At 42.0% G+C, this 57,671-nt stretch carries 51 protein-coding genes, 1 tRNA gene and 1 pseudogene (1 of these 53 running past the window's edge); 25 read left to right on the top strand and 28 right to left on the bottom strand.

The genetic code is table 11. From position 1 onward, the window contains the following. Window positions 1-1,698, bottom strand: the 5' portion of a protein-coding gene (locus tag JMW39_RS08550; RefSeq protein ID WP_194621239.1) for a type I restriction-modification system subunit M. Its footprint begins 1,053 nt before the window's first position; only the first 1,698 of its 2,751 coding nucleotides appear in the window; it begins with the start codon at window positions 1,696-1,698; its stop codon lies off the left edge, out of view. 492 nt (window positions 1,699-2,190) lie between these two features. On the opposite strand from JMW39_RS08550, the pseudogene thyA reads away from it, so the two are divergent. Both thyA and JMW39_RS08540 read left to right on the top strand, forming a co-directional pair. After that, window positions 2,191-2,475, top strand: a pseudogene (gene thyA / locus JMW39_RS08545) (thymidylate synthase); the annotation flags it as partial. A 44-nt stretch (window positions 2,476-2,519) separates the two neighbouring features. After that, window positions 2,520-3,095: a dihydrofolate reductase gene (locus JMW39_RS08540; RefSeq protein WP_201545964.1), complete on the top strand. Its 576-nt coding sequence runs from the start codon at window positions 2,520-2,522 to the stop codon at window positions 3,093-3,095. A 122-nt stretch (window positions 3,096-3,217) separates the two neighbouring features. Here JMW39_RS08540 and uvrC read toward each other — a convergent pair whose 3' ends face one another. Together uvrC and JMW39_RS08530 are read right to left on the bottom strand one after the other, a co-directional pair. Beyond that, window positions 3,218-5,062: an excinuclease ABC subunit UvrC gene (uvrC, locus tag JMW39_RS08535; protein WP_201545962.1), complete on the bottom strand. Its 1,845-nt coding sequence runs from the start codon at window positions 5,060-5,062 to the stop codon at window positions 3,218-3,220. Window positions 5,063-5,232: 170 nt separating this feature from the next. Next, entirely contained in the window at window positions 5,233-6,753 is a 1,521-nt protein-coding gene (locus JMW39_RS08530) for a DUF3360 family protein (protein ID WP_201545960.1), read from the bottom strand. A 457-nt stretch (window positions 6,754-7,210) separates the two neighbouring features. On the opposite strand from JMW39_RS08530, the gene JMW39_RS08525 reads away from it, so the two are divergent. After that, window positions 7,211-7,768 carry a DUF4442 domain-containing protein gene (locus JMW39_RS08525; RefSeq protein WP_201545958.1) on the top strand — a complete coding sequence of 186 codons (558 nt, stop codon included), beginning with the start codon at window positions 7,211-7,213 and terminating at the stop codon, window positions 7,766-7,768. A 230-nt stretch (window positions 7,769-7,998) separates the two neighbouring features. Here the strand turns inward: JMW39_RS08525 and rplS are convergent, their stop codons facing one another. The 4 genes from rplS to rpsP form a co-directional block, all read right to left on the bottom strand. Then, window positions 7,999-8,391 carry a 50S ribosomal protein L19 gene (rplS, locus tag JMW39_RS08520; protein WP_011281271.1) on the bottom strand — a complete coding sequence of 131 codons (393 nt, stop codon included), beginning with the start codon at window positions 8,389-8,391 and terminating at the stop codon, window positions 7,999-8,001. A 199-nt stretch (window positions 8,392-8,590) separates the two neighbouring features. Further along, on the bottom strand, window positions 8,591-9,361 hold the full coding sequence (gene trmD / locus JMW39_RS08515; RefSeq protein ID WP_201545956.1) for a tRNA (guanosine(37)-N1)-methyltransferase TrmD: 771 nt from the start codon (window positions 9,359-9,361) through the stop codon (window positions 8,591-8,593). Window positions 9,362-9,505: 144 nt separating this feature from the next. After that, complete coding sequence (gene rimM, locus JMW39_RS08510; RefSeq protein ID WP_201545954.1) at window positions 9,506-10,039, bottom strand: ribosome maturation factor RimM; 534 nt, start codon at window positions 10,037-10,039, stop codon at window positions 9,506-9,508. 195 nt (window positions 10,040-10,234) lie between these two features. Next, window positions 10,235-10,504, bottom strand: coding sequence for a 30S ribosomal protein S16 (gene rpsP / locus JMW39_RS08505; protein ID WP_201545952.1), 270 nt, complete (start codon window positions 10,502-10,504; stop codon window positions 10,235-10,237). 432 nt (window positions 10,505-10,936) lie between these two features. On the opposite strand from rpsP, the gene JMW39_RS08500 reads away from it, so the two are divergent. Then, complete coding sequence (locus JMW39_RS08500; protein WP_201545948.1) at window positions 10,937-12,409, top strand: ATP-binding protein; 1,473 nt, start codon at window positions 10,937-10,939, stop codon at window positions 12,407-12,409. A gap of 90 nt (window positions 12,410-12,499) precedes the next feature. Here the strand turns inward: JMW39_RS08500 and JMW39_RS08495 are convergent, their stop codons facing one another. The 13 genes from JMW39_RS08495 to JMW39_RS08435 all read right to left on the bottom strand — a co-directional run bounded on the left by JMW39_RS08495 (window position 12,500) and on the right by JMW39_RS08435 (window position 25,638). Continuing rightward, complete coding sequence (locus JMW39_RS08495; RefSeq protein WP_201545937.1) at window positions 12,500-12,679, bottom strand: hypothetical protein; 180 nt, start codon at window positions 12,677-12,679, stop codon at window positions 12,500-12,502. An 84-nt stretch (window positions 12,680-12,763) separates the two neighbouring features. After that, window positions 12,764-14,449, bottom strand: a complete 1,686-nt coding sequence (locus tag JMW39_RS08490) for an ATP-binding protein (RefSeq protein WP_201545935.1) — start codon at window positions 14,447-14,449, stop codon at window positions 12,764-12,766. Between the two features lie 228 nt (window positions 14,450-14,677). Beyond that, window positions 14,678-15,394 carry a response regulator gene (locus tag JMW39_RS08485; protein ID WP_201545925.1) on the bottom strand — a complete coding sequence of 239 codons (717 nt, stop codon included), beginning with the start codon at window positions 15,392-15,394 and terminating at the stop codon, window positions 14,678-14,680. Between the two features lie 807 nt (window positions 15,395-16,201). Further along, on the bottom strand, window positions 16,202-16,618 hold the full coding sequence (locus tag JMW39_RS08480; protein ID WP_149493092.1) for a F0F1 ATP synthase subunit epsilon: 417 nt from the start codon (window positions 16,616-16,618) through the stop codon (window positions 16,202-16,204). A 104-nt stretch (window positions 16,619-16,722) separates the two neighbouring features. Next, a complete protein-coding gene (gene atpD / locus JMW39_RS08475; RefSeq protein ID WP_201545923.1) occupies window positions 16,723-18,156 on the bottom strand; it encodes a F0F1 ATP synthase subunit beta in 1,434 nt (477 codons plus the stop codon). A gap of 50 nt (window positions 18,157-18,206) precedes the next feature. Then, window positions 18,207-19,088 carry a F0F1 ATP synthase subunit gamma gene (atpG, locus tag JMW39_RS08470; protein ID WP_201545921.1) on the bottom strand — a complete coding sequence of 294 codons (882 nt, stop codon included), beginning with the start codon at window positions 19,086-19,088 and terminating at the stop codon, window positions 18,207-18,209. A 236-nt stretch (window positions 19,089-19,324) separates the two neighbouring features. Beyond that, window positions 19,325-20,869 carry a F0F1 ATP synthase subunit alpha gene (gene atpA, locus JMW39_RS08465; protein WP_079692819.1) on the bottom strand — a complete coding sequence of 515 codons (1,545 nt, stop codon included), beginning with the start codon at window positions 20,867-20,869 and terminating at the stop codon, window positions 19,325-19,327. A gap of 90 nt (window positions 20,870-20,959) precedes the next feature. Continuing rightward, a complete protein-coding gene (locus JMW39_RS08460) occupies window positions 20,960-21,583 on the bottom strand; it encodes a F0F1 ATP synthase subunit delta (RefSeq protein WP_201545919.1) in 624 nt (207 codons plus the stop codon). A gap of 13 nt (window positions 21,584-21,596) precedes the next feature. Then, window positions 21,597-22,067 carry a F0F1 ATP synthase subunit B gene (locus tag JMW39_RS08455; protein WP_079692821.1) on the bottom strand — a complete coding sequence of 157 codons (471 nt, stop codon included), beginning with the start codon at window positions 22,065-22,067 and terminating at the stop codon, window positions 21,597-21,599. 117 nt (window positions 22,068-22,184) lie between these two features. Then, the gene (gene atpE, locus JMW39_RS08450; protein WP_010197960.1) at window positions 22,185-22,433 is read right to left on the bottom strand and encodes a F0F1 ATP synthase subunit C; all 249 of its coding nucleotides are present in this window, start codon (window positions 22,431-22,433) and stop codon (window positions 22,185-22,187) included. A gap of 33 nt (window positions 22,434-22,466) precedes the next feature. After that, window positions 22,467-23,333 carry a F0F1 ATP synthase subunit A gene (gene atpB, locus JMW39_RS08445; protein WP_183621017.1) on the bottom strand — a complete coding sequence of 289 codons (867 nt, stop codon included), beginning with the start codon at window positions 23,331-23,333 and terminating at the stop codon, window positions 22,467-22,469. A 737-nt stretch (window positions 23,334-24,070) separates the two neighbouring features. Continuing rightward, window positions 24,071-24,469 carry an ATP synthase subunit I gene (locus JMW39_RS08440; RefSeq protein ID WP_201545917.1) on the bottom strand — a complete coding sequence of 133 codons (399 nt, stop codon included), beginning with the start codon at window positions 24,467-24,469 and terminating at the stop codon, window positions 24,071-24,073. Between the two features lie 359 nt (window positions 24,470-24,828). Continuing rightward, entirely contained in the window at window positions 24,829-25,638 is an 810-nt protein-coding gene (locus JMW39_RS08435; protein WP_227679470.1) for a metal ABC transporter solute-binding protein, Zn/Mn family, read from the bottom strand. Between the two features lie 353 nt (window positions 25,639-25,991). On the opposite strand from JMW39_RS08435, the gene JMW39_RS08430 reads away from it, so the two are divergent. The 6 genes from JMW39_RS08430 (at window position 25,992) to gluQRS (ending at window position 31,493) form a co-directional block, all read left to right on the top strand. Beyond that, on the top strand, window positions 25,992-26,552 hold the full coding sequence (locus tag JMW39_RS08430) for a Fur family transcriptional regulator (protein WP_201545906.1): 561 nt from the start codon (window positions 25,992-25,994) through the stop codon (window positions 26,550-26,552). 153 nt (window positions 26,553-26,705) lie between these two features. Then, window positions 26,706-27,443 carry a metal ABC transporter ATP-binding protein gene (locus JMW39_RS08425; protein WP_201546151.1) on the top strand — a complete coding sequence of 246 codons (738 nt, stop codon included), beginning with the start codon at window positions 26,706-26,708 and terminating at the stop codon, window positions 27,441-27,443. 68 nt (window positions 27,444-27,511) lie between these two features. Beyond that, on the top strand, window positions 27,512-28,357 hold the full coding sequence (locus tag JMW39_RS08420) for a metal ABC transporter permease (protein ID WP_201545904.1): 846 nt from the start codon (window positions 27,512-27,514) through the stop codon (window positions 28,355-28,357). A 268-nt stretch (window positions 28,358-28,625) separates the two neighbouring features. Next, complete coding sequence (locus tag JMW39_RS08415; protein ID WP_201545902.1) at window positions 28,626-29,465, top strand: metallophosphoesterase; 840 nt, start codon at window positions 28,626-28,628, stop codon at window positions 29,463-29,465. A 417-nt stretch (window positions 29,466-29,882) separates the two neighbouring features. After that, window positions 29,883-30,320: an RNA polymerase-binding protein DksA gene (gene dksA / locus JMW39_RS08410; RefSeq protein WP_201545900.1), complete on the top strand. Its 438-nt coding sequence runs from the start codon at window positions 29,883-29,885 to the stop codon at window positions 30,318-30,320. A 213-nt stretch (window positions 30,321-30,533) separates the two neighbouring features. After that, entirely contained in the window at window positions 30,534-31,493 is a 960-nt protein-coding gene (gene gluQRS / locus JMW39_RS08405; RefSeq protein ID WP_201546149.1) for a tRNA glutamyl-Q(34) synthetase GluQRS, read from the top strand. A gap of 100 nt (window positions 31,494-31,593) precedes the next feature. On the opposite strand, the gene ftsW is transcribed toward gluQRS, so the two are convergent. Then, complete coding sequence (gene ftsW / locus JMW39_RS08400) at window positions 31,594-32,718, bottom strand: putative lipid II flippase FtsW (protein ID WP_201545892.1); 1,125 nt, start codon at window positions 32,716-32,718, stop codon at window positions 31,594-31,596. A gap of 562 nt (window positions 32,719-33,280) precedes the next feature. Beyond that, window positions 33,281-34,699, bottom strand: coding sequence for a UDP-N-acetylmuramoyl-L-alanine--D-glutamate ligase (gene murD, locus JMW39_RS08395; RefSeq protein WP_201545890.1), 1,419 nt, complete (start codon window positions 34,697-34,699; stop codon window positions 33,281-33,283). A 645-nt stretch (window positions 34,700-35,344) separates the two neighbouring features. Here murD and JMW39_RS08390 point away from each other — a divergent pair. The 4 genes from JMW39_RS08390 to JMW39_RS08375 all read left to right on the top strand — a co-directional run bounded on the left by JMW39_RS08390 (window position 35,345) and on the right by JMW39_RS08375 (window position 39,976). Continuing rightward, window positions 35,345-36,844: a SulP family inorganic anion transporter gene (locus JMW39_RS08390; protein WP_201545888.1), complete on the top strand. Its 1,500-nt coding sequence runs from the start codon at window positions 35,345-35,347 to the stop codon at window positions 36,842-36,844. Between the two features lie 149 nt (window positions 36,845-36,993). Then, window positions 36,994-37,848: a universal stress protein gene (locus JMW39_RS08385; protein WP_201545886.1), complete on the top strand. Its 855-nt coding sequence runs from the start codon at window positions 36,994-36,996 to the stop codon at window positions 37,846-37,848. Between the two features lie 443 nt (window positions 37,849-38,291). After that, entirely contained in the window at window positions 38,292-38,630 is a 339-nt protein-coding gene (locus tag JMW39_RS08380) for a P-II family nitrogen regulator (RefSeq protein WP_011514651.1), read from the top strand. A gap of 83 nt (window positions 38,631-38,713) precedes the next feature. Next, a complete protein-coding gene (locus tag JMW39_RS08375) occupies window positions 38,714-39,976 on the top strand; it encodes an ammonium transporter (RefSeq protein WP_201545884.1) in 1,263 nt (420 codons plus the stop codon). 257 nt (window positions 39,977-40,233) lie between these two features. On the opposite strand, the gene JMW39_RS08370 is transcribed toward JMW39_RS08375, so the two are convergent. From JMW39_RS08370 to JMW39_RS08360, 3 genes are all read right to left on the bottom strand, one after another. Next, window positions 40,234-40,617 carry a DUF2147 domain-containing protein gene (locus JMW39_RS08370; protein WP_201545882.1) on the bottom strand — a complete coding sequence of 128 codons (384 nt, stop codon included), beginning with the start codon at window positions 40,615-40,617 and terminating at the stop codon, window positions 40,234-40,236. 274 nt (window positions 40,618-40,891) lie between these two features. Then, window positions 40,892-41,155, bottom strand: coding sequence for a hypothetical protein (locus JMW39_RS08365; protein WP_201545880.1), 264 nt, complete (start codon window positions 41,153-41,155; stop codon window positions 40,892-40,894). A gap of 65 nt (window positions 41,156-41,220) precedes the next feature. Next, complete coding sequence (locus JMW39_RS08360; RefSeq protein ID WP_227679469.1) at window positions 41,221-42,114, bottom strand: DNA/RNA non-specific endonuclease; 894 nt, start codon at window positions 42,112-42,114, stop codon at window positions 41,221-41,223. A 146-nt stretch (window positions 42,115-42,260) separates the two neighbouring features. Here JMW39_RS08360 and JMW39_RS08355 point away from each other — a divergent pair. Next, window positions 42,261-42,351: transfer RNA gene (locus JMW39_RS08355), tRNA-Ser, on the top strand. 293 nt (window positions 42,352-42,644) lie between these two features. Further along, on the top strand, window positions 42,645-44,024 hold the full coding sequence (locus tag JMW39_RS08350) for a tyrosine-type recombinase/integrase (RefSeq protein ID WP_201545861.1): 1,380 nt from the start codon (window positions 42,645-42,647) through the stop codon (window positions 44,022-44,024). 86 nt (window positions 44,025-44,110) lie between these two features. On the opposite strand, the gene JMW39_RS08345 is transcribed toward JMW39_RS08350, so the two are convergent. Continuing rightward, window positions 44,111-45,097 carry a hypothetical protein gene (locus tag JMW39_RS08345; protein WP_201545842.1) on the bottom strand — a complete coding sequence of 329 codons (987 nt, stop codon included), beginning with the start codon at window positions 45,095-45,097 and terminating at the stop codon, window positions 44,111-44,113. Window positions 45,098-45,552: 455 nt separating this feature from the next. Here JMW39_RS08345 and JMW39_RS08340 point away from each other — a divergent pair, with 455 nt between their 5' ends. The 6 genes from JMW39_RS08340 to JMW39_RS08315 all read left to right on the top strand — a co-directional run bounded on the left by JMW39_RS08340 (window position 45,553) and on the right by JMW39_RS08315 (window position 50,673). Further along, entirely contained in the window at window positions 45,553-46,521 is a 969-nt protein-coding gene (locus tag JMW39_RS08340) for an inovirus-type Gp2 protein (RefSeq protein WP_227679468.1), read from the top strand. Window positions 46,522-46,639: 118 nt separating this feature from the next. After that, window positions 46,640-46,921: a hypothetical protein gene (locus tag JMW39_RS08335; RefSeq protein ID WP_201545839.1), complete on the top strand. Its 282-nt coding sequence runs from the start codon at window positions 46,640-46,642 to the stop codon at window positions 46,919-46,921. A gap of 56 nt (window positions 46,922-46,977) precedes the next feature. Further along, entirely contained in the window at window positions 46,978-47,970 is a 993-nt protein-coding gene (locus tag JMW39_RS08330; protein ID WP_201545836.1) for a DUF932 domain-containing protein, read from the top strand. A gap of 113 nt (window positions 47,971-48,083) precedes the next feature. Further along, window positions 48,084-49,199, top strand: coding sequence for a YqaJ viral recombinase family protein (locus JMW39_RS08325; RefSeq protein WP_201545833.1), 1,116 nt, complete (start codon window positions 48,084-48,086; stop codon window positions 49,197-49,199). Between the two features lie 125 nt (window positions 49,200-49,324). Then, the gene (locus JMW39_RS08320; protein ID WP_201545819.1) at window positions 49,325-50,242 is read left to right on the top strand and encodes a hydrolase or metal-binding protein; all 918 of its coding nucleotides are present in this window, start codon (window positions 49,325-49,327) and stop codon (window positions 50,240-50,242) included. A gap of 170 nt (window positions 50,243-50,412) precedes the next feature. Continuing rightward, window positions 50,413-50,673, top strand: coding sequence for a helix-turn-helix transcriptional regulator (locus JMW39_RS08315; RefSeq protein ID WP_227679467.1), 261 nt, complete (start codon window positions 50,413-50,415; stop codon window positions 50,671-50,673). 377 nt (window positions 50,674-51,050) lie between these two features. Here the strand turns inward: JMW39_RS08315 and JMW39_RS08310 are convergent, their stop codons facing one another. Beyond that, window positions 51,051-51,629, bottom strand: coding sequence for a hypothetical protein (locus tag JMW39_RS08310; RefSeq protein WP_201545816.1), 579 nt, complete (start codon window positions 51,627-51,629; stop codon window positions 51,051-51,053). A gap of 79 nt (window positions 51,630-51,708) precedes the next feature. Beyond that, window positions 51,709-51,891, bottom strand: a complete 183-nt coding sequence (locus JMW39_RS08305) for a hypothetical protein (protein WP_201545813.1) — start codon at window positions 51,889-51,891, stop codon at window positions 51,709-51,711. A gap of 196 nt (window positions 51,892-52,087) precedes the next feature. Between JMW39_RS08305 and JMW39_RS08300 the strand changes: the two genes are divergently transcribed. Genes JMW39_RS08300 through JMW39_RS08290 form a run of 3 tightly spaced genes read left to right on the top strand, consistent with a single transcriptional unit; the run spans window position 52,088 to window position 57,526 of the window. Continuing rightward, window positions 52,088-54,553, top strand: a complete 2,466-nt coding sequence (locus JMW39_RS08300) for a type I restriction-modification system subunit M (protein ID WP_201545810.1) — start codon at window positions 52,088-52,090, stop codon at window positions 54,551-54,553. A 2-nt stretch (window positions 54,554-54,555) separates the two neighbouring features. Continuing rightward, a complete protein-coding gene (locus JMW39_RS08295) occupies window positions 54,556-55,848 on the top strand; it encodes a restriction endonuclease subunit S (protein ID WP_201545807.1) in 1,293 nt (430 codons plus the stop codon). 37 nt (window positions 55,849-55,885) lie between these two features. Next, window positions 55,886-57,526 carry an RNA-binding domain-containing protein gene (locus JMW39_RS08290; RefSeq protein WP_201545805.1) on the top strand — a complete coding sequence of 547 codons (1,641 nt, stop codon included), beginning with the start codon at window positions 55,886-55,888 and terminating at the stop codon, window positions 57,524-57,526. Window positions 57,527-57,671: the final 145 nt, after the last annotated feature.

The following is a 57,671-nucleotide window of genomic DNA, read 5'->3' as shown; positions in this document are numbered from 1 at the left end:
ATCCAAGTTAGTAATCAGCTGTTGATCAAGGTAGTCGGCAAAATCGGCAAAACCACTACGGTAACGCTCAAAAAATGCTTTTACGTCATTGTTCTGGTAGATATGTGGCTCAATATCGGTTGTCGCAAGCTCGTAATAAGGCTTATCTTCTTCCTGATTAAACAAGCTGCTTTTGAGACTTGGGAACGCTGCCCAATAACGATCAAGCGCATCAATCTCATTTCGCGGAATACCGCCAAACATAGTGGCATAAATATCCCAAGCAGTAGCTGCTTCAGCAGAGTCTACATATCGTGGAATGTTTAGATTGTAGCCTTGATCACGTATATCTTGTTGGCTGACCACACGGGCGTATTTGTCGATATTTTGACGGTCAATAACCGCATCCGTGATTTTTTTGATATGCGACGCTTGCAGTTGATTGTCTTTGCCAACTTTTATAAAATCTTTTGAAGCATCTATGATCAGCACATCTGTGTTGACACGTTTTTGTTTGAGAATGATGATAACCGTAGGAATACCTGTGCCAAAGAAGATGTTAGCAGGTAACCCAATAATGGTATCGATATGATTGTAGTCGATAAGATTTGTGCGAATTTTTTCTTCTTCACCGCCACGAAATAATACGCCGTGAGGCAGCACAATCGCCATGATACCGTCTGGTTTGAGATGATATAGGTCGTGAAGTAAAAAGGCATAGTCTGCCTTAGTTTTTGGTGCAAGGCCAAAACGAGCATAGCGCGGATCAGACTCTTTGTTGGCAGAGTCCCATTCTTGTGAATAAGGAGGATTAGATACCACAGCATCTACGTGCAAGATGTTATAGCTATTGACTGGGTCAGCTTCATCAAAGTATGGCCAATCATCCTCTAACGTATCCGCATTACGAGTAAAGATATTAGAAGGCAAAACCCCGCGCATGATTAAGTTCATACGAGTCAAGTTATAGGTATTTTGTTTGAGCTCTTGAGCGTAGTATTTAACGTTGTTTTTACTATCAATATGTCTGGCAATAGATTGACCGATATTAATAAGTAGCGAACCCGAACCACTGGTTGGGTCATAGATAGCAATGTTGTCACGATCTTTTAGATGGTCTGCGATAATCTCAGACATCAACAAAGATACCTCGTGTGGGGTGTAAAACTCACCAGCTTTTTTACCTGCATTGGCTGCAAACATACCCAAAAGGTACTCATAGATGAAGCCAAGAACATCATAATCTTGCTTACCATCCATAGGAATGCTTTTAATCAAATGAATCAAACTGCTGGCTGCCTTGGTTTGAGATGCGGCATCTTTACCAAGATTGCTTAAGCCATTGTGTAAGGTTGAAAAGATACCTTCAAACACCTTCTTGTTTTCTATATTCCGTGAAAATGAGTTTAGTGCATCGCGTATATTAGCAATCTCAAAATCGCTACCTTTACTTATCCACGTCGAAAACAAATGCGGATAAGGAATAAAGTAGCCAAGGTTTTCTTTAATAAACTCGACAGCTTCAACGTCTTCTTCCGTCAAGCTGCTAATATTCTCATCAGTAAAATCGTTGGCTTTTAAGAACTGCAATTCTTTATCTGATAAGAATTTGTAGAACATAAACCCGATAATATAGTCTTTATATTCATTCGCTTCGATCTTAGAGCGCATTTGATTGGCGGATTGCCAGATTTTGTTAGCTAGTTGTTGTTTATTCATAAGGCAGTTTGGTCTTTATAAGTGATCAAGGAGATGGCGGCATGGTGTCAGATTGTAGCGGTTAACAGGTCTGAAGGCAAAACGCTATTTCATCAACTAACAACATTTTAGTAAACTCATCATTACGTCATTAGTTTGCAAATTTTGGTTACATAATTTTTTAATCGTATATCAATTCAAATTCTGCTTACTAATTCATTAAATAATGATCCTTTAGCTCAACTGGCAGTTTTAGACTGAAGGTCTTTCATGGGTGTTATTTCAATTGACATAAACTAGAACGTGTTATCAGTTAGCAGAGCTATTTTAAAATAAGGTATAATAAGAATCAAAAGTACTCTTCTACGTAGACTGAGTGACTTTAGTATTATTACTAAGTATAACGGCTCGGGCGAAGTTTTCGTATTGTGCAATAATAAAAATGCACAGTCATAATATAACGTTATAAGTTACGTAATTAAACATATTATGCAGAAATTAGGGGTTGTAAATTTCATAGGTGTGCCATTTAATATCGCTAGCTACGCCTTACTTACCCATATGGTGGCGCAAGTTTGTGGATTAGAGGTTGGTGAATTTGTTTGGACGGGCGGCGATTGTCATATTTACCAAAACCATCGTGAGCAAGTTGAATTACAGCTGACACGCGAGCTTTATACCTTGCCAACATTGACGCTTAACCCTGAGGTCGATGATATTTTTGCTTTCAAATACGAAGATATTAGCGTCAATGGTTATGAGTCACATCCTGCTATTAAAGCAAAAGTTGCAGTCTAATTTTTTATCGCTTTAATATTAAAAGACAATGAAAAGGATATGTTATGAGTTATGCCAATACCGAAGTTGCCCAAATCGCGGCTATTAGTAGCAATCGCTGTATCGGCAGAGGAAACGAGCTACCGTGGCATATCTCAGCAGATTTGCAGCATTTTAAAAGTATGACGACCAAACAAAGTGACGGTGCGATACAAGGTATCGTCATCATGGGTCGTAAGACTTTTGAGTCAATGGGCAGCAGACCACTGCCGAAACGTATCAGCTTTATCATCACCAGCCAATTAGACTATGCTCAGCAAAGTGGCTTAGTTGATAGTGAAAAAGCTTATGTGATGCATAATTTAGACGATGCGCTGACGCAAGCGGCTAGCCTTGCCCATGGTGCTCATCTTGACACCATTTGGGTCATTGGTGGCGAGCGCGTGTTTAAAGAAGCGATGATGTATACCGACCGTGTCGAGCTAACGCATGTCGATACTAACATTACGGATGGCGATGCCTTTTATCCAGAGCTGCCAAATGAGTTTGTAGTCGCAGCAGAATCTGAGCAAGTTCACGATGAGAAAAGTGGGCTAGATTTTAAGTTTGTGACTTATAAAAGAGAAGCTCCTGAAGGTTAGCAGAGGATCATTCAGATAAAACATAAAAAGAGGCTGTCCTAGATAATTCTAAGACAGCCTCTTTTTATTGTTGGATTTTATTAGCAGAAATTTAAACTTAGACTATATTGCCTAAACTATAACTATTCATGCAGCACTTTATAAACGGTTTTCGCTAATATAGGACCTATACCTTGCACTCCAGCCAGCTCTTGCTGGGACGCTCCAAGCAATTGCTGCATGCCACCAAAGTGATTCAATAAATCACGACGGCGCTTTTCACCCAATCCTGGAATTACCTCTAATACTGACGATGAACGGCGCTTATCACGCTTTTTACGATGCGCAGTGATAGCAAAACGATGCGCTTCATCACGAATATGCATTAATAAATGCAGCGCTTTACTGTCCATCGGCAAATCAAGTGGCTCATGATCGATAAAATGCAACACTTCCAAGCCAGCCTTACGTCCTTCTCCTTTTGCCACGCTAATCAGCAAAGTGTCGCCAAGAATACCTAACTCGGTCAGCACTTCTTTAGCGATGCCAAGTTGACCTTTACCACCATCAATCAGCAATAAATCAGGCAATGGCTGCTTCTGATAACGGCGTGTCAGCACTTGTTTCATCGCTGCATAGTCATCACCACCGACAATATCATGAATCGCATACTGACGGTAATCACGGCGACGCGAGCCACCTTGGTCAAATACCACGCAGCTGCCAATGGTCGCCTCGCCCATGGTATGCGAGATATCAAAACACTCGATGCGATCAATGGTTCGATCAGTAACGTCCGCTAAGACGTCTTTCAGCGCACCAAAGCGCGCATGCAATTCTAAATAATCGCCAAGTTTGGTTTTTAGCGCATTATTGGTATTTAATTTAGCCAAGTCTAACCATTCAGCGCGGTGCTCACGAACGTTGGTTTTAATAACAACCTTACTACCAAAATGGCTCGCCAGTGCTTCACTAACCGCAACCTGATCTGGTAATTCATGACTCAACATGATTTCGGGTGGCAAGTCATCGGTTACCTGAAAATAGAAGGAAGTAATAAAAGCTGATAAATTATCAGCGAGTGGTTCACTGCTATCGACATCAGGAAAATAGTTCTTGCCACCTAGTACGCGCCCGCCACGGACGGTCAAGACGTTGACACAGGTCATACCTGCTTGACTGGCAATGGCAATCACATCGGCCTCGCCTTGCACGGTATAAACGGCTTGCTTCGCTTGCACTTCGCGTAGCATGGAGAGCTGATCACGATAAAATACTGCCTTTTCAAAATCTAGTTCCTCAGCAGAAGCTTCCATTTTCTCAATCAAAGCGCTATGGATATCGCTAGAATCGCCTTTTAGGAAACGAATGGTATTATTGACGTCCTCGCTATACTCTTCTGGCGATACAAAGCCCACACAGGGCGCACGGCAACGCTTAATCTGATATTCAAGGCATGGACGCTTACGTTGCTTAAAAAAGGTATTAGTACATTGGCGCATCTGAAACATTTTTTGCATGAGCACCAGCGTTTCTTTTGCCGCATGCGCAGAAGGAAAAGGACCGAAAAAGCGACCTTTTTGATGGTTACCCTTACCGCGCCCATAAGCCAATCTTGGATAAGGTTTATCGGCTGAAATAAACACATAAAGGTAGGATTTATCATCACGCAGTAGCACGTTATAAGGCGGGCGATATTCTTTAATCAGATTTTGCTCAAGCAGCAGCGCTTCGGTCTCACTACGGGTAATAATGGTTTCGATATTATGAATCCGTGCCACCAGTGCCCGCGTCTTTGGATGGTCAATGGTCTTAGCAAAGTAACTGTTGACGCGACTCTTTAGCGACTTGGCTTTACCAACATACAGAATATCGCCATTTTTACCCAGCATTTTATAGACCCCTGGTAGATTCGGCAGGCGCTGGATTAAATGCTTAAGGCGGGCTTTTTTATCGTCGACGGGACTCGATGCGGAGACATTGACCATAGAATTTCTGACTCTTAAATTAGGGCTTTAAAATTATCTCACATTAAAAATGTGAGTAATATCATCATGTATGGGGCAACAACCAGCATTTTGCAAGCTAATAATTAGCTTAGCAATGGACATAAAAAAGGCCAGCATCGAGGCTGGCTTTTTTAGCAAACTTTATAAATCTAGTGACGGAAATTTGGCAATAACGCTGGAATACCTGGCAACATACCGACGATTGCCATAACCCCCGTTAATATCACAAAAGTGACCACAGGAATAATCCAGCGGCTCATTTTGGTCAGATTAGCACTGCGCTCTTTAGAACCAATCAAACCTAAGTTATCCAGTACTAAGGTAATCGACCAACCAAAGGCTGGATTGACCAAGGCTGATGCAAAAACGACAATGGCCGCAGACTGGGTCGTTTTACCTTCGCGTGTCATCTCCATTCCTGCTTCAAGCAAGGGGATAAACACACCAACAATCAGCGCCACACACATTACTGGTTCCCAAATGGCCAAATCCATGGGGTAACCCCAAATACCTGCAATAATACAAAACAGCGCCGTTAAAATTGCACCGGCTGGAATAGGGCGTTTGGCAATCGCTGCCGGCACAATATACGTGCCCCATGACGATGCAAAGTTCGCGCCGCCCAATAAAGAGCCTGCTACCTGACGAATAGATGCACTGGTCATGGTATCATCGATATCCATCAGCACGCGCTCAGTACGTTTCGGATAGCTAATTTTTTGAAAGACCTGATGACCTAAAAAGTCTGGTGACCACATGGCAACTGCCAATACCGCAAATGGCAGCACTACAATAAAGCTTTCAATCGTTGGCAAGCCTAACATCCAACCCGTATTTTCGCCCCACCAATACATCGGGTTCATATGCGGTAGACCGGGTGCTGTTTTAAAGGCAAAAGGCGCGCCCATCGCAAAGGCAACCCCGCCGCCTAACAGACAGCTCAGTGGCACAGCCAGCCAACGCTTTTGGTAATTCTCTAAGACCGCATATAAGATAATCGTCAGTAGAATCACCACAAAAGCAATATGCGACATGCCAATGCCTTCTGCCCACGTAAATAAATTTTTAACTTGCGAGATGGTGCCGATAAAGCCTAAATACAGCAGTAAGCCGCCGCACACGCCTTTACTGGTCAAGTTTGCTAGCAAACTACCTCCTTTACTGATGGCAAGTAATAAGCCAAAAGCACCGATTAGCAGACCAAACGCCATCGGGTGACCGCCAGCGGCAACCACGATAGGAATGAGCGGAATCAGTGGACCGTGCGTACCCGCAAGGTTAGCAGTTGGTAGCAGGAAACCCGAGAATAAGATAATAAAAAATGAAACGATTAGCAGCTCATAGCGGACGTTTTCTAAGACAAAGGCATCGCCTAAACCAAGCGGGCCGGCGAAGGTTGCCGCAATAGCGCCTACCATCACCACCTTACCAATGGTCGCCGCCATCGCTGGAATCGTATCTTCATACTCAAAACGATAATCACGGAACGGCAGGTTTGGACGCCAGCGTTTCGGCTGCATGATTTGCAGTTCATGATTGAGATAGGCGTTACGATTTTTAAAACTAGAATTGGGCTTATGTAAATCTACATAGCTGCCTTGCAAATCTTTATCAGAAGGGATTAGTTGCTGCGGGTTGGACCCTGAGGCGGGAAGCTGTGTACCACTCATCACATTTCCTTATGTCGACTGAGATTTGAGCAGTTTTATTTACCCTAATACGGCGTAAAATAATACAGTGTAAATAAAGTCACTCAAAACAAAATGCCGCTATTGTAAGGTATCAGTAGGGATAATGCGAGGCTTTAACGATTAAAAGATACTATTCGTATCGTTATTAAAAGTATTTTTTATGACTTAGTGGTCGATAGTTAGAAAATAGTAATGAATACCCTTAAGAGATAAGCGTTATGATACTAATGCCTCTATCGTTACGCTTTAAAGCTGGTGAGCTTAGGTGTTTTTCACTATGATAAATGTCTTTTTATGGCTTATTGCTTGATAGTCATACCTTACAAACAACCATGCTTGCTGTTATATTCAACTGAATACAATAAAAACACGTTATACGATAAAAATAATCCATACGATAAGATGAGCAAAACCGAAAAATCAATAGGAAACATCAATGAGTTTACTGCCAAAAAAACTTGAAACACTAAGACGTAATGTCAAAAAGAACATCATGCCATTACTTACCCCTTATTTGCTTAAAATGCGTATTAATACTTATGCGCCCTACATCGGTGCCGGTATCAAGATTGAGCATATCAATCTCGATCAAGGCTTGTGCGTCGTCAGCATGGGGCTAAATAGCTTAAATAAGAATATCGTCGGTACTCAGTTTGGTGGCAGTCTATATTCGATGGTTGATCCGTTTTATATGCTGATGCTCATGCACCAATTGGGTAGCAGCTATGTGGTTTGGGATAAAAGCTCACACATTGAGTTTGTGGCACCGGGCAACAGCAAAGTCACCGCCCGTATGAAAATCCCTAGTAATGAAATCAAAACCATTCAGGATTTAGCGAAAGACGGTGAGCCAGTATTTCGTGAATATATGGTTGATATCGTCGACGAGCAACAAAAAATCATCGCTACCGTGACCAAAACTATTTACATTCGCCTGCGTAAATACAGTAAATCTAAAGACCAAATCAACCGTATAGACAATTTAGAAAGCTAACGTTAAGCTTAAAGCGTTCAATTAAAATAAAGCCCCACATACAAAAACCCCAATCTGGCAGTCGCACAGATTGGGGTTTTGTCTTTTTTGGTACTACCCGCTTATTTATATGATAAACCTATGAATAAGGGCTTGTATCTGATTGCTCTTTATTGCCAAATCGCATAATAGACGGTTCAGCAATAAAGTAAGTTTAAGCACAATGCTTAAAACCAGATACTGGATATAATCTAAGCGTCAGCTTTTGGCTTAACAACTTTAGGTGCACGCGGAGCAAGCTTCTCGCGGATACGTGCTGATTTACCAGAGCGCTCACGTAAGTAGTATAGTTTCGCACGGCGAACTGCGCCACGGCGTTTCACTTCAATGCTATCAATGATTGGTGAATGCAATTGGAATGCACGCTCAACACCAACACCACTTGAGATTTTACGTACGGTAAACGCTGAGTTTAAACCGCGGTTACGCTTAGCAATTACAACGCCTTCAAAAGCCTGTAAACGCTCACGCTCACCTTCACGTACTTTTACTTGAACCACAACGGTATCGCCGGGTGCAAAGCTTGGGCGCTCAATCAATTGAGCATTTTCGATGACCTGAACCAATGGATGCTTGTTGCTCATGAGAGTTATCTCCTCACATTAGATAATAGAGGCTTGACGCATATCACCTGTTTGTAATAATTAATCATAGCTATTATTAATATCTTTGATTAATAATAACTACAACGTAAATGGGTTATGACAAACGGCCATTATGCTATGACTCGTTTTATTACTGCTCAAAATTTTATTTCTTAACTGTTTATTTTTTCAACCGTTATTAACGCTGCTTTTTATCTGCTTTAGCCAATGCTCTGAGCCACTTTGCTTGCTCTACCGTTGGCGTAAACGCTTGCCATAAATCTGGACGCCGCGTTTGCGTACGTTCAACTTGTTGGCTAAAGCGCCACTTAGCGATATTGGCATGATGACCTGAAAGTAATACTTCAGGAACCGCCATACCCGCAAACTCATGCGGCTTAGTATAATGTGGACAATCAAGCAAGCCATCGACGAACGAGTCTTGTTCAGCTGACTTATCATCACCCATAATATCAGGCAAACGACGTATCACACTATCCATCAGCACCATGGCAGGTAGCTCACCACCCGTTAACACATAATCACCGAGTGATATCTCCATGTCGACATACTGCGACAGTAAGCGCTCATCAATACCTTCGTAACGACCACATAATAAAATCATGCCGTCATACTCAGTCATACTGACCACACTACTCTCGCTGAGCGTTTTGCCTTGTGGTGACATATATATCACCGGACAATGCTCACTATCGACACGGCAACCGTGCTGACTGGCTCGCAGGCGGGCATCCTCAATCGCTTGGGATAATGGCTCAGCCATCATCACCATGCCAGGACCGCCACCATACGGGCGCTCATCAATACGGCGATAATTATCAGTGGTATAATCGCGCGGATTAATGCATTCGATCGTGACTTGCTCCTGAGTGACTGCCCGTCCCGTGATTCCAAACTCACGAATCGTGGCAAACATTTCAGGGAAAATACTAATCACGGCAAAATACATCGGATTTCTACTTGCACAATGGATAACAGTGGCTAAATAAATCGGTGTGACTATCAACAACCTTTAACGATAAAGCCGAAGCTTATCTCACCAAAACTTGTCTTAATAATTAATTATTAACCATTACTGATTAATAATCGCTTATTAATAATCACTTGGCCATGCCACAAGCACGGTTTTCTCAGCCATATTGACTTTAATCACTGTCTGCTTATGCCAAGGTATCAGGCGCTCTTCTTTATCCAAACTGTCTGAATTTGCCGTTACACGCATGATGTCATGGGCACCGGTTTCAAACATTTCAGTGATAGTGCCTAAATACTCACCTTGCTCGTTCATCACGCGCAAGCTGACCAAATCCGACCAATAATATTCGTCTTCCGCTGTTTCTGGCAAAACGTTTTGTTCGACCCAAAGGGTTACCCCATTCATGGTCTCAGCAAGGTTACGGTCAGGAATTTGCTCAAATTGAGCGACAATACCTGTCCCTTGCTCACGCCAAGCCTTTACGGTCAAAGGCTTCATGCCAGTAGCAGTTTTCATCCACCAAGGCTGCATGTCAAATATTGCCGTACGATCGTCCGTATCACTAAATACCCACAGCCAGCCTTTAATGCCATAAGGCTTTTTTAGCTGACCGATTTTCATAAGTGCACTAGCGTTTGGAACGGATGACATAACGGCTAACCTAACAATGACTAAAACAGCAATGATTAAAAACGCGGCACTGAATACAGTTCAATCAAAAGCGATAAATGCAATCAAAAGTAATAAACAGTTAATGGCGCACCCTGGTCAGACCAGTTACGCTATGTTTTCTAAAGTCGACTAATAAACGCAAACATCACGCTATTAGTACTTAGTAGCCAAAACTTAAGCAGTTGCTTCAATTTGAGCTACAGACTTGTTATAAGCTTTTGCTAATGAAGCAACGCGATCTGAAGGTTGTGCACCTTTAGCGATCCACGCATTGTACGCTTCCATGTTCAGGCGTACTGCTTCTTCAGACTCTTTAGCGAGTGGGTTAAAAAAGCCGATGTTTTCAATGTAGCGACCGTCACGCGCGCGGCGTTGATCAGCAACAACTACTTGATAAAATGGGCGTTTCTTGGCACCGCCCCGTGCTAAACGAATAACAACCATGTGAATTCTCTCTTTCGCAGGTATACCAAAAAGGGCATAATTATATCACAGTCTTGTTTTATTGAAAACATAAACTGTGCTTATTTAATTATTTATTAACAATAGCTTAAATAGCAACGCATGTAAAACATAATTCATAATTCTTGGTTAATTTGTCGAGCTTCACCCTATTAAATCGGCTACCAATTCTATCGGTAAAGCCAACAACCACACTATTTGATTATGCTATCCTACAAGCAAACGCTAAGACCAAACCCTATTATCGAACCGCACAGCCAAAAAAGCTGCGTTATAAGGCTTTAAATTGTAGGCTTGTCATAATGAATAACGTTATACTTTTTATATGTCAAACTCAATAAAAAACGCTATGTTTATAGGTGGCTTTTATAAAAATTTGCCTTATAAATATCTTGCTCAACCTTTTGGACTCCTATGACCACACCAAAATCGCAACCACGACGCAAAGGTCGCCTTGCCCGTTCCTACTCCAACACTTGGCTGACCACTTTAATGGTGGCGTTTATTGTCATTATCAGTGTCGGGGTATCGATTTTGTTTTTTTGGCGTAGCCTGTATTTACCCGAGCTTAAAAATCATGCGCGCTATCTGACCAGCGAATTACGTTTGATGCACAGCGTCAATCAAGACTGGAAACATGACCCTGCCGTGCGGCAATGGATTTATCAGCACTCACATGTGGTGGTAGTCAATAATCCCAGCGATTTTCCAACCATAGAAGATAAAGCCTTTGTTGGCGTGTTCACTGATGTATTGCAACGTGAAATTGGCGCGCAGTTGGGTCGTCCGGTTGAGGTGTATTTTAAGTTTAAACCGACCCCGCAGCTGTGGGTGCAAGACAGCCGTGACACCAGCTTTTGGGTTCGCGAACCGGTGGTGTACTACTCACAGTATAGCCCAGCGCTATTATGGTTATTTTTAGTAGGTCTACCTATTTTGACCTTGCTAACCATCATTTTGTTAGCACGCCAATTAAATCGTCCTTTAAGGTATTTGCAGCGGGCGGCGACCAACTATATCCGCTTGGGTAATGCCACTACGCTACCCACCCATAATGGACCGACTGAAATACGCCAAGTTAATATGGCATTTAACCGCTTATTTACCACCCTCAATCAAGCACAAAAAGAGCGGACGATTATGCTAGCAGGTATCTCGCATGATTTACGCACGCCGTTAACCCGTATGCGTTTGACCGCTGAGATGCTGCCTGATGATTTTTTTCGTGAAGGTTTGATTTATGATATCGAAGATATGGATGCCATTTTAGAGCAGTTTATCTCATTTATGAAAGACGGCTCCGATGAGCCGGTACGCCTGACCAATTTAGATACCATCTTTAATGAAATAATGGTGCAATTTGCGCCGCTGGAATTTATTTACCAGTCCGAATGTCACAAGATGGTTCCTATCCGGCCGATGTCTATTAAGCGTCTGGTTATCAATTTGGTTAATAATGCCAAGCGTTATGGCAAAGCACCGATTTATTTATCAGCGACCGTCATACCGACATTTATAGAAAAAACAGTAGTAGAAGACAACGATGTGGTGAGTGAAAACGAGGTCAATAAAGAAGCAAAAGAGCAATTGGTGATATGTGTAAGAGACTGTGGTGATGGGGTAGCAGAAGACCAGTTAGAGCGTGTTATGCAACCGTTTGAGCGTGGCGAATCAGCCCGTACCACGCAAGGTAGTGGTTTAGGTCTGGCGATTGTCGACCGTATCGCGCGCTTGCATCATGGAACAGTTGAAGCGATTAATCATCCAGATGGCGGGCTACAAGTTTGTGTCCGTATCCCACTCATCTCTAAAGTTGCAGGTGAGCCGTCATTGGATATCAGCAGCGATAACTCATCTATCGCTGCTGATAGTATTAATAATCCGTAAATAATAACGAATAGCAGACAAGACCAGATTCGGACAATTAGCACTTAGCACTTAGCACTTAGCACTTAGCACTTATAAAGCTTAAAAAACCTACTTTCTAGTACCAATGACAGGCGGAATATACTCAGCACTATTGGTAAAGCTTAAAGGTTGAGTTATTTCATCCTGCGCGGCCTTTAGCGTCTCAGTGCTGGTCGGCTGTTGTAAAAATAAATAATAACCGAGCGCTGCTGCGTTCAATACTACCAAACCACCAAATAAATACGGCATCCTTTGCTATCCTCTATTATTAAGCTGATTTCAATAAATTCAACAAACCATCAATACTCATTTAACCATCATTATAAAAAAAGATTAAACATCAAAATCGCGGGCGCTTTTCTCTTGGGTGATCTCATCGGCGGCAAGGACTTGGGTCAAAGGTTTAATAGGCCAAGTCATGACAAATCTTGCGCCGCCAAGCTCACGGCTCTCATCCACTTTCATATTACCATTAAACCAAAAGGCAATACGCGACACAATAGACAAGCCTAAACCATAGCCACCTGAGGCTCGGGTGCGACTATCGTCTAAGCGTGAAAATGGAATAAAGACTTTTTCACGATCGGCTTCAGGTATACCATGACCGTCATCTTCAACACTGACAAAGGCATTGCCTTTTTTAATCCCAGCACTAATAATAATGGTACTCTCAGCATAGCGTAAGGCATTACCGGCTAAATTCTGAATCACCCGATGCAGATAACGTCTATCGGCAACCGCTGTTACTTTAGCGTTGGGCAAGTTGGTCACTATCTTGATAGGTTTGCCTAAGGCATTGGTCTCACGCTCGATTTGCTCAAGCAATTCACGCAGATTTACTGGCTCCAAATCTAGCTTTGGCGAGCCCTCTTCTAGCTTGGCGTAAGTTAACATCTCATCAATCAAACCATTCAGCGCTTCGATATCTTCATCAATATAATCGCGCTGCATAAAGCGTGAGTCTTCATCATCAGTATCGGCGAGCATGTCGACCGCAAAACGAATACGTGCCACTGGCGTACGCAGTTCGTGCGATACCGCCCGTGTCAGTTCACGCTGCGACTCAATCAAACGCTTAATATGCGCCGTCATCGCATTAAAGGTCGCGGATAAACGCGCAATTTCATCTTGTCCGATAACTTGCACTTTAATATCAAGATTGCCTTTACTAACCTCGTTAACACCGACTTGAATCAGTTGCAATTTGCGTTCGAGCGGGAAAATAAGCGCATAAACACCCAAGCTGATTAAAAACATACTGATCAAAATCATACTAATAATCAGATTCAGCGGGAACCAATTAAACAGCGGCACCGGACCAATTAAAATCGCCATATCATTGATTTCAGAGGGCACAACGACCGTAATCGACGAGTTGCTCTTACTGGTATTGGTATCTTGTAATAAGATGACCACCTCATCGCGGCGCAAACGTGCCATCTGATCAGGATCTAAATTGAGCGTATTGACTGCTCTAAACTCTAAAGGAAAAGCAAATTTCTCTTCTAACTGCGCCAAACGCGACCGTTTATCGGATAAGGTTGCATGATAAGATAAATCATCGAGTAAAAATACAGCTATCGCCCGTACTTGCTGCTCAGTCACTTGGGTGATACGCGCTGTTAAAACATTTTGATTGTCTGGTAAGCGATAATAGACATCGGCATAAACCGGTTGGTCAATATAGCGAACGACGGTATTACCTTTCTCAAAACGACGCAGCTCACTGGCATTAAAATCTATTTTATCAATCGGTAAAATGCTAAATTCTGCACCAAACAAACTACTAGCGTCAGACAACCAATACTCACGCTGCGATTCACTCTCTTGGTGAGCAATGCCTTCACTGACGATATGAAATGCACCCGTTGCCATGTTTTCACGGTAAGACTGGACGCGTTCTTTATTAATGGTATCCATCAATAGCTGGGCAAATAATGCCACGCACAAACATACGATTAAGAGTCCGGCATAAATACGAACAAATATACTGTGTTTAAGAGAAGAAACTAATGACATACGTGCCGTGACCAACCTAATAAAGAAAAAAGATTAATAAATGCTAAATATTTGCTGCACTATTTATATGAGACTCATTTAATTTACAGCGATAATTATCGCTCAATTAAACCACATAACGCAGCATTTAAGTTCAAAAATTAAAATTTAAACCATAAAAAACCAGCATTCAGCTGGTTTTTTATAAGAAACTTATGCAGACTAAATATTTGCATCTACTAAGAAATATTAATTACCTTCTTTAACGAACAAATAACCTTTACTACGGACCGTTTTGATACGTTTAGGGTTCTCTGGATCATCACCAATTTTTGGACGAATACGTGAGATACGTACGTCAATCGAGCGATCTTGACCATCATATTCGATACCGCGTAGACGCTCAAAGATATCTTCACGTGACAAGATACGACCAGCGTTAGAGGCTAGTAACCATAACAAATCGTATTCCGCACTGGTAAAATCAACCAGCTCATCGCCAAGGTTGACTGAACGCCCACCGTTATCGATAACCAACTCACCGAACTCTAAACGCTGTGGCACGTCTTCAGATGGCGCGTTTTCTGAGCGACGTAATAACGCACGAATACGCGCGAGCAATACGCGTGGCTGCGCAGGTTTGGCAACATAATCATCAGCGCCCATCTCAAGACCCAATACTTGATCCATATCTTCTGTGCGCGCAGTCAACATCAAAATCGGGTTATGGAAATGTGGACGAACTTCACGGCAAACCGTCAGCCCATCACTACCAGGAAGCATGACATCAAGTACGACCAAATCTGGTTGTTCGCTGACAATACGGCGAATGGCACGATTACCATCCGTTTCAATAGCTACCTCTAAACCATTCTTGACCAAATAATCTTGGGTCAACATAGCCAGACGCTCATCATCCTCAACAATCAAGATTCGGGGGGTGTTGTCTTCGTCATTCGTTGTCATTGTTATATCCTCTAATACATCTAATTTAAAAACAGTAAAAGTAAGAGCGGTAAATTAATAGCACCGTAACTTAATCGATCCGTAAGCTAATGCAATCGATGTTTGTATAGCTGTTACAAACTTGGTAGCACAGTATACTATTAAACACACAGCTTCCTATACTATAGCTTATAGTTGGTAACAAAACCTATAAACTACCTCCATTAAAACGTTAGTTTGCGTCCAAAAATTATACCCTTTATCATCATAAAAGGGCATAAGATAAATTTTATATAATAATAGTGGTTCTCTTATAGCCTAACAATGAGGTCAAAAATCAGCAAAGTAAAAATACAAGAAAATCTGATTTGGTTTGACCCCTAAAAATGTACTTTCTAATCCCTAATATAACCATATATCACGGTTGTCGCTAGTGACTTTTCTAGCATTTAATAAAAATTGGTTTAGTTATGGATAAATGCTTAATGACCTAATAGCTTTTCAGATAGTTAATGTTTGGTTTGTAATAAATATAAAGCGTTAATTGCTAAAACGCTAGCTATAGTCAGTGAAAAGTAATATCGATACATCACGCACTACTGATATCAATTTTTCTTGCTTGCTGTGCCTGCGCAGACAGAGGCTACAAAAAATTGATATCAGCAATACCGTAGCGTTTTTAGGATGTTTTGACTATATTAAAAAACTAGCTATTGGAAGAACAGGCATAAAAGAACAGGCATAAAAAAACAGCCCATGATGGACTGTTTTTTTATTATTGTCGCAAGAATTAAAGAAAGACATTAACCTTTGCTACAAAGCATAAGACTAAGCACGGTTTTTGTACTTACGGATAGTCTGGAGCTGGGCGACTGATTCCGCCAATGATGCCAAGGCAGCATTGGTTTGTACAGTATCAGATTGGTTGACCAGCATCTGCTCAGCCTTTTTACGTGCTTCAACGATTTTACTTTCGTCAAGATTGTGCGCACGCATGGCGGTATCAGCAAGTACGGTGACCATTTTTGGCTGTACTTCTAACACGCCACCTGAAACGTAAATCACTTCTTCTTCACCGTTAGGCGTTTGTACGCGCATTGCACCAGGCTTTAGCAAAGTAATAAGCGGGGTGTGACCTGGCAATATACCAATCTCGCCTTCGGTACCACTAGCTATTAACATGCTAATTTCGCCTGAATACAACTCTTCACGAGCACTTACGACGCGACATTGTAATGTTGCCATACTTAATTCCTTACTATCAAAGCGCGATCAAAACTGCGATGCATTACTGAGGAGTAGATATAAGGTTTATATTATACCTACTCTTTAGTTAATACGAATACAACTTACGCTGCAGAAGACTTCATTTTTTCAGCTTTAGCGACTACTTCGTCAATGCCACCAGCCATGTAGAATGCTTGCTCTGGTAAGCTGTCATATTCACCAGCGATGATTGCTTTAAAGCTAGCAATAGTATCGCGTAGTGGTACATATTTACCAGGTGCACCAGTAAAGACTTCGGCAACGTGGAATGGCTGAGACAAGAAGCGCTGGATTTTACGAGCGCGATAAACGACTAGTTTATCTTCTTCTGATAACTCATCCATACCCAAAATCGCGATGATGTCTTTTAGCTCTTTATAACGCTGTAGAACTTCCTGAACACCACGAGCAACGTTGTAATGCTCTTCACCGATAACCAATGGATCTAACTGACGTGAGGTAGAATCTAGTGGATCAACCGCAGGATAAATACCCTGTGAAGCGATATCACGGCTTAGTACAACTGTTGCATCTAAGTGAGCAAAAGTAGTAGCAGGTGATGGATCCGTTAAGTCATCCGCAGGTACATATACTGCTTGTACAGAAGTAATAGAACCTGATTGCGTAGACGTAATACGCTCTTGCAACATACCCATTTCTTCAGCAAGTGTTGGCTGATAACCAACCGCTGATGGCATACGACCTAGTAGTGCTGATACTTCAGTACCGGCTAGTGTATAACGGTAGATGTTATCAACGAACAACAATACGTCACGACCTTTGCCAGTGGCAGGATCTTTGGTATCACGGAAGTACTCAGCCATGGTCAAACCAGACAGTGCAACACGTAGACGGTTACCCGGTGGCTCATTCATCTGACCGTATACCATCGCAACTTTAGATTTGCTAAAGTCTTCAGTGTTTACAACGCCAGCTTCTTGCATTTCGTGATAGAAGTCATTCCCTTCACGCGTACGCTCACCAACACCAGCAAATACTGATAGACCTTCGTGCTTAAGCGCGATGTTGTTGATCAATTCCATCATGTTAACGGTTTTACCAACACCAGCACCACCAAACAAACCAACTTTACCACCTTTAGCAAACGGGCAAAGTAAATCGATTACTTTAATACCAGTCTCTAAAAGCTCGGTACTGTTTGATTGTTCTGCGTAGCTTGGCGCTTCGCGGTGAATTGACCAGCGCTCAGAGGCTTCTACTGGACCTTCTTCATCGATAGGACGACCAAGAACATCCATGATACGACCTAGCGTACCGATACCGACTGGCACAGAAATTGGGCCACCAGTATTAGTAACCGGTAGGTTACGCTTGAGTCCTTCAGTAGAACCCATAGCAATCGTACGTACGATGCCATCACCCAGCTGTTGCTGTACTTCTAAAGTAGTTTCGGTGCCATCAACTAGCAAAGCATCAAAAATCTTAGGTACTTCGTTACGGTTAAACTCAACGTCAAGAACCGCGCCAATAATCTGTACAATACGACCGCTACTCATTGCGTTCTCCTGGAAATTCTGTATATAGTGGGTTTTATAAAGGGTTTCAATTATGAAACAGCAGCAGCACCGCCAACGATTTCCGAGATTTCTCGGGTAATCGCCGCTTGACGCAGCTTGTTATAAACCAACTGTAAATCGTTAATTAGGTCGCCAGCATTATCTGTCGCCGCTTTCATCGCAACCATACGTGAGGACTGCTCAGAGGCAATGTTTTCCATTACCGCTTGATAGACGATAGACTCAATATAACGCCCTAGCAACTCATCAATCAATGTTTTGATATCAGGCTCGTAGATATAATCCCAGCTCAGTTCTGTTTGAATGCCGCTTTCTTCTTCACCAAACGCACTTTCTGGTAAAGGTACCAACTGATTGACCGTTGGCTGTTGCGTCATTGCATTGACGAACTTATTATAAACCACATAGATACGGTCTATTTTACCGTTCGTATAATCATCAAGCATCGCTTGAACCGGTGAGTTTATCTGCTCAAAAGTAGGTTTATCACCATAATCAGTAACCGCTGCAGTGACCTTGCCACCAAAGTTTTTAAAGAAACTGACACCTTTAGAACCAATCACGGCAAATTCAGCTTGTACAGACTGGTTTTGGTATTGCTGGATATTCTTTGTTAATGCTTTAAATAAATTAATATTTAAACCACCCGCTAGACCACGGTCAGATGTGATGACAATATAGCCAACTCTATTGACTGGACGGCTTACCATATACGGATGTTTATAATCGGATGAGGCATGCACCAAATGCGAAATAACCCGGCGCATACTATCAGCATACGGGCGACCCACTTCCATGCGCTCTTGGGCACGGCGCATTTTACTTGCCGCTACCATTTGCATAGCGCGAGTAATTTTCTGGGTGCTTTGAATACTGGTGACTTTGGCACGTATTTCTTTTAAGTTTGCCATAATGATTCCAATATAAGAGGGTTAAAAAGCATTGGCGCATGCAACAATATTTTAATATCAAAAAGTGTTTTTATTAACAATATTTCGATATATCAATATCTTATGGCATAACGCAACCATAGACCATGAGTTGTGACTAAAGTGGCGCTGCTGTCTTAATAAAAGCTTATCAGACAACGCGCCACTCCATAAGCTCTAACACTAAAGCCACAACAAAACTGGCTTAACCCGTTAAATTAATAACTGTGATTTTGTTTAAAGGTCTCTAAAGAGGACTTTAAACGACCTGCGATATCATCGTTATAATTCGCAGTGTCATCAATCTCTTTCATTAAGTCAGCTTGCTCATCATGCATATAACGTAAGTAAGCTTCTTCAAAAGAACCAATTTTTTCAACAGGAACGTCTGCTAAGAAGCCTTCGTTTGACGCATAAATAACTGCGGCTTGCTCAGAGATAGACATTGGCTGATATTGTTTCTGTTTCATCAGTTCAGTCACACGCTCACCATGATCAAGCTGTTCGCGAGTTGCATCATCAAGGTCTGATGCAAACTGAGCAAATGCAGCAAGTTCACGATACTGAGCTAGAGCGGTACGGATACCGCCAGAGAGCTTTTTGATAATCTTAGTCTGAGCAGCACCACCGACACGCGATACCGAAATACCAGCGTTCACAGCCGGACGGATACCTGAGTTAAATAGGCTTGATTCTAAGAAAATCTGACCATCAGTAATTGAAATCACGTTGGTTGGTACGAATGCAGACACGTCACCGGCTTGGGTTTCAATGATAGGTAACGCGGTTAAAGAACCCGTTTTACCAACCACTTCACCATTGGTGAATTTTTCTACGTACGCTGCGTTTACGCGTGATGCACGCTCAAGTAAACGTGAGTGTAAATAGAATACATCACCAGGATAGGCTTCACGACCTGGCGGACGACGTAGCAATAGTGAAATCTGACGATAAGCAACCGCTTGTTTTGATAAATCATCAAAAACAATCAGTGCATCTTCGCCGCGGTCACGGAAGTATTCGCCCATCGTACAACCTGAGTACGGTGCGATATACTGTAGTGCTGCTGGCTCTGACGCTGAAGCTACGACTACAGTCGTATATTCTAATGCACCAGTTTGCTCAAGCTTACGTACCACGTTAGCAATGGTAGAACGTTTCTGACCGATAGCCACGTAAACACACTTAATACCAGAAGCTTTCTGTGCAATGATCGCATCGATAGCCATCGCGGTTTTACCCGTCTGACGGTCACCAATGATAAGCTCACGCTGACCACGACCGATTGGAATCATGGTATCAACAGATTTATAACCAGTCATGACTGGCTGATCAACTGACTGACGGTCGATAACGCCTGGGGCGATTTTCTCGACTTTGTCAGTCATTTTTGCATTAATAGGACCTTTGCCATCAATAGGGTTACCTAAAGCATCAACAACGCGACCTAGCAACTCAGGACCTACCGGAACTTCAAGGATACGACCAGTACAATAGGCTTTTTGACCTTCTTGTAGTTTTAGGAAGTCACCCAGTACTACTGCGCCAACCGAATCACGCTCTAAGTTAAGCGCCATTCCGTAGACTTCACCTTCAAACTCAATCATTTCGCCGTACATGGCATCTTCAAGACCATGAATCTGCACGATACCGTCAGATACTTTGACAATCGTGCCTTCATTCTTTGCAGTTGCACCCGCATCAAGGTCTTGAATGCGCTGCTTAATCAGGTTACTGATTTCCGCTGGATTCAATTGTTGCATTGCCTTGTTTCCTTTAATTTATGATAACCCGCCACTGACGTAAATGCTCTTATATCACGCAAGCTTGATAAGCTACGTTGACGATTGGCATTAGGCCGTTAGCTGTGTTTTTAACTGTTGTAACTTGCCGCGCATCGAATCATCAATGACTTTGTCACCGACTTTGATCGTAACGCCTGCCAAGAGACTTGGATCCACCGATTCATGAATCACTACGCTCGCATTGAGCGAAGCAGCAAGACGTGCTTGCAGCGTATCACGCTGGGCATCGGTTAATGGATAAGCAGAGGTCACATAAGCGTCAAGCTGCTTTAAGCTTACTGCCTTATGACGGCGATAATGCTCATAAACTTCAGGAAGCAGCGCCAGACGCTCTTGCTCTGATAACTGTTTAACGAAGTTACTAAATGCTACTGATACTTTTGGATAGCTGGCGTTGCTGTCTTGACGAGCCCCTTGGGTCTCACCTAATAACTGCTTAAAAGCAGAATCATTCGCGCTAGCTACTTGTGTATCATAAAGATCGACCAAAGCAGCTGACTTATGCTCAGCAGAAACAGCTGGATTGTCTAGCCAAGTACTGAACGACTTGTCATTGACAACGGTAGCGGCAATGAATAGGAAGTTTTCCCAGTCATTTACTACCCCGTTTTCATTGGCATAGTCAAACGCGGCTTTAGCGTATGGTCGTGCTAAGGTTGATAAGTCAGCCATGTTATCCTCACAATTACAGCTTCGCCGCCAGCTGATTTAACATACTGGCATGTTTTTGCACATCGACTGTGTCTTGCAAAATCTTTTCAGCACCAAGGACAGCCAGTTCGGCGACTTGGGCACGCAATGACTCGCGCGCTTGATTGATTTCTTGGTCGATTGCCGCTTGTGCTTGTTGACGAATGCGCTCGCCTTCCGCTTGGGCTTGCGTTTTAGCATCTTCAACAAGTTGATTGGCGCTTTTGTTCGCTTGCTCAATTAGAGCAGCAGCTTTGGTCTTAGCCAGATTAAGCTCCTGCTGTACATCTTGCTCCGCGGTGGCCAAATCTGCTTTTGCTTTTTCAGCAGCGTTTAAGCCTTCAGCAATTTTACGCTGACGGTCATTAATTGCGCCGATAAGTGGTGGCCACACGAATTTCATGCAGAACATCACAAAGATTGCAAAAGCAATGGCTTGACCGATGAGGGTAGAATTGATATTCACGTGATCACCTCTTTGTTAATGAAAAATCAGTTTCATTGATCATATTTGATAGCCAAACTTTGGCTATGGTTAACATACAAACTTTGACTACCAAACATTTACAACTGAGCTTTCTGATTAACCTGCTAGAGGGTTAGCGAACAACAATAGCATAGCAATACCAACACCGATCATCGGAATAGCATCAAGAAGACCTGCTACGATGAACATACGAGTTTGCAACTGTGAACCAAGTTCTGGCTGACGTGCAACACCTTCTAGGAATTTACCACCTAGAATAGCAAAACCAATACCTGTACCTAGTGCACCTAAACCGATAAGTAGTGCTACTGCGATAACTGTGTAACCACCTAATACTGGATCCATGGATGTATCCTCATTTACCTATTGAATGTCTAATTAATGTTCAGTTGATGATGCAAGTGACATATAAACTATAGTCAGCATCATAAATACGAACGCTTGAAGTGTAATAATTAAGATGTGGAAAATAGCCCACGGTACTGATAACGCCCATTGAATCCAAAACGGCATTAGGGCAATCAGTATGAAAATCAACTCACCAGCATACATGTTACCGAATAGTCGTAAACCTAAAGAGATTGGCTTGGCTATCAAAGTAACAAACTCTAAGATAAAGTTGATGGGTATTAAAATAATTTGTACGATAGGATTTTTGGCACTAAACGGATGCAGTGTCAGCTCGCCAACAAAGCCGCCTAGACCTTTTTCTTTGATACTATAAAACAGAATCAATATAAAGACAGAAAAAGACATGCCAAGCGTGATATTAGGATCCGTGGTTGGAACGATCTTAAAGAACACATGATGTGGATCATGTCCCATCATTGCGCCGATTTGGCCAGCAAGCATAGGAATAAAGTCGACGGGTAGTAAATCCATCAAGTTCATTAAGAATATCCAAACAAAGATAGTCAACGCCAAAGGCGCAATCAGCTTTGAGGTACCACTATACGAATCACGAACGTTGTTATCCACGAACTCAACGATCATCTCAACCGCGGCTTGGAGTTTACCCGGCACGCCTGAAGTGACTTTTCTAGCGACCATCCAAAAGATGGCGCAGAAAACAATGCCTAGACCAATTGACCAAAGCATAGAATCAAGGTGGATTGCTTTAAAGCCCATTGCACTAGCTTCTTCAGCAGTATAGGCAACTTTCCAACCTTCGCCCGGCAGATAGCCGTACGTCCAGTTCGTTAAGTGGTGAGAGATATAGTCTGTTGTTGTTTGCTCGCCTGCCATAATGTCAGCTTCTTATTAATCAACGATTTAATCAACTACCAAAAATATGGTTGTCATCTGATGAGGTTTTAGTATGTCTATCTGCCTTGTAACAAAGCAGGCAAATGAATCACGCTAACACGCTCATGTAACCAATAACATCCAACCCATAACTATCTAATTAAGCTGTTATTACTCATTAACCAAACTGAATAACCAAAATGTGTTACCAATGCTTTATCACTGCTACTCAATACGATAGCGTGGATAAATTTTAGCTATCAAAAAAGGGCTTATGATGATTCAGTAATAGCCCTTGCATGTGTACGCAAAAATGTCATATAGGTGTTTGCTTATATCGTTTTATCACGATAAACGCTTAATACAGCGCTTGTCAGCAAGATATTTAGCTGCCTATATTAATGCAGCGTGGTATTCGTGTAAAGTCAATTATGACTTTTTTATTTAGTGTATAAATACGTTAAACGCTGTTAACGTGAGCTTACATAGCTTTGCGTCTATAATACTATCTAGATAATCTGCTTATATTTAATAACCCTGTTTAGATAAGGGGTTAGTAATCACAATTATTTGACGCTTTACGCTGATATAAACGCTGTATTCATAGTTTTTATTATAAAAACGATTTTTAGTCGTTTTATGATGTATAACAATAATCGTAGAGAAGCTGGACCGCAGGATGACAAACTAACGTTATTTATAATACTGATGATTAAAATGATAATCGTCTATAAATACTAGCGTATATGCCACAACATCCAACTATGACTAATCTGCATTACTATAAAACCGATGAATAGCGCGGGCGCTGATAGAGGTTGTATGGTAATAAAAATTAGGGCAAAACCAAATACAGTCAATAGCCATTTGGCCATCTGACCACGATATAGCTGGCTAACAACATGTAAGCGCGCGCGATATCCGCTGTACCAAAAGATAAAAAATGCAAATACAGCTTGAGTAGCAAAACTTAGTAGCGCGCCGATAGCAGTGCTTTTAGCTACAGTAAGCTCATTATGCAGCCAGATAGCATCTATAACCCAAGCAATAATAATAAGGATAAACAATATCCATGCTTGGCGTTTTATATAGATGCCAATTTTATCTTTTTGCGTGCGTTTGGCAGGCTTGGTCATTGATATTCCTATAGCCCTATAACGTGGGGATAATGTAGCATACTTGCGACACTGTTATCCGCGAGCGGCTCACCATATAGGCATTATCTTTTAACCAAAATAAAACGCCCTTATTATAAGGAGCTAGCCGCTTTTAAGCAAGTAGAATATGCCTTTTATCAAGCATTTACTTGTTTTGCGGCGAAAACTCTTCTACAGAGTGAATAAAGTGTTGCTAATACCTGATAAAATCGTATTTTACCTACCAGTTTACCGATAATTCTTAAGCAATTTCGCTGCATGCTTTGTTTAATAGCGTTTTTTTAACAACTTTTTCAAACTTCATTATGTAAGTAACTACAAGTTATTCGTTGAAAAGTTTATGCGATACATTGGCGAATTTGCTGTGCCATTGACTGCCAACCGCTGACAAAGTCTTTACTGTTGCTCATATCTTCCGCTTGCACCGTACTTTTAACGGGTTGTAATTTCGCCAATAAACCTTTTGCAGGCTCACTTGGACTAACCAAACACATTTGCTTGGCTGGGCGCTGTTCATTAAGCCAAAGTAACTGGCTCGCTTTTGGTGCCAAATGATGGTCAGTACTTAAGCTGCCAATCAGCTGAAGCTTGGCGCTGTCTTCCATATACTGATAAGCATCGTGGTAAGCCCAGTACGGCAAAGGTTTCTGATTTTGGCCTTTCGTCTGATTTGTATTGGCTTCTGCTACTGCCCTATTCATGCGCTGAGCAAATTTTTGTGCGTTGGTATGATAGAGCTTTTTATATTGTGGATTGGCATGACTGTGAATAACAGCAAGGGCACGGGTAATGGCTTTAGCATTTTCAGGATCGAGCCAAATATGCGGATCCAGGGTGCCAGCAATGGCTTTACCTTTGATATCACGAAGCGGATGACGTTTAAACGCATCAAACTTAAATAAAGCAATTGCATTGGGCGCGCTATTAAGCGTAGCGGCTAAGTTATTCTCTAGTGGCTCACCGAACCAAACCACAAACATACTGTCCTGAATCGCTTTAATATCGCCGGGGCTGATACTACCATGATGCCCCACCTCCCCTGCTTGCAATAACTGCTTGGCGGAAGGCGTACCTTCTGTCACCGCTTGGCTCAATAAAAACAGTGGATAATTACTCACACTAACCGTAGCCGCTTGCGCGCTCATCATTGACGAGCCTAATATAAGCGCGCCAGTTATAAATAATCGCTGTAAGGTCAGAGGTAAATGTATAAAAGTTTTAGAGAATGAAATCATAATGGCTGCTTTCGAAATTCAATGATGAATGGCAATAGTGCGTATAAGCTTTTTTAGATGTTTAGGAAAAGATGTATCTATTAATAAGTGAAAACGACTTATCTATTTCTTAGTTATAGTATGTTATACTATAACAATATAAAAAACCATCACAAAAACTGCTTCATATAAAAGTGTGTTAGATAAAGGCACCTTACATATATGAAGATGATAAATATAAAATTGCTGGTTGTTTTAGTGTTGAGTTACTTTTAGGAGCTTGCTGCATGTCTAATCATTCATCCGTTTGCGCTCATGTCCATGATGTGCAAGATTTTACACCGTCCGATGTGAATGAGCGCCTCATGGCCGCAAAAGAGCAATGCCGTGCAAGCGGTGCGCGCTTTACGCCATTGCGACAACAAATTTATCAGCTGGTTTTACAAGCCAATAAGCCTGTGGGTGCTTATGATTTGATTACGCAGTTGCAGCAAATCCGCCTTAATGAGCCTGAAGTAGAAAACATCTCGTCGAGCAATCAGACAACTAATCAAACAAATAGTCAGACGCCAAAAAACGTCGCACCGCCGACTGTCTATCGCAGCTTGGAGTTTCTATTAAGTGAAGGTTTGATTCATCAGCTAACCTCTATCAATGCTTATGTGCCCTGCTGTCATCCGCGCGCCCAGCATACGGCAGCATTTCTGATATGTGCGCAGTGCCAGCGTGTACAAGAATGCAGCAGTTTACCGGTACAAGAAATGATGAGCTTTGCGCAACAAGACGTCGGTTTTGTGGTAGAACGCAGTGTCATTGAGCTCAGTGGTCGTTGCCAAGCCTGCCAGTAAAATAGTTGCGTTCCAATATTTTATGTTTACGCTCTTATGCTTAACCATTATTCTGTTATTTCTTAATTACTACTAATATATCAGTACTGCCCTATGAGCCTAGCGATTTCACCGACCCAATCCTCTTCTGCTACGAATGTAAGTAATAAGACGATGCCTAATGCCGCCAAGCTGCTGAGCTTAAGCGATATCAGCTACCATATCGGGCAGCAACGCATCCTCTCGCATATCGATATTGATATCGCTGTCAATGAAACAGTCAGCCTTATCGGTCCTAATGGTGCAGGTAAATCAACTTTGGTTAAGCTAATTTTGGGCTTAATAGAAGCAACGAGTGGACAGATAACGCCGCATCAAAAGTTGCAGCTCGGTTATGTGCCGCAGCGCTTTGCGGTAGCACCGATTTTACCGTTACGCGTTTGCGATTTATTGGCACAAGCAGATAAAAAGCGTTTAACGGCTGAGCAGCGTCAATTTATATTTGAAAACTTATCTTTAACGCACCTGCTATCGCGGCAAATGCTGCATTTATCAGGTGGTGAAACCCAGCGGGTATTACTGGCGCGTGCTTTGTTAGATAAGCCCAATTTATTGATTTTAGATGAGCCGATGCAAGGGCTTGACCCTGATACCGAGGTTTGGCTGTATCAGTTTATTGATGAGCTACCAGAATTTTTACGCTGCGCTATGTTGGTCGTTTCGCATGATTTGCATTGGGTTATGAAAGGCAGCAGGCGGGTCATTTGTCTTAATAAGCATATTTGCTGTGAGGGACAACCAAGCGAGCTTGCTATTAGTTCGGAATTTCAAAAGCTCTTTGGACATCATTACGAGCAGCCGTATGTGCATCAGCCACACGCTTGCGAGCATCATGCGCCAAGCGAGATATAATCAACAACCAAGCTTATTCAGGCAAAAACCGCCTTGTATTTTTTCTAAAAACGTTACGGATATCTATTATGACCGCTTGGTTAGCAATCATTGCCCCTGCTTGGATTGCAGGTAGTATTTTAGCCTTACTTTCTGCGCCTTTAGGTTGCTTGGTATTATGGCGGCGCATGGCATTTTTTGCCGATGCATTGGCACATGGCACCTTGCTAGGGGTAGCGTTGGCAGTATGGTGGCAATTACCCATGGGCATTGGCATCGCCATTGTCAGTGTGATGGTGGTGCTAGGACTGGTGCTAATTGATGATGAGCGTTTGCCAGTCGATGCGGTATTGGCGGTGGTAGCGGTATCGCTATTATGCTTAGGTTTATTGACGTTAACCCAGCTGACCGATCAGCAAGCCAATGTTTTAGGTTTCTTATTTGGCAACTTGCTTGAGCTTGATTGGGCAGATTTACCCTTGATTGCAACCAGTATTTTGGTTGGCTTAGGGTTACTTATTTATATATGGCCGGCACAAATCAAACTGGCTACTCATGAGGCATTGGCACGTATTCAAGGTATCAATCCCACCCGTCAGCGGCTGTTTTTTATGGGCGTATTGGCAGGGTTCTGTGCCATTGCCTTACAGGCGGTTGGTAGCTTATTAATCAGTGGTTTATTGGTACTGCCCGCACTGACTGCCCGCCTCTGGTCGGCATCGCCAAAACAAATGGTCATTATCGCCTTGATAATCGCTCAGCTTGGCGTCACGCTTGGGGTTTGGGGCAGTATCTGGTTCGATATTCAGACCGGACTTGCTATCGTTTTAGTACTCGCTATTTTATTCTTTATGGCGTTAATTATATCTAAGCTAATAAGTAAAAAATCAGGCACAAAATCCCTAATGGCAAAATTCTGGTCCCCACGCCACTAAACGTCCAAATATCTGGCAGCGCTTATGGCAGTCGTAGCCATTATTATCACCCTCGTAAAACAGCCACTGTCTTCGACTTAATCGAACTTTATTTCATCAATATTGCTAGAGCTTTACTCGTTATAATGTTATAAACTTTCTCTAATATTATCAATAATATAGTTAGCGACTTTTATAATCAAACCAACGCTTAAATAACTGATAAATTATTGATATATAACCACGAATTATTTTGATTCAATTTTGACCTCATAAGGGACTGAATCCAATGCTTAGCTATCCTGCTAGTGCAGTCAGCACGCCAGACGGACAGGTAAATATTCTGCAAATTACCGATTTGCATTTATCATCCCACGTGCCTGCGGTGGCTGACCAAACCAGTAGCGAAGTAGCAGCTTGCCAATTCAGTTTTGAGGCGATTATCAAGCAAGCGTTAAGCGAAGATCGGCGCTGTGATTTAATCCTTGTCACAGGCGACTTAGTAAATAAAGTGCAAGCAGAGATTTACGATCATATTTTTGCAGTACTGCAAGCAACCGGTATTCCTTTCGCCTGTATTGCCGGCAACCATGATGTCACTGATGAAGATGACAGCGAATTGCCATTTTTCCAGCGTCAACTGATTGCTAGAGCTGCGGATGAGCGCCTGCTAAGCCGACATATCATTGAAACCGAGCATTGGCAGCTACTGTTATTAGACTCTTCTATTACCGGTAAAGTAGCAGGAAAATTAACGACAACCGACATTAATTGGCTATATCAACAGTTGCAGACTTGCGCTAAGCCTGCGCTTATCGCCTTACACCATCATCTAATACCGGTTGATTCTGACTGGATTGATCAGCATATGGTAGAAAATGCGAATACTTTTTGGCAACGAATGGCAGCATTTGAGCACCTTAAAGTGATTATTAGCGGCCATACTCACCAAGATCAAGTCCGTTACCGTCAAGGGGTGACCGTTTATAGCACGCCGTCTACGTGTTATCAGTTCGAGCCTTTTGCAGATGATTTTGCTTATGATAAAAACGCCCTACCCGGATACCGCTGGTTGCAATTAGCCAACAATGGAGAGGTTGCAAGCTGGGTTAAAAGACTAGATACTTGACGACCAGTTTTATTGGCAAAAATTTGGCTAGAATAATATCGTTAGAGCCTGTATCTTATACTGTTATCCAATGTAAGAACAAATTAGAACGGTCTAAGTTTTATTTAGACGAAATTATAATAGCTAGGATGGCTAAATTGACCACAAGCTAAGTTTTCACAGTCAGTGATTTGTCTATTTATTTAACAGTAAGCATTTAAATAAAGAAATTCATAACCATATACCTGACCATTGATAATTGATAGGTCGCTTGCGCCCTATCGAGATAACCGTATTATTAGATCAGCTGTGTTACTTGTGTTACTAAGTGGTAAAACGTTTTATAAAGGGACAATTTATAGCGTTTGATAAATTTATAACGTCTTGTCTTTTGATATGTCGTTTTATTGAATTAATTTGAAAAAGTAGGATACCCATATGAGCACCCTGACCACGAATCCGAGCGATGTAAAGTTCACTCCTTATGAACCTGCCAAAGACGAAGAGTATATGTCTGATGAGCAATTGGCACATTTTAAGGCAATGTTATTAGATTGGAAGCACCAACTGATTGGCGAAGCGGATCGTACTAAGACTTATATTCAAGATGAGTCCAGCGCCATGCCAGATATTAATGATCGCGCCACTCAAGAAGAAGAGTTTGCCCTGACCTTGCGTACGCGTGACCGTGAACGCAAGCTGATTCGCAAAATCGACAAATCTATCGCCGAAATTGAAAACGATGATTACGGTTTTTGTGAAACTTGTGGCGTAGAGATTGGTCTACGTCGCCTTGAAGCCCGTCCAACAGCGACCCAGTGCATTGACTGCAAAACTTTATCTGAGATTAAAGAGCGTCAAAACCAAGGTGCTTAAATCCAGCAAGTTTAAAAGTCATTCATAATTGAAATATAAACACGAGCGACCATTTATTGGTCGCTCGTTGCGTTTTATAGTATTGTTATTCAACGAATAACCCTTACTTATTGACACGTCACCAACAAAATAAGCATATTTGCTAAATATCTTTTTAGCGTTATATTTATTATCCTAATGATATTCCCTACTTTGAAAACCATTCCTATTCCTATGCCAATTCCAACTCCAGCCGCATCGTCATCACAACCTATCGGACGTTTTGCCCCTTCACCCACTGGTGAGCTGCATCTTGGTTCATTAACGACGGCGCTTGCCAGCTTTTGTCATATCAAATCTATCGGTGGCAAATGGTTACTGCGTATCGAAGACACCGATACTGAACGCTGTGATGGACAGTTTACTGAGCAGATTTTGATAGATTTGGAGGTACTTGGGCTACACTGGGATGGTGATGTCATCTACCAATCTGAGCGCATTGATATTTATAATGATTACTTATCTTCAAATCTCTATCCGTTGACTTACGGCTGTCAGTGCTCACGTAAAAGTCTTGAGCGTTACTGGGAGCGAAAGGCAATAGGAGAAAGTACTGACCCGCAGCAGGCTAACCAAAAACTTCTGAACAGACAACGCTATCCACGCTGTTGTCTAAATGCAGGTTTTGATAAAGAGCAAAATAAGCTACGTATACAGCTGCCAAACTATCGCACGGGTTTTAAAGATGGTATTCAAGGCGTGCAATGGGATAATCCGCAGCAAACCCTTGGAGATATGGTGGTGCGTCGCCAAGATGGCATGATTAATTATATTTTAGCTGCCAGTCTCGATGATGGCTTGCAAGGGGTGACGCATATTATGCGCGGCTTGGACATTTTACCGATGACCACGGCGCAAATCAGCATCATGCATGCCGCGCGCTTACCTGCTATCAACTATTGGTATCATTTGCCGCTGATATGCAGTCCTGACGGTCAAAAACTCTCCAAACAAAATCTTGCTCAGCCGATTGATACTAGCAATCCAAGCAAGCTCATTACTCATGCCTTACAGCTATTGCAACAGCCCGCCGTTGATAGAGATACTCCTGTTAACATGCTTAAGCAAGCGATTGCACAATGGGATAACTTGCCGCTACAAAATATGCAGTCTTTAAGTATGCCTAATATCTAATAAAATAGTTCTAAATACCAATAGAAAAAGCGCCGCTACTAGCGACGCTTTTTTATAGTGAATAATTGGAGTGACTTAAACAATATAATCATTAAATGACTTAGTAATAACGACACTGACTCTTTTCGATCTCAGGGCTTTCTTTATAAATCTTTAGTAGAACCGCCACCATCACCAAGCTAATCAACATCGATGAACCACCATAACTAAAGAATGGCATGGTCAAACCTTTGGTCGGAATCGCCCCCATATTCATCGCCGCATTAATAATCGTCTGCGCAATAAACACCACCGCAATACCAAAGGCGGTATAACTCATCCGCATCTGCCGACGTTTAAGCGCGTTATAACTGATGCGCATGGCACTACCGATAATGAGCGCCTCAAGTATCAAGATCATCGTGACCCCAACAAAGCCTAACTCTTCACCGGTAATCGCTAATAGAAAATCCGTATGTGCCTCTGGTAAATGCGACAGTTTTTGCACGCTTTCGCCATAACCAACACCGGTAAATTGCCCGCGACCAAAGGCGATTAAGCTACGTGCCAACTGATAATCGGTGTCTTGCACATCGTCAAAGGGATCCAAAAACGACATCACGCGTACGAGGCGATATTGGACGGTCGCCACCATTAATACGGCTCCACCAACGGCGACGGCGCCGAGCGCGATAAACTGCTTGTAGGGCGCACCAGCAATATAAAATATCGCAAAGACCGTGCCGATGATAACCACAAACGAACCAAAATCTGGCTGTGCTAATAATAGAACGGTAATTAACCCGACTACTATCGCAATGCGTAAAAATCCATCCCAGCCATTACGCACCTCAAATGAGCGCCGTACCACAAAGTCTGAGACAAATATAATCATCACTAATTTAGCAAGCTCTGCGACCTGAAAGTTAAAGCCGCCGAGCGTTAGCCAACGCTTCGAGCCGTTAATAGGCGTACTAAACAAAGTAGCAAATAACAAGAGCCCAGTAATCGCTAACAGCATAAACTGAGTTTCAGTCCTATAAAGTCTTTTTAGAGATACTGCTTTGTAAGATATACCGGCGATAAACAGACCGATAGCCATATACAAAAGCTGATTATAAAAGAAATGCAGTTCGCTCATGCCGCGACTAAGGGCAAAAGGAATAGAAGCGGAAGCCACCATCAATAAGCTAAGCACCAGCATACAGCCGACACTCGATAATAAAGTTGCGCGCGCTGATGGCATGGACAGAACGCCATCTGAGCCCGTGGCTCGTGGCGATTGAGGGATCGAACGAAAAAGAGAAGAGAGCGCCATAATTTTATATACACTAGCAAACGAAAAACACGGCGTCTATAAAACGCCACCGTTTAAAAAATATGAAATAGATTTTATCTAACAAGATAATAGCAAACAGCTAGCGGGTGACAAACCACGACTTATTAGCGGTTTATAACGTCAATATTAAGGACTGACATGGCAGCATATTTCGGGTTGCTGCTTAATTCGTCACTTGATCCGTCATTTGGTTTTCGCAAGCCTCACTGCTTATATTTGACAGTAGCAGCAATTTATAAGCAAAACAATCATTTATCAAAAAACGCCTGCCATTTTTACCACACTACACGAAACAGTATAAAACTGATGGTCATACTATCTAGCGACAAGCTCTTTTATAACCAGTTATCTCACGACCAACTATCTGATGACACACTATCTTGTGGAGCATTATTTAAAAAACACTGCATTGTGAAACAGTGCTTTAAGAATTACGTCTTCAAAAAACACTGCTTCAAGAAACACTGCTTTAAGAAACATAGTCTAATTGCTTAACCAGTTGACTAAAATGCTCGCCACGGGCAGCAAAACCACTAAACTGATCGAAGCTGGCGCAAGCGGGCGATAAGAGCACCGCTTGTACTTGCGATAGGCTGCTTTCTGTGACTTGCTTAATCATCGAAAAAGCGCCTTCTAATGTCTGACATTGATGTAATGAAACGTCATCATCACGGATACCTGCTGCTCGTAAATGCTGCTCAATCTGTTGACTGTCTTCGCCAATAAATAGCACTTGGCTGACATATTGATTGATGAATGGCGCTAATTCGCCAAATTGCTGACCTTTACCCTGCCCGCCTAATATTAATAATAGCTTGCCATCTTTGGGTGCATATACCGCCCCCAAACCTTCGACAGCGGCCATGGTTGAGCCAATATTGGTGCCTTTAGAATCATTAAAATAATCAATTCCATCGACTGTAGCAACATATTCGCAGCGATGCTCAAGCCCTGTAAATGCCTGCAAAGTGTTAAGCATACTATCAAGCGGCAAACCGGCGAGCTCGCCAAGTGCCAAAGCTGCTTGCGCATTGAGTAAATTATGACGACCTTTAATGCGCAGTTTATCCGCCGATAGCAAACGTTCTGTCCCGCGTGCCAAATACGTCTGCCCTTCTGAGTCGGTAATAAGCCCATACTGACCTTTATCAGGGGCATGAATACCTGTGCTCAATCTTGGCAAATTATCCGCCACCAGCGGGCGCGTCAACGCATCTTCGCGGTTGATAACTACTGATTTGGCACCTTGGAAAATGCGATGTTTGGCTTGATGATAGCCGAGCATATCGCCATGACGGTCTAAGTGGTCAGGCGACATATTGAGTACCGTTGCCACTTGCGCGCCTAAATTGGTGACAGTTTCTAACTGGAAACTAGATAGCTCGATAACGGCCAACTCCATCTCGCTATTAGACAGTAAAGTCAGTGCTGGCACGCCAATATTGCCGCCCACGCCAACATTGACCCCCGCATCCGCCGCCATTTGGCCAACCAATGTGGTGACGGTGCTTTTAGCATTAGAGCCAGTAATGGCAATAATAGGTACGCGGCACGCTTCACAAAATAGCTGAATGTCGCTAACGACCGGAATATCCGCCTCTTTAGCCGCGGCAACTGCTGATGTCTTCAATGAGATGCCTGGACTGATGATAATTCGAGCCGCTTGTTGCAATAACTCCGCATCTATCGCCCCGAATTGACGAATCTCAACAGCAGCAGGTAACTGGTCTGCTAAAGACGGGCTCACTTGATTATCAGTTACGGCAACTTGGTAGCCTTGCTCGGTCAAATAATGCGCCACCGACAGTCCTGACTGTCCCAAACCGACCACGACTTGTAAACCACTGCCTTTATGAAGTAAGGCTTCTTTTGCGGTGCTGGCGGTCATATCTATTCCTTCTATCTATTGGACAAACAAAATTGTGTCAAGCATCTCGACTTTAATGAATAGCTTTTATAAGCAATTTTTATAAAAAACTTGCCTATAAGTTTAGCTCTATGAATACGTGCTATATAGTCTGAATAAGACGTTTTAGATGAACAGCATCATAAAGCCATTACTCGGATTTCGGTACTGGTTTTTTGAGGCTTTGTGTTATTATGCGCCTGTTTTTATATTGAGTCGCTAATGCTATAATAGCTGCCTTAATAGTAACTGCTATCGCAAATAGCTATTTTGACCAAGTATGCAATCTAGCATTTTAGTTTAGCATGTTGTCACACGTATCGGGATATTGTCATCTTCCTTCAGCAACGATTCGTCTGTTGATAATGGTATGACAGACAATTACTGCCCTAGATTATGGCGTTTTGTCTGACAGATTTGTTATCTTCTTCTACCGCAATAGGCCATCGCGGACACTTATTCATCATTTTAAAGACTGTCATCATAGTGATTATGGGTGATGGCATTTGCGATACCGTTATAAAGGTCAATAAATAGTTGGTCTCTATACAATCATTTTATCGCTAAGCTTTATTGCTGAGTTAGAAATGATTGTTTTTTTTGCCTCTAACCCTATGCAGTTTACTTATGACATCTTTTTTTGGCAGTTTGCGTGAAGAGTGGTTTTCTAATATCCGCGGTGATACGTTATCAGGTTTGGTCGTCGCACTGGCCTTGATTCCAGAAGCGATTGCCTTTTCTATTATCGCTGGTGTCGACCCAAAAGTCGGTTTGTATGCATCGTTTTGTATCGCTGTGGTGATCAGTTTTGTCGGTGGGCGTCCGGGTATGATTTCAGCGGCAACTGGTGCAATGGCACTGGTTATGGTTGATTTGGTCGCCGAGCACGGTTTGCAATATTTACTGGCCGCAACCTTATTATGCGGCGTCATCCAAATTATCATGGGCATTCTAAAGCTTGGTAACTTGATGCGCTTTGTGTCGCGCTCGGTGGTCATTGGTTTTGTCAATGCACTGGCGATTTTAATATTTGCTGCTCAGTTGCCTGAGCTTAATCCGATGACTGAGCGTGTCGGTATGACAGTTTATATTATGACCGCAGCTGGGTTGGCGATCATCTACTTGTTTCCACTGATTCCTAAAATCGGTCGCGTGATTCCATCACCGCTGATTTGTATTGTTGGCTTGACCGCGGTCGCCATGTATATGAATCTCGATATTCGTAACGTCGGTAGCATGGGCGCTTTACCAGATTCTTTACCAGTATTTTTGTTGCCTGATATTCCGCTGAATTTGAATACCTTATTGATTATCGCCCCTTATTCCATCGCGCTTGCGATTGTAGGTTTATTAGAATCGATGATGACTGCGACGATTGTCGATGAATTAACCGACACACCAAGTGATAAAAACAAAGAATGCCGTGGTCAAGGTGTCGCTAACGTGGTATCAGGATTCTTTGGTGGTATGGCAGGTTGTGCGATGATTGGGCAGTCGATGATTAACGTCAAATCCGGCGGTCGTACGCGTTTATCAACGCTCATCGCTGGCGTGGTGCTGCTCATCATGGTGGTATTCTTAAGTGATTGGGTGAGCTTGATACCGATGGCCGCACTGGTAGCAGTGATGATTATGGTTTCTATCGGTACCTTTAACTGGCAGTCTATTCGTGAATTTAAAACCCATCCGCTGTCCTTTAATATCGTTATGCTAGCAACGGTTCTGACCACCGTCTTTACGCATAACCTAGCGTACGGCGTCGGCGTTGGGGTGCTGTTATCTGCCTTAGCATTTGCCAATAAAATCGGGCAATTTTTAACTGTTTTTAGCGAATATGATGATAGCAGCAATACGCGCTATTATTATGTACAAGGACAGGTGTTCTTTGCTTCAACGACGCAGTTTTTGCAGAGTTTTGATACCAAAGAAGCTTTGGATAGCGTACAAATCGACGTCAGCCAAGCCCATTTTTGGGATGTGAGCGCCGTTGATACTTTGGACAAACTGGTCATGCGCTTGCAACGCGAAGGTATTGACGTCAAAGTGGTCGGACTGAACAGCGCCAGCCGTACCCTTATCGATCGTTTTTCGATTCATGATCGCCGAGATATTGGGCTCTTAGATTAAGTAAAACTGCATTAGTGTTATCAAGCTGAGATAAGCGCTTAGTTTATTCATCAGTAATTATATTGGTATATAAAATCAGGCTCGCTGGTTAAAGGAATGACTTTAATCAGCGGGCCTGCGTTTTTATTATTGAGATATGTGGTGCCTTTATGAGTAATTTGAAGCCAGACAGTGTGATTGCTTGCTTGGATTGTCCCAATCATGTGCAAGCGGTATTGGATGCCAGTATGTGGGCATCTGCTCGTCTGCAAGCACCTATTGGTCTGCTCCATTCCGTACCGAGTTTACAACAAAAAGCCGCCGTCGATTATTCTGGCTGCCTAAATATTGATGATGAAAATATCTTGCTAGATCAATTTACGGCAAAAGAACACTCGAGTAATAGCGAGCTAAAGGCCCAAGGTAAGCTGCTGCTACACCAAGCGACCACTTACTGCGAGCAGCAACCTCATAAGTTTAAAACCTATACCTTGCATCGGCATGAAACTCTGAGTGACAGCATTGATTACGTCGATGACAAGGCTCAATTGATTGTCATCGGTCATCATGTCACCTGTAAATCAACCTTAAGCCAGCTTATCCGCTTAAGCCACTGCCCCATTTTGGTGACTCATGCACCATTTTTGCCCACAACCACGGCATTATTTGCTTTTGATAATAGCCCAACCTCGCATAAACTGCTAAATTGGCTCTGCAAAACACCGCTCGTTCGTGCTTTGACAATACACATTGTCATGGTTGCCAAAGAAAATCCAGAAAACTGCGATGCGTTACGTGAAGCTTATGCGCGCCTCAAACAAGCGGGCATCAAATGTAAAAAAGCCTTGCTTGACTGCCGTGATGTGACTGCTGCCCTAAATTACTACCAAAGCAAAAACGATATTGGTCTGCTGATGACTGGTGCTTTTGGGCAGCCGCGTTTGCTTGAATTACTAAAAGGTAGCGAGACAAAAAAACTACTGGGCAGCACCAAAACCCCGTATTTACTCTTCCCCAAGGCATAATCAAACATAACACTCCTCCTTTATTTTACTGTAAAGACTTAATGTTAAGCGTGATTTATCGCGCTTTTAATATTCCATTTCGCGCAAGCCTCTACGACTTCCTGCCCTTTTCTCTGCCATCATCTTTTAGCAAATCATCACATGAAATAAAGTGATAGCCTACCTAAGTGCTTAAAAAGTTGGTTATAATAAAGTGTTCGTTCACTCAACGTTAAAGGTTGATTTCCCTAACTTGTATCAATAAATGTACTATTTATCGTTATGATATAAGCGCTATTCGTTGTCATTTTTATGAGTGTTTTTGAGCGCCTGTGTGCAAACCTACCTACCCCCTTGAGTAGATTTGGCACAGTTCTTGAAGCACTGTCCGTAAGCATGACAATAGCACGCGGCGGCAAACTGCCTCTATTAACCTGCGACATCACCTATATAAGGATTTTTTTATGAAGCTAATCACTGCGATCTTAAAACCGTTTAAGCTCGATGATGTGCGTGAAGCGCTTTCTGACATCGGTGTGAAAGGTGTCACCGTCACCGAGGTCAAAGGTTTCGGTCGTCAAAAAGGTCATACCGAGCTCTATCGCGGCGCCGAGTACGTGGTGGACTTTTTACCTAAAGTAAAAGTCGAAGTGGCAGTGATGGATGAGATGGTCGAACCTGCTATCGAAGCCATTACGCGTATCGCAAGTACTGGAAAAATCGGTGACGGCAAGATATTTGTGACCAATCTTGAGCAAGTCATTCGTATTCGTACGGGTGAGACAGGTCCTGATGCCATTTAATTTTGAAGCGCCAGACCGCCTATGAATACTGATTGATAGGTCATCTCGATAGCTATATTGCATATATTCAAGGGGGAATTAACATGCAAAACCAAATATTTGAGCTCCAGTACGCGCTAGATACATTCTATTTCTTAATGTGTGGGGCGCTAGTCATGTGGATGGCAGCTGGCTTTACCATGTTAGAAGCAGGATTGGTACGCTCAAAAAATACCGTCGAAATCCTTACCAAAAATATCGCCCTCTTTGCAACCGCCTGTACCATGTATATGATATGCGGTTATGCCATTATGTATGATGGCACTCTGTTTTTGAGCGGTATTGCAGGCACTGAAACCTTAGTAGCAGATGCATTAGTGACCTCAGCTGAAAATGGCTTTGCTGGCGACGCCGTATATTCGGCCGCCTCTGATTTCTTCTTCCAAGTAGTTTTTGTCGCCACCTGTATGTCAATCGTTTCAGGTGCGGTGGCTGAACGCATGAAGTTATGGTCTTTTTTACTCTTTGCCGTTGTCATGACCGGGTTTATTTACCCGTTAGAAGGCAGTTGGACGTGGGGCGGTAAAGAAGTCTTTGGTTTATATAGTTTGGGCGATTTGGGTTTTTCTGATTTTGCTGGTTCAGGTATCGTCCATATGGCAGGAGCCGCTGCCGCGCTATCGGGTGTTTTGCTGTTAGGGGCGCGTAAAGGTAAATACGGTCCAAATGGTGAGATACGTGCTATTCCGGGGGCCAACTTACCCTTGGCCGCGCTTGGTACTCTTATCTTATGGATGGGCTGGTTTGGGTTTAACGGTGGTTCCGTACTCAAGCTTAGCGATATCGTTAGTGCCAATGCGGTTGCGGTGGTGTTTTTAAATACCAATGCCGCTGCTGCAGGTGGTGCAATCGGCGCACTTATCATCGCGCGCATTATATTTGGTAAGGCAGATTTGACCATGCTCTTAAATGGTGCACTAGCAGGTCTTGTCGCTATCACTGCAGAACCCTCTACACCGTCGGCGCTTCAGGCAACACTATTTGGAATAATGGCAGGTGTCATCGTCGTACTATCTATCTTAGTATTAGATAAAATAAAAATTGATGATCCAGTAGGGGCTATTTCGGTGCATGGCGTGGCAGGCTTATTCGGTATACTGCTAGTTCCTCTAACAAATCCAGCTGCTACTTTGCTCGGGCAAATGGCCGGTGCTGCAACCATCTTTACTTGGGTGTTTATCAGTAGCCTGATTGTATGGAGCATTATTAAACTGGTGATTGGTCTGCGTATCTCTGAAGAAGAAGAATACCAAGGGGCAGATATAGCCGAATGCGGTATGGAAGCCTATCCAGAGTTTATAAGGTAAGCTTACTATCTACGATGGTTTTATTGAGGACCATTTTATCCACAATAAAACCATCATTAATAAAATTAGCATTTATAAAAACGTATTGATAAAAGCAGTATTGATAAAGCACTCACCAATAAAATCGTTATTAATAAAAGCGCTAGCATTAAAAATCCCGCATAACCTTTTGGTGATGCGGGATTCTTTATTTCTTATTCTTTATAAAGCTTAATCTACATTAACAACCAAGCTTAATAGAGCAGAATTATATCAGCTTATTTCTTTTTCCACGTTTGGCTACGTGAGAATGGACCGATATAACCTTTTAGTTTTAAGGTGCTGCCACTTAGGTTAGCAGTCATGCGATAGTCTTTATTCTTTTCAGGGTCAGTAATGGTACCACCACTGTATTTACCACCACCGTCAGCTTTCAGACCAGAAATGATCGTCATGCCAACATGCTTTTTACCTTTTTCTGAAGTCGTACTGATAAGCTTACCAGTTAGGACGCCATTAGACTCAGTGATTTTAACCACGCCTTTTGGCTGGCCTTCATCAAAAGTCTGCCAAGTAGTGTTGTGTAATGGGTCAGCGGCGAATGCCATGCTTGCTAAACTGATACCGGCAACTGCTAAAGTGGTTTTTGCGAATAATTTCATAAATTGACTCCCTTCATTCAATGATTACTAGAAACGTTGTGTTTCTGATGTCCTACGCTTATCCTTTTATCAACAATCTTTTATTGCAAGCTTGCGGTTCTAACCTAAAGTTTAAGTTAGTAACCTGCATTAGTGTTTAATTAATGCTCAGTCTTATATAAAAAATCTGATCGACATAAGCGATGTCTTAACTCATTATAAGCAATTTTTAGAATTTGCCTAGTAATTTTTTTATAGTTTATTATTTCTCTAAAACTAAAAGCATATCAAACAGTTACAGGAACGGATTGTCTATAATTTTATCTGATTGGTCATCTTTTTCTTTTGACTTATCCTCAGTATTACTATATTGACTGCGGTTTTCAAATGCCAGCATAATTTTACTTGTGAGCTCGTGTAGCTGTTGTGCTTGCTCATATCCAATATCGTTAAAGACCAGATTAATGTCGCCATAAATAATAATTTTGTCTTCTTGGTTTTCGATTACCAAATCGCCAATCTGCATACTTTGGTGATTATTTGCAAATGGATCAATCATTTAGTCCTCCTTTACCTTAACAGCGCATTACACGATCTTTCAATGCTGTGTGGATTTAGTTGCATTTATGCCTGCAATTGTGCCATGAGCCAGTCAATGATTGCTAGGATAAATAGCATCCAAACTGGTTCTTCTGGGGAAGTTTCGGGCAAATCGGAGCTGTCACCTGCCTTTAAAGGCAAATCAAACGCTTGCGCTTTGGTTTGGGCGTCTAATACGGGCAAAACATCGATGCCAATCTTGGCGGTTAATTCATCAACACTAATCACTTCTATACGCTCTGATTCATCATTGGGCGCATAATACACCCCTGCTTGATTGGTCGCTGGGATATAAACGGCTTTGAAAAAATGACTGGGTACCAGCACACGATCCGCCAGCTGCTTGGTCTTCTTATCGGTAAACGCTACACCGGTGACAGTATAAACCTCGCCATATTGCTGCGTTAAATAGCGCGTAGCAGATTCAATATTACGCCAAATATAGCGATTATTACGCGGTGATTGTGGCGCGATGTTGGCAAGGCTAAAGCTATCGTACTGCTGGCTGCGATTGGCCATATTGCCATTGGGTGCTAAATGCCCACGATCATAACCAGAGCCTGAATAATCAGACAGTTTGGCACGCATAGATTTTGGCAGGCGGCTTTCTTCATGAAAGCTGTCTTCACGGTCAATCTCTTTGGCTTGCTGCAAGCGCTTGCGGTCAAGATATTCTGCCGACCATAATGGGGTACGTGATACGCCTGAGTACATAACCGCAAAACCGTCCATACATAGCGCTTGGGTATTATTACTGAGCTTAGGATTGGTAAATTCAGGATAGACGCCACCATAAAAAGACTGGCTACACTGGCTAAGGTCATCTGCGTGTGCAGACGATATCCCTATTAAGACAGTGAATACTGTCAATACGATGTTACTTTTAACCCGTGATTTATCTTTAAAAAAACTTATCATGCCACTTTCAACCATCTATGCCTGCTATTACGTATACGCTATCCTAGCAGGCAGTTAGCAATAAAGAAAGATGCCGCGCAAGTGGTGACATTTTAAATGCTATCCGCTATACTTAGGCAGCCAAAAATCTTGGTCTTGCAAAAAACGGTGAAGTGGGTGAGTGGCTGAAACCGCACGCCTGGAAAGTGTGTATACGTTCATAGCGTATCGAGGGTTCGAATCCCTCCTTCACCGCCAATCTTATAATATCCTAGTTTGCCTATCTTGTCCCAAACACTCCTAAACACTCCTAAACACCTCTGAAACCCTTTATAAATAACGCGTCTAGCGTTTTTTTTATGTCTAACGTTTTCCTAATCTATCCGAATATAACCCACCTATCCCATGGCTTGTGTTGGTCTATCTGTTGGTCTATGATTTCATTAGACCTCAAAAAGACCAACATTTATGCTTCATGATTCAGCTTTAGACCAACATTTTGGTGATATCGCCTGGTTCATATAGCTTGTAGCCATAGGGAATAGACCATCATGTTAAGCGATAGTAAAATCCGCAACCTCAAACCAAGTGATAAATGCACCCCTGCTTGTCCAGATAAATATAGTGATCAATATGGCTTACAGCTTTTAGTACGTAGTACTGGTACAAAGTCATGGATAAGTGCTTATCGCTTTGAGGGTAAACAGACGCGCATGAGCCTTGGCACTTACCCCATCATGTCGCTGTCCGAAGCCAGACAAGCCAATAATGAGATTAAAGCGTTACTTGCAGAGGGTGTCGACCCAAAGAACAAAAAGCGTCAAGATAAGCTTGCTAATATCCACGCGCAAAAATTTAATGACTATGCATTAGAATGGCTTGCTGAACGCAAGCTTAACGTAAAGCCGCGTACTTACCAGCAAGACTATAATCGCATGCACAAAGACGTCATACCGAACTTTAAAGGTATTGCGTTAAAAGATGTGACCTTTGAGGATTGTCGTTTGATGGCTGATGAGATTGAGAAGCGTGTCAATTATAATGGAGATCGACCACGTGAGGTTACCAGACGAACCATTGATCTGGTTGCCAATATTCTAAAACGTGCCAAACGTGAACGTATCATTGACCAGAACCCTATTGATGATTTAAAAGCGCTCTATCCCAAAGCTAAAAGCCAGCACATGAAGCATGTAGACATTGACGAATTACCTGCCCTCCTCCAAGCTATCGAGGACTATCACGGTCACGATCAGACCCGATTAGGTATGAAGTTTCTTGCTTACTCATTCTGTCGTACTATCGAGCTACGTATGATGAAATGGACACATATCGATTTTCCCAATCGTCTTTGGCGTGTCGATATTGATAACCTTAAGGTCGCGCGTAAGCACGTTGTACCTTTATCAGATCAAATGCTGGCAGTCTTAGAAGAAATGAAACCAATCACAGGTCACTATGAGTATGTTTTCTATAATACAGGTACTCAGCAACCATATAGCGAGGAGTTTATCAATAATGCGCTCGATATATTAGGTTATGCTGGCAAACAGACAGGTCACGGCTTTCGTCACATCGCATCCACTAACTTAAACGAGCTTGGCTATATGGGCGATGCGATCGAGAAGCAAATGGCCCATGATAAAAAAAGCAGTATCCGAGCAGTTTATAATCATGCGCAGCATTTAGAAGAGCGTCGTAAAATCATGCAAGTTTGGGCTGACTTCTTGGACTTACTTAGAGACAAGGGCGAAGTCGTAGACTTCCAGACAGCTCGTCAGCAGATTGAAAGCTCTTTGGCGAAATCTGACAAAAGGCTAACTAAACATAATAAACATATAATGATAAATGCTTTATTAAATCAGGGGTTAACTAGAGAGGACTTAAAGCGCTTTATGATCGAGAGCGAGAGTATCCCGAATTCTGTGTAACTGCTACTTAGATTAAATCTCTGCTTAAATATTCGAGCTATTATGAGACATGCGACTATCTATTCAGCGTCGAATAAAAGCATAATCTAATATTTATCTTGACCATTTACATCCAAGTATTTTGAGCCATACTCTTCGTTGATTAACCTTTCAAGAATATCAGATTCTGACACGTCTTCGACCATAGACATCTTTCTTAACCTATCCCTAGTATTTTTAGCTAACGGTAGGTGATATTTTTTCTTTGCCCTTCCTGAGTCGCGATGTACTTTCTGACTCCAAGACCTTTTCATTCTATCTATAAATTTCTTCTTTGAGTCTGGCTCCTTATATTTCTTATTTTCCAGAATAAAAGGTTTTATATCTATAAAATCAAGAGCTGATAATAATACGATATGAAAATATTCAGTTGAACTTATGCCTTGGATGTCACTAATATACATCCCCTTGTCTTCAAGATATTTCTTTAACCATCTAACTTGCTTGTCATCAGCATTTTTAATCCAATCTGTATAGGTACATTGATTATATAAATCTGACCACAATAATCTAGCTCTCTCCATTATTTTTATTTTTTTATTTTTTTCTTGAAATACATCATCTATTACATAAGAATCTAATAGCTCATAAATAAATTCAACTATAGACCCTCTCTCATTAATTACTATTTCACTATATTCGAGAGGATATAGATAGCCGAGAACATCTTTACGGCCAAACTTATTTTTATCATCTATTTCCAATTGAAGAAAAGATCTTATATATAGCAGCACAAAAATCTGAGCTCTTAAGTCTTCATACAACCATTCAAAATAATGTTCTTCAATGAAAAACCTGGATTCCATCAACTTTAAAGATTTTTCTACCTCGTAGTATTTTCCATCTACTTTAGCACAATCGATAAAAAAAATACTGCTTGTTTTTTTATAGAAGTATTTATGATTTTTAATAGAATAACGATTATGAAAAAATGCAAGGCTATGTATCTTCCTAGAGCTTAATTTTTCTAAATATAAGAAAAAATCATCCTTTCGTGGGCTAGAACCACCACCTTCCTCATTGCCGTATATCATAAACAAAATCCTTTTGTTGAAAAAAAATAGTATCACGCGTGATAATTCAAAAGAAAATCTGAATATTATATCCATAATGGCCAAGTTGAGCAATACTTCTGAATATACTTACCGCATAATCCGGATCGATAAATTTCTGTGCAAGTTTGTGTTATTGCTCTATATTAATTTATAAAAACTAATAAGCCGTTGCTTTTGTAAGAAGTCTAGCAATGGCTAGCACTTTTCCTCAAACTAAAAATACGTAACTCGCCACTCAGCGAACTCACGCATGGGTAGGCTTTTTCAAAAACTAAAGTTACGCTGTAGCGTGATATTCACAAGCGTCAAAATCCGGTTATTAATATTATTACATATATCAATCCTAATACTATGTGACTAGCTATGCCTAACAAGAGAAATAATAATTTACTCATCTGCCTAAGATTATGAACGTATAACTTTAGGCCAATAACATGATCATTCCAAACTTAAGCCATGAGATGGTTGTCGCTAAAGTCGACAAACTCGTGAGCGATATACTTAAACCTAATACTCGAATTAGCATTCAACAAATTAATGAGCAACTCAATCTTTACTATCAACCAATGACACTGCTCTACAATAACGATTTGGAATACGTCAATTCGATAAAATGGTTTATAGGCAGTTGTTATATTGTTTGTGATAACTATTATCCTAATGAAGTTATTTGGGATGAGGCTACGACACAGAGGTTTTTACAGGCGCTAATTTTTTATCAGTATGAATATGCCACTGCTATGACGGACTTTGCTTTTCAAGAACAGCGCAATAGAAAATCGCTTTTAGATTATATAAATTATTTTTTAGAAAAGTATACCCGTGTGCTTATAGTGAGAGTGGATGTCAAAATAAAATCAGAGTTTTCGCACCTTGTCAGCGTTGAAACTTTCCAAGGTTTTATGAATCAGCTTATGAAAGCTATCCAAAGAGATAAGGAAACAGAGAAAAAGAGAAAAACTAATAGCAATATGAATATTGACAAAGGCTGCTTTGAAGATCTAAGAGGTTATGCTTGGGCTATAGAGCAAGGTGTTGATAATGGTGGATTACACTGTCACTTAGTATTGATCTATAACGCTGACAAGCGTCAGCAAGACTGGTATTTAGGCGAAGCTGTCGGTAAGAGATGGGTTGAGATCACAGAAGGTTTAGGCTGGTACAACAATGGTAATACCACTGAGTGTAAACGAGAGTATAAGCGCCGAGGTACGCTTGGCGTTGGTATGATACATAGAGATAACCTTTTAGAAGTAAAAAATGCTATCTATGCAGCACTGTACTTAACTCGCCCTGACAAGTACGGACAACGTCTTAAAGCATGGACGCCAAACATGCGCACCTTTGGTCATGGCACCTACCGTACAAAGAAGCGTCGTGGATTACCACCCATAGCAAACTAATTTCAAATACATACTACTGTCATGAGATCGAGCATTAGCGTCTTAATGCTCATCCTTCTTAACTGATCAAAGGCCTGCCACGTGCAGGTCTTTTTTATGCGCGCAATAAGGAGCCCTTATGAAACCAGTATGTCCACGTTGTCAGTCGTCCGCTGTTTATGTGATGACTGATGGTACTAACCAGCAGCTCGTTGATAACCTGTTATCACCCGCTGCACTGATCGATCTTAGTGTCAGTCTATGCAAATCATTCAAAGTCCATCCTGTGATCGGCGTGATTGCAGGTACTGCGATTGCAGCCGTTATCGAGCTTGCAGAGCCTCATAGCGCTTTACCGATGCTCATCAATAAGCAGCATCGCTGTGATGACTGTACGCACATTTTCTCAACCATCAATTAATGAATCATCGCATTACTTAATGCTTATAAACAATCAAACCTAAAAGGAAATGAATCATGGCACATTTAATCGAAAATATGGCTTATGTCGGTGATACCCCGTGGCACGGTCTCGGCAGTCAGCTACCAAAGAATCAGCCTATCGAAGTCTGGGCACGTGAGGCCGGTATGGATTGGCGTATCGAATCCTCTGATGTCAGCTACATGGCAAGCAATGAAAAAGGTCAAAGCCTGATCATGTCCTTTGATAGCAATAAGGTCCTGTACCGCAGCGATAACCTAGAACCATTATCAGTAGTCAGTCAACGCTACCAAGAAGTACAGCCGCGTGAGATTCTCGAGTTTTATCGTGATCTCACTGAGCAATCGCACTTTGAGCTTGAAACCGCAGGGGTGCTAAAGGGTGGTCGTAAGATGTGGGCACTCGCTCGTACCGGTCAGTCTATGACCCTAAAGGGCGGTGATGTCAGTAATGGCTATCTACTCCTTGCAACCGCTTGTGATGGGACGCTTGCGACCACCGCACAATTTACCAATATCCGTGTGGTGTGTAATAACACCTTAGCGATTAGCTTAGCTGACGGCTCAGGAGGCGTGGTGAAAGTACCGCATAGCACATCCTTTGATGCTGACAAGGTCAAGCAGCAATTAGGCGTTTCTGTTAAGCAGTGGAATGAGCACATGTATGAGATGAAGCAGTTAACCCAGCGCCGTGTCACTCAAGCAGAAGCGGCTAATTATCTGAACCGTGTTTTCAATGATCAGGACAATGACATCATTCTGTTTAATAGCGCTAAGAAAGAAAAAGATGCGGTGCCCAATGCCCGTGCCATGAATCAGGTGATGAGCATGTTTAACGGCCAAGGTCGCGGTGCTGATTTAGACTCAGCGCGTGATACCGCTTATGGTCTGCTGTCAGCAATGACAGAGTATGTGGACCATGAGCGCCGTGCCATGTCGACAGATCATAGGCTCGATTCAGCATGGTTTGGTGCAGGCGCTAAGCTGAAAGATAAAAGCTTAGAGGAAGCCTTTGCATTGATTGCCTAAAGACGCTTAGTACACGCAACGATTAAACCACGCTTTCGAGCGTGGTTTTTTTATGCCGTTTTTTCTCATTAATCAGTAATCAACTAAAAACCAATTTAACGAAGGAATTTATCATGAACATGATCGCATTAAATACCAACACTCAGCCAAGACAGGCTAAGCGTGCCACCGTGAAGCGTAAACCAGCAGTGGTGAAAACCAAGCAGCTTGATAGCACTGATAAACCTGCTCAAGTGAGCACGTCAACGACTGCTAAGCGTTTGGTTAATACCAAAGACTTAAGCCGCGAGGACTGGCTACAAGTACGCAGACAAGGCATTGGCAGCTCTGATGCCGCTGCCGCTTGTGGCATCCATCCGTACCTATCCATGCTTGAGCTATGGATGATAAAGACCGGACGTATGAGCTCAGACATCGATGCCAGTAATAATAACGGTATTGAAGGGTACTCACCACTGTACTGGGGCAATACCTTGGAGCCGATGGTGGCTAAGTACTATCAAGAACATACTGGCAATAAAGTCAGGCGCGTAAACGCCATCTTGCAGCACCCTGATCCTGACAAGCACTTTATGCTCGCCAATCTCGACTATGCCATTACTGGTAGCTACGAAGTACAGGTACTCGAGTGTAAAACCGCAGGTGAGCATGGGGCTAAGCTCTGGAAGCATGGCGTGCCGTTATACGTCACTTGCCAAGTACAACATCAATTAGCGGTCACAGGTAAAATTGCAGCTCATATCTGCGTGCTGCTTTGTGGACATGAAGCTAAGATTTATAAGGTTGAGCGTGATGAGCACTTGATTGCATCCATCATGGAACATGAGCGTCTGTTCTGGCAGTATGTGGAAACCGACACACCGCCAACGCCTGATCATAGTGAATCCGCAGCGAGAGCCTTAAAACAGCTGTATCCAACGCCTAAGCCATCAAGCAAGGTTGATCTGCGAGATGATGATGGTGCTAATAAGTTGTTTGAGCAACTGCTTAGCTACCGTGACTATATGCAAGAGCTAGAGCAGCGCCATGATCAGGTGAAGCATCAACTGCAAAGCTTAATTCAAGATAATGAGGTGGCCGTGTTTGAAAAAGGGGCTATTTCATGGAAGCGCTCGAAAGACAGTGTGGGTCTTGATAGCAAAGCCGTTATCAAAGCCCATCCTGAACTGTTAGCTAAATTCAGTAAAACCCGTCAAGGCAGCAGACGCTTTGTTGTCTTAAACGATTAAGCCGCTATCTATTCTCAACAAACCAACAAACCAACAAACCAGATCTAGCGCATAACCGCCCACCTATCATAGGTGGGCTTTTTTATGGCTAAACACATTCTATTAAACCTATAAGGAATACCACCATGATTAAAGGTCTAACGATAACCCCACCAGTTTTAGGTCGTATCAGCATTGGACGTGTCATTGTAAAAGATGGCAAACGTCTTCCTGCCAAAGATGATCAATTTACCATTACCAGCCAAATCCAAAACAAGGAGGGCTGGATCAACCATCCACTTGATGAAAAGCTACGTGCAAAGAGTGACGGCAAGCTGCGGCAAATACCTGTACGTATGCTATTTAATGATCCGACACTTAATTTGCGAGCAGAATACACCTTGTTCGATAGACAAACTGGCAGACCGCTATGCGTGGGCGACGGTGAGCAATGTCAGCGCCGCACAAGCAATGGTGTTGAGCAACTGCCATGCCCATCACCCGATCGTTGCCCACTGGCGCAAGGCGGTGCTTGTAAGCCATACGGTCGTCTGTACGTGAATTTGTCTGAGGACGATGAGCTGGGTACTTTTATCTTTCGCACGACTGGCTTTAATAGTATCAGGACGCTTGCCGCACGCTTAAGCTACTTTGCCGCGGTGTCAGGCAATAAGCTGTCATGTTTACCGTTGCAACTAACTTTGCGAGGAAAAAGTACGACGCAAAGCTATCGTACGCCGATTTACTTTGTCGATTTAACGCTGCGTGATGGGGTGACGCTCAAAGATGCGGTATCTAATGCCAAAGCAATTGATGCGGAGCTTAGCGACCACGGCTTTGATCAGGAAGCATTAGAGGCAGCGGCGAAGCTTGGCTATGTGAACTCGTGCTTTGAAATTGATAGCGACGAGGCATTTGCAGTGGTGGAAGAATTTTATCCAGCCGAGACAGGCGATTCTGGTAAACATCAAGATGCGCATAGGCACTTGAACCATGGCTTAGCCGATCATGACGTGACCAGTATTGAGCAGGGGTTACGGCAAAGTGTGACAGCAGTTAGTTAGTAAAGCTAACACACGCACACGGCATAAAAAGGAGCTGTTTCATGCAGCTCCTTTTTTTTATTAGCTGCGTCAAAAGCTAATCGTCGGACGGCATGGGATGCAGTAAAAAATTATAGGACTCGGTAAGTATATGAGGGGAAACGCTCTCATACACTTATAAGGAGCAAATCATGGAAAATCTAAACATTAACAATCAAACTGAAATTAACAATCTAAGGGCTGTACGCTTACCAAGAATGTTACCACTTAAAGAGGTTATCTACTTTACTGGACTAAGTAGTACAACTATTTACGATATATTAGACAAGAAGTCTAATCGCTATGACCCTACCTTCCCTGTTCAGGTTAAGCTATCCAAGGGGCGTGTAGCATGGGTCGAGAGCGAGATTGCAGAGTGGTTAGATGATAAGATAGCTGCGAGAGTTCACTAAGCAGTTATATAAATAAATAAGCCAATCTAAATGGCTTATTTTTTTGTTTAGAGTCTTTATTCATCAGTTTTTATTAACAATTAAACATTATTAACTGGTGTCGCCAAAATATACTTTCATCTCGTCGTAGTCAACATAAGGAATACATTATAGATCTTATGGTAATTTCTGTAATTTAGATAACGACCCTCTATTATTATAATTTGGTACTTAAGCAAATCATAGGGTTACGTATGTCCGCTAACAATGGAAAACACATGTAATTACGACAAAAGTCATAATTATCCCAATTTATGTTTTCTTTCCAAGAATCATTATTGATCTTTTTCGGTAATGCAGATGTAATTGGTTTCCCTTATATGTAATTCTTTGGTTGCTTAATATGAACAGTCACGACCAATAGCAGATAGAGCGTAACCGTTAGTGCTAGCGCGGTCAACACCGTAACAGTAAACGGTGATGACGTCGTTCTTTGAAATACCATTTGGGTTAATGCCGACAAACGTACTACCCAATGTGACACCGTCTTCAAACACCATTTGTACTTGACCGTTGATGATGAGTCGACGGTTTCCGTATTTGGCTAAGGTTTGATTGGGGTTAGTTGACATCGAATTGGAAAGGTCTCTACCCCACACGCGTAATGGCGCTAATGTAAGTGGGTCCACCTCATATACCTCTTCGACTAACTCGTAAGCGTCTTCTTCTACCACCTCATGAGCTTCTTCTATATGGTCTTCAGGATAGTAACGATTGCCTTCTTGATCATACTCAAGTCCATCGCCAAAGTCAGGACTATCTAGAACTTCATAGTCTTCATCAGGCTCCACTTCTTCTGATAGCACAGAATCGCCTATAGTCTCGTTGGCCGTAGACGAAGTACCGCCTGTGTGTTCTTTTGGATAGTCTTGGACTTTAGATTCGCACCCTATAAGAAGAAGTACTAGAGTAGCCATACCTCCTAATAAAAAACCTTTCATGCCTACATTCCTTTTTTATCTATCTTATAGTTGCGATAAGTATCAAGTCAGATATTCATTCTTTGTAATCATTTTCATCAATAAAGGCTCCAGGCAGCACTCCGTCTCCAAGATCTGATTCAGTTAATCCCTGATTTGCTAGCGCTATTCTTAGGTCTAGCTGACGCTGCCTTTGCATCACAGTTAACTCTTCATCGTCTTCAAGATACTCATCTTCATCGCCATATGGATTGCCCACTTTACTCATCCTTTAAATAATAGTTGGAAAGATGAATAGTAGCAGAAAATCAAACATATGTTTAAATTTTTTCAATAATTTAAACAAGCATTACTTATTAAGCACTACTTATATAGCCTTATTATATTTGCTTTATCACAAGCCAACTCCTTATACTAACCGCTATCAAATCTCGTTCAATAATTAGAGCCATTCCATGAGTCAACAAGCCCACAAGCAATTACAAACCGTTCATAACAAACTTATTTCTTTTATCTGGTCAATTGCTGATGACTACTTAAGAGACGTATACGTCCGAGGTAAGTACCGTGATGTCATATTACCAATGGTAGTGCTACGCCGCTTGGATAGCTTGCTTGAGCCAACCAAAGGCGAAGTATTGAAAGAGATCAGCCACCAAAAAGAAGAAGGTTTTGATGAAGAAGACGAATTTGGTTTAAGAGAAGCCTCAGGCTACGTATTTTATAACACTAGTAAATGGACATTAAAGTTACTTAAAGAAACGGCCAGCAATAATGAGCAAATTCTATTAGCTAACCTTGAAGAGTACTTACACGGTTATAGCGATAACGTCAAAGAAATTATCAAATGCTTTGACCTTTACGCTCAGTTTAAACACATGGCTAATAAGCAAGTGCTAATAGGCGTTCTTGAGCAGTTCGTCTCTCCTTACATGAACTTCTCGCCCAATGAAAAAATTGATCCTGATGGCAATAAAATTCAAGGCTTAAGCAACTTAGGTATGGGCTATGTATTTGAAGAGCTGATTCGCAAGTTTAATGAAGAAAACAACGAAGAGGCAGGTGAGCATTTTACCCCGCGTGAAGTTATTGAGCTCATGACCCATCTTATCTTTGACCCATTACAAGGCAACCTACCGCCAAGTATTACTGTCTATGATCCTGCCTGTGGTAGTGGCGGTATGCTCACCGAGTCTCAAAACTTCATTATCGAGAAATATCAAAGCGAAGACTATGAGCGCAGTATTTATCTGTATGGTAAAGAGATCAACGATGAGACTTACGCGATATGTAAGTCGGACATGATGATTAAGGGCAACAACCCTGAAAACATCAAGGTCGGTTCTACCCTATCGTCTGATAGTTTTGCCGGTAAGCATTTTGACTACATGCTATCCAACCCTCCCTATGGTAAAAGCTGGGCAAATGAAAAGCAGTACATTATGGACGGTAAAGAGGTTAGAGATAGCCGATTTACCGTTGATCTAGCTGACTACTGGAGCACGGTCAGTACTGAGTCTGCTACCCCGCGATCAAGCGATGGTCAGCTATTATTCTTGATGGAAATGGTCGATAAGATGAAAGCGACTGATAGCGGGAGCCAAGGCTCTCGCATTGCATCAGTGCATAATGGCTCAAGTCTGTTCACTGGTGATGCAGGTTCAGGCGAAAGTAACATCCGCCGTCATGTTATCGAGAACGACTATCTAGAAGCCATTATCCAAATGCCAAACAACCTATTTTATAACACAGGCATTACCACCTATATATGGCTACTATCAAATAACAAACCTACGCACCGCCAAGGCAAGGTACAGTTGATTGACGCCAGCCAAATGTATCGCAAGCTACGCAAAAACTTAGGCGATAAAAACTGCGAGTTTAGCCCGACAGATATTCAAGCCATTACCCAGACTTACTTAGATATGGCAAGCATTGAACGTCAACCCGATGACTTCAACGAAAAAGGTGATCCTATTGGTATCGCCTGTCAAATATTCGACAATCAAGACTTTGGCTATTATAAAGTGAATATTGAGCGCCCTGATCGCCGTCACGTGCAAATGCGTGATGATCTTATCGGACGGTTGCGCTTTGACAATCAAATATATGATGCGATGTGTGAGGTGTTTGATAGATTTGGTAATGATCTATACGACTATGAATTTTTTATTGAACAAATCGATGAAATCAAGGAGTGGTCAGAAAAAGAAGAGCTTGGACTGTCTGCCAAACAGCGCAAAAAGCTAATAGAGTTTGATACTTGGGAAAACCAGCTCACGATACTCAATCATGCTATTAGTATTCGCGACGCTATCACTGATGACATCGCGAATGATTACAATGGCGATACGCTATATACCGACTTTAATATATTTACCGATTTGGTCAAGGGTCTAGTTAAATCTAATGATATTAAGCTTAAGGCAAACGAGCTTAAGCAGATACTCGATGCAGTGAGCTGGTATGAAGAAACCGGCGCAAAAGTCATTAAGTCTATCAGTACCTTTAAGCCTGAAAAACTTGAGGCTTTGACAGCGCACTTAGACTGTAGCACTGATGAGTTAGCAGACTACGGTTATTATCCTGCGGCAAGCGTTGGTATGGATAAAACCAAGCCCAACCAGTATGTGGTCTATGAATCAAACTCAGACCTGCGTGATTCTGAGTCAATACCGCTTGGTGACAGCATCCATGAGTACTACCTTAATGAGGTTAAGCCTCACGTCGATGAGGCTTGGATTGACCTTGATAGCGTGAAAATAGGCTATGAGATTAGCTTTAACAAATACTTCTATCAGCATAAGCCTCTGCGTTCATTAACTGAAGTAGCTAGAGAGTTGGTTGAGCTTGAGCAACAAGCGGATGGCTTGATCGCGCAAATCTTAAGCGCACAACGCCTAGCAAATCCGGAGGGTTAATCATGGATAAGACAGTCATTGATAGCTACCCTCGTTATGACAGTTATAAAGATAGCGGTGTCGATTGGTTGGGAAATATTCCTGAAGAGTGGAGTTTAACGCCTGCATTTAAATTCGTTAATGAAAATAAATTGAAAAATAAGGGTTTAACAGTCGATACTGTTTTATCGTTAAGTTATGGCAATATCCTTATCAAGCCTAAAGAAAAACTAACTGGTCTCGTTCCCGAAAGTTTTGAAACTTATCAAATTGTAGAACCCAATGATATTATTATTAGGTGTATGGATTTACAAAATGATAAAACTAGTTTACGAATAGGACTGGTTAAAGATAAGGGCATTATCACAAGTGCTTATTTAGGGCTTAAAGTTGGAAGCAGCTATTTGCCTGAATATCTATATTATTATTTGCATAGCCTTGATACGTCTAAAGCTATTTATAAGATGGGAACGGGGTTAAGACAGAACTTGAGTTTTAGTGATTTTAAAAGATTTCAAGTGCCTAATATTTCTCTAGAAGTTCAACGAAGTATTGTTAGTTTTGTCAAAACAAAAACAGCCCAAATCGATCAAGCCGTCACCCTAAAGCAGCAGCAAATCACCAAGCTTGAAGAGTATAAGCAAATCGTGATTCAAAATGCAGTGACCAAAGGTCTAAACCCTGATGCGCCGATGAAAGATAGCGGTGTTGATTGGATTGGCGATATTCCAGAACATTGGAAAACGGATGTAGGATTAAATATCTTTTCTGAAAAGAAGCAAGCTAATAAAGGAATGGTAGAAAGTACCGTTTTGTCACTAAGTTATGGTCGAATAATTATTAAGCCTGCTGAAAAGATGTATGGTTTAATGCCTGAAAGCTTTGAGACTTATCAGGTTGTAATGCCTAACGATATTATCATTAGAGGTACTGACTTACAGAACGATAAGAACAGCTTGAGAACTAGTATTTCTAAGGTGAAAGGGATTATAACCAGTGCATACTTAAACCTTGCTGTAATCAATAACAACTACGCTGATTTTTATCATCTGTACCTGCATACACTTGATACGACTAAGGCTATTTATAAGTATGGAAGTGGTTTGAGACAAAACTTGAGCTATAGGGATTTTAGAAGAATGGCAATAGTAGTCGCGCCTTTAAAAGAGCAAATCGAGATAGTAGAATATACCAACGATTTGTCTAAGCAAATAACTGCAACTATTAATACCTATGAAAAACAAATCGATCGTCTAAAAGAATACAAAACCATCCTGATTAACCAAGCAGTGACAGGTAAGATCAAGGTCAGCTAACATTTATATCACTACACCAAACAGCCAAGTGACCCTCATGCCCAATGCCATTAACCAATTATCCGATCTGCTAGGCTATAACGAAAATGAAGTCGTTGAGTTTAAAGAAGCCAAGACGCAGTATGACTTTAAGAAGTTATGCAAATACTTCTCAGCGTTAAGCAACGAAGCCAACCTAAAAGCAAAGGATTGCGCATGCCTGGTATTGGGCGTTGATGACGATAAAAATATCGTCGGTACGCAGGCTTATCCCAATGATGCTGCCTTAGATAAGCTAAAAAAAGACGTGGCGGATCGCATGACAGGGCGCGTGACGTTTACTGATATTCATGACATCGCCCACCCTAATGGCAGAGTGCTGATGTTACAGATACCAGCTGCACCGCAAGGCATGCCGATTGCGTTTGATGGACATTACTACGGGCGCGATGGCTCATCGCTTGGGGCATTAAACATCAATGAGCTTGAGACTATGCGCGCACCATCGCAAGTTGATTGGAGTCGGCACACCATTGCTGATGCCAGCATTGACGATCTCGACCCTGACGCTATTGCCTTTGCACGTCTCAGATTTGCTGACAAAAACCCCAAGCTCAAAGAAGATATGACGGATTGGGATGATCGTAAGTTCTTGGATAAAGCCAAGCTTACCTTTAAAGGTCAAATCACTCGTACCTCTATTTTACTGCTAGGTAAAAGTGAATCAGAGTATTTTATAAACCCTGCTTCTGCAAAAATCACTTGGATACTTAAAGATAAAGACGGTATCGAAAAAGATTATGAGCATTTTACGTGCCCTCTACTACTGGCAGTGGATGAGGTATTTGGTAAGGTTCGTAATTTGAAATATCGCTATATGCAAGGCTATACCTTATTTCCTGAAGAGGTAGATCAGTACCACCCGTACCTGATTAGGGAATCATTAAACAACGCCATTGCCCATCAAGACTATACGCGGGGCGGTCGCGTTAGCCTAGTTGAATTTGAGGACGGCAGACTAGTCATAAAAAACGAAGGACGGTTTATTCCTACTAGTGTTGAAGCTGTGGTCAAAGAAGACGCCCCTGAACATCGCTATCGTAACAAGTTTTTGGTTGATGCCATGGTCAACCTAAATATGATCGACACCATTGGTAGTGGTATTAGAAAGATGTTTATCATTCAGCGGGAAAGGTTTTTCCCGTTGCCTGAATACGACTTAACCAATAATAAAGTTGAAGTGACCATTTACGGTAAGATTATCGATCCAGCATATGCGCAAAAGCTGGCGCAATCCCCTGACCTATCGCTTGAGGACATTATCCTACTCGATAAGGTACAAAAGGGTAAACTTCTCAATGACAATGAGTTTAAGTATCTTAAGAGTCGTCAATTGATTGAAGGTAGAAAAACAAACTGTCATATCGCCAAGCACATTGCTAAACAGACTGATGAGATGGCAAACTACATTAAAAATAAAGGGCTGAACAATCAGTATTATAAAGAAATCATCCTACAGTGCCTTGAAAATTTTGGTGAAGTAAAGCGCTCTGTGATTGATGAACTGCTTTTTGATAAGCTACCAGACGTGCTGTCAGAACAGCAGAAAAAAGACAAAGTACGAAACTTACTACAAGGCTTACGAAAACAAAATAAGATCACAACTGAAGCTAAAAAATGGAAACTAAAAGACGAATAGATAGTCTAATATTAAACATTGAGGTGTAGTTTTAGACGTTGAGGTGTAGTTTTAGACGTTGAGGTGTAGTTTTAGACGTTGAGGTGTAGTTTTAGACGTTGAGGTGTAGTTTTAGACGTTGAGGTGTAGTTTTAGACGTTGAGGT

Origin of the sequence: Psychrobacter immobilis, from assembly GCF_904846175.1 — a bacterium.
Taxonomy (GTDB): domain Bacteria; phylum Pseudomonadota; class Gammaproteobacteria; order Pseudomonadales; family Moraxellaceae; genus Psychrobacter; species Psychrobacter immobilis_E.
Note: the sequence above shows the minus strand (reverse complement) of the source record. Positions and strands in the feature narration are given on the sequence as shown.

Coding starts and splice junctions, on each gene's coding strand:
- murD (WP_201545890.1), bottom strand. CDS start 34,699: ATGACCGCCAGCACCGCAAAAGAAGCCTTACTTCATAAAGGCAGTGGT.
- JMW39_RS08525 (WP_201545958.1), top strand. CDS start 7,211: ATGAGTTTACTGCCAAAAAAACTTGAAACACTAAGACGTAATGTCAAA.
- JMW39_RS08490 (WP_201545935.1), bottom strand. CDS start 14,449: ATGTCATTAGTTTCTTCTCTTAAACACAGTATATTTGTTCGTATTTAT.
- JMW39_RS08345 (WP_201545842.1), bottom strand. CDS start 45,097: ATGATATACGGCAATGAGGAAGGTGGTGGTTCTAGCCCACGAAAGGAT.
- JMW39_RS08360 (WP_227679469.1), bottom strand. CDS start 42,114: ATGATAAGTTTTTTTAAAGATAAATCACGGGTTAAAAGTAACATCGTA.
- rpsP (WP_201545952.1), bottom strand. CDS start 10,504: ATGGTTGTTATTCGTTTAGCACGGGGCGGTGCCAAGAAACGCCCATTT.
- JMW39_RS08435 (WP_227679470.1), bottom strand. CDS start 25,638: ATGATGAGCGCGCAAGCGGCTACGGTTAGTGTGAGTAATTATCCACTG.
- JMW39_RS08370 (WP_201545882.1), bottom strand. CDS start 40,617: ATGAAATTATTCGCAAAAACCACTTTAGCAGTTGCCGGTATCAGTTTA.
- JMW39_RS08365 (WP_201545880.1), bottom strand. CDS start 41,155: ATGATTGATCCATTTGCAAATAATCACCAAAGTATGCAGATTGGCGAT.
- atpB (WP_183621017.1), bottom strand. CDS start 23,333: ATGGCAGGCGAGCAAACAACAACAGACTATATCTCTCACCACTTAACG.
- JMW39_RS08495 (WP_201545937.1), bottom strand. CDS start 12,679: ATGCCGTATTTATTTGGTGGTTTGGTAGTATTGAACGCAGCAGCGCTC.
- JMW39_RS08385 (WP_201545886.1), top strand. CDS start 36,994: ATGAGTAATTTGAAGCCAGACAGTGTGATTGCTTGCTTGGATTGTCCC.
- dksA (WP_201545900.1), top strand. CDS start 29,883: ATGAGCACCCTGACCACGAATCCGAGCGATGTAAAGTTCACTCCTTAT.
- JMW39_RS08325 (WP_201545833.1), top strand. CDS start 48,084: ATGAACATGATCGCATTAAATACCAACACTCAGCCAAGACAGGCTAAG.
- uvrC (WP_201545962.1), bottom strand. CDS start 5,062: ATGGTCAATGTCTCCGCATCGAGTCCCGTCGACGATAAAAAAGCCCGC.
- atpG (WP_201545921.1), bottom strand. CDS start 19,088: ATGGCAAACTTAAAAGAAATACGTGCCAAAGTCACCAGTATTCAAAGC.
- JMW39_RS08335 (WP_201545839.1), top strand. CDS start 46,640: ATGAAACCAGTATGTCCACGTTGTCAGTCGTCCGCTGTTTATGTGATG.
- JMW39_RS08380 (WP_011514651.1), top strand. CDS start 38,292: ATGAAGCTAATCACTGCGATCTTAAAACCGTTTAAGCTCGATGATGTG.
- JMW39_RS08425 (WP_201546151.1), top strand. CDS start 26,706: ATGCCTAATGCCGCCAAGCTGCTGAGCTTAAGCGATATCAGCTACCAT.
- JMW39_RS08340 (WP_227679468.1), top strand. CDS start 45,553: ATGATCATTCCAAACTTAAGCCATGAGATGGTTGTCGCTAAAGTCGAC.
- JMW39_RS08350 (WP_201545861.1), top strand. CDS start 42,645: ATGTTAAGCGATAGTAAAATCCGCAACCTCAAACCAAGTGATAAATGC.
- rplS (WP_011281271.1), bottom strand. CDS start 8,391: ATGAGCAACAAGCATCCATTGGTTCAGGTCATCGAAAATGCTCAATTG.
- rimM (WP_201545954.1), bottom strand. CDS start 10,039: ATGTCATCCGTTCCAAACGCTAGTGCACTTATGAAAATCGGTCAGCTA.
- atpA (WP_079692819.1), bottom strand. CDS start 20,869: ATGCAACAATTGAATCCAGCGGAAATCAGTAACCTGATTAAGCAGCGC.
- JMW39_RS08375 (WP_201545884.1), top strand. CDS start 38,714: ATGCAAAACCAAATATTTGAGCTCCAGTACGCGCTAGATACATTCTAT.
- JMW39_RS08430 (WP_201545906.1), top strand. CDS start 25,992: ATGTCTAATCATTCATCCGTTTGCGCTCATGTCCATGATGTGCAAGAT.
- JMW39_RS08440 (WP_201545917.1), bottom strand. CDS start 24,469: ATGACCAAGCCTGCCAAACGCACGCAAAAAGATAAAATTGGCATCTAT.
- gluQRS (WP_201546149.1), top strand. CDS start 30,534: ATGCCAATTCCAACTCCAGCCGCATCGTCATCACAACCTATCGGACGT.
- JMW39_RS08320 (WP_201545819.1), top strand. CDS start 49,325: ATGATTAAAGGTCTAACGATAACCCCACCAGTTTTAGGTCGTATCAGC.
- JMW39_RS08420 (WP_201545904.1), top strand. CDS start 27,512: ATGACCGCTTGGTTAGCAATCATTGCCCCTGCTTGGATTGCAGGTAGT.
- JMW39_RS08540 (WP_201545964.1), top strand. CDS start 2,520: ATGAGTTATGCCAATACCGAAGTTGCCCAAATCGCGGCTATTAGTAGC.
- JMW39_RS08295 (WP_201545807.1), top strand. CDS start 54,556: ATGGATAAGACAGTCATTGATAGCTACCCTCGTTATGACAGTTATAAA.
- JMW39_RS08390 (WP_201545888.1), top strand. CDS start 35,345: ATGACATCTTTTTTTGGCAGTTTGCGTGAAGAGTGGTTTTCTAATATC.
- JMW39_RS08530 (WP_201545960.1), bottom strand. CDS start 6,753: ATGAGTGGTACACAGCTTCCCGCCTCAGGGTCCAACCCGCAGCAACTA.
- atpD (WP_201545923.1), bottom strand. CDS start 18,156: ATGAGTAGCGGTCGTATTGTACAGATTATTGGCGCGGTTCTTGACGTT.
- JMW39_RS08310 (WP_201545816.1), bottom strand. CDS start 51,629: ATGGCTACTCTAGTACTTCTTCTTATAGGGTGCGAATCTAAAGTCCAA.
- JMW39_RS08415 (WP_201545902.1), top strand. CDS start 28,626: ATGCTTAGCTATCCTGCTAGTGCAGTCAGCACGCCAGACGGACAGGTA.
- JMW39_RS08290 (WP_201545805.1), top strand. CDS start 55,886: ATGCCCAATGCCATTAACCAATTATCCGATCTGCTAGGCTATAACGAA.
- atpE (WP_010197960.1), bottom strand. CDS start 22,433: ATGGATCCAGTATTAGGTGGTTACACAGTTATCGCAGTAGCACTACTT.
- JMW39_RS08300 (WP_201545810.1), top strand. CDS start 52,088: ATGAGTCAACAAGCCCACAAGCAATTACAAACCGTTCATAACAAACTT.
- trmD (WP_201545956.1), bottom strand. CDS start 9,361: ATGTATTTTGCCGTGATTAGTATTTTCCCTGAAATGTTTGCCACGATT.
- JMW39_RS08315 (WP_227679467.1), top strand. CDS start 50,413: ATGGAAAATCTAAACATTAACAATCAAACTGAAATTAACAATCTAAGG.
- JMW39_RS08485 (WP_201545925.1), bottom strand. CDS start 15,394: ATGACAACGAATGACGAAGACAACACCCCCCGAATCTTGATTGTTGAG.
- ftsW (WP_201545892.1), bottom strand. CDS start 32,718: ATGCCATCAGCGCGCGCAACTTTATTATCGAGTGTCGGCTGTATGCTG.
- JMW39_RS08500 (WP_201545948.1), top strand. CDS start 10,937: ATGACCACACCAAAATCGCAACCACGACGCAAAGGTCGCCTTGCCCGT.
- JMW39_RS08460 (WP_201545919.1), bottom strand. CDS start 21,583: ATGGCTGACTTATCAACCTTAGCACGACCATACGCTAAAGCCGCGTTT.
- JMW39_RS08480 (WP_149493092.1), bottom strand. CDS start 16,618: ATGGCAACATTACAATGTCGCGTCGTAAGTGCTCGTGAAGAGTTGTAT.
- JMW39_RS08330 (WP_201545836.1), top strand. CDS start 46,978: ATGGCACATTTAATCGAAAATATGGCTTATGTCGGTGATACCCCGTGG.